General features: G+C 75.5%; 49 protein-coding genes and 1 rRNA gene. 33 read left to right on the top strand and 17 right to left on the bottom strand.

All coding sequences use genetic code 11. From position 1 onward, the window contains the following. Positions 1–2 precede the first annotated feature (2 nt). From rrf to KJP73_RS09905, 16 genes are all read left to right on the top strand, one after another. Positions 3–119 (top strand): 5S ribosomal RNA (gene rrf / locus KJP73_RS09980). An 825-nt stretch (positions 120–944) separates the two neighbouring features. Continuing rightward, positions 945–2,216 (top strand): hypothetical protein, encoded by a 1,272-nt coding sequence (locus KJP73_RS09975; protein WP_213282704.1) that lies wholly within the window; start codon positions 945–947, stop codon positions 2,214–2,216. Further along, positions 2,177–3,010, top strand: a complete 834-nt coding sequence (locus KJP73_RS09970; RefSeq protein WP_213282703.1) for a hypothetical protein — start codon at positions 2,177–2,179, stop codon at positions 3,008–3,010. The genes KJP73_RS09975 and KJP73_RS09970 overlap by 40 nt, the downstream gene beginning before the upstream one ends. Then, positions 3,007–4,056: an HAD-IIA family hydrolase gene (locus KJP73_RS09965; protein ID WP_213282702.1), complete on the top strand. Its 1,050-nt coding sequence runs from the start codon at positions 3,007–3,009 to the stop codon at positions 4,054–4,056. Before KJP73_RS09970 ends, KJP73_RS09965 begins: the two co-directional genes overlap by 4 nt. A gap of 73 nt (positions 4,057–4,129) precedes the next feature. Further along, positions 4,130–4,297, top strand: coding sequence for a hypothetical protein (locus KJP73_RS09960; RefSeq protein ID WP_213282701.1), 168 nt, complete (start codon positions 4,130–4,132; stop codon positions 4,295–4,297). Between the two features lie 5 nt (positions 4,298–4,302). Further along, a complete protein-coding gene (locus KJP73_RS09955) occupies positions 4,303–5,139 on the top strand; it encodes a TlyA family RNA methyltransferase (protein ID WP_213282700.1) in 837 nt (278 codons plus the stop codon). After that, complete coding sequence (locus KJP73_RS09950) at positions 5,136–6,050, top strand: NAD kinase (RefSeq protein ID WP_213282699.1); 915 nt, start codon at positions 5,136–5,138, stop codon at positions 6,048–6,050. Before KJP73_RS09955 ends, KJP73_RS09950 begins: the two co-directional genes overlap by 4 nt. Before the next feature lie 4 nt (positions 6,051–6,054). Next, positions 6,055–7,785, top strand: coding sequence for a DNA repair protein RecN (gene recN, locus KJP73_RS09945; protein ID WP_213282698.1), 1,731 nt, complete (start codon positions 6,055–6,057; stop codon positions 7,783–7,785). Positions 7,786–7,791: 6 nt separating this feature from the next. After that, positions 7,792–8,982 carry a putative cytokinetic ring protein SteA gene (steA, locus tag KJP73_RS09940; RefSeq protein ID WP_213282697.1) on the top strand — a complete coding sequence of 397 codons (1,191 nt, stop codon included), beginning with the start codon at positions 7,792–7,794 and terminating at the stop codon, positions 8,980–8,982. A 79-nt stretch (positions 8,983–9,061) separates the two neighbouring features. Continuing rightward, positions 9,062–10,105: a copper transporter gene (locus KJP73_RS09935; RefSeq protein WP_213282696.1), complete on the top strand. Its 1,044-nt coding sequence runs from the start codon at positions 9,062–9,064 to the stop codon at positions 10,103–10,105. Beyond that, the gene (locus KJP73_RS09930) at positions 10,102–11,061 is read left to right on the top strand and encodes a hypothetical protein (protein ID WP_249669277.1); all 960 of its coding nucleotides are present in this window, start codon (positions 10,102–10,104) and stop codon (positions 11,059–11,061) included. The genes KJP73_RS09935 and KJP73_RS09930 overlap by 4 nt, the downstream gene beginning before the upstream one ends. Next, the gene (murJ, locus tag KJP73_RS09925; RefSeq protein ID WP_213282695.1) at positions 11,058–12,758 is read left to right on the top strand and encodes a murein biosynthesis integral membrane protein MurJ; all 1,701 of its coding nucleotides are present in this window, start codon (positions 11,058–11,060) and stop codon (positions 12,756–12,758) included. Before KJP73_RS09930 ends, murJ begins: the two co-directional genes overlap by 4 nt. Next, a complete protein-coding gene (locus KJP73_RS09920; protein WP_213282694.1) occupies positions 12,755–13,834 on the top strand; it encodes a glycosyltransferase family 4 protein in 1,080 nt (359 codons plus the stop codon). Before murJ ends, KJP73_RS09920 begins: the two co-directional genes overlap by 4 nt. Positions 13,835–14,011: 177 nt before the next feature. Then, the gene (locus KJP73_RS09915) at positions 14,012–15,706 is read left to right on the top strand and encodes a CTP synthase (RefSeq protein ID WP_213282693.1); all 1,695 of its coding nucleotides are present in this window, start codon (positions 14,012–14,014) and stop codon (positions 15,704–15,706) included. A gap of 2 nt (positions 15,707–15,708) precedes the next feature. After that, entirely contained in the window at positions 15,709–16,311 is a 603-nt protein-coding gene (locus KJP73_RS09910) for an NUDIX hydrolase (RefSeq protein WP_213282709.1), read from the top strand. A gap of 97 nt (positions 16,312–16,408) precedes the next feature. Further along, positions 16,409–17,374 (top strand): GGDEF domain-containing protein, encoded by a 966-nt coding sequence (locus tag KJP73_RS09905; RefSeq protein ID WP_213282692.1) that lies wholly within the window; start codon positions 16,409–16,411, stop codon positions 17,372–17,374. A 30-nt stretch (positions 17,375–17,404) separates the two neighbouring features. Here KJP73_RS09905 and KJP73_RS09900 read toward each other — a convergent pair whose 3' ends face one another. The 6 genes from KJP73_RS09900 to KJP73_RS09875 form a co-directional block, all read right to left on the bottom strand. After that, entirely contained in the window at positions 17,405–18,211 is an 807-nt protein-coding gene (locus KJP73_RS09900; protein ID WP_213282691.1) for an ABC transporter permease, read from the bottom strand. Continuing rightward, the gene (locus KJP73_RS09895; protein WP_213282690.1) at positions 18,211–19,185 is read right to left on the bottom strand and encodes an ATP-binding cassette domain-containing protein; all 975 of its coding nucleotides are present in this window, start codon (positions 19,183–19,185) and stop codon (positions 18,211–18,213) included. The genes KJP73_RS09900 and KJP73_RS09895 overlap by 1 nt, the downstream gene beginning before the upstream one ends. A gap of 46 nt (positions 19,186–19,231) precedes the next feature. Then, the gene (locus KJP73_RS09890) at positions 19,232–20,077 is read right to left on the bottom strand and encodes an alpha/beta fold hydrolase (protein WP_213282689.1); all 846 of its coding nucleotides are present in this window, start codon (positions 20,075–20,077) and stop codon (positions 19,232–19,234) included. 69 nt (positions 20,078–20,146) lie between these two features. Next, positions 20,147–21,076 carry a COX15/CtaA family protein gene (locus KJP73_RS09885; protein ID WP_213282688.1) on the bottom strand — a complete coding sequence of 310 codons (930 nt, stop codon included), beginning with the start codon at positions 21,074–21,076 and terminating at the stop codon, positions 20,147–20,149. A 66-nt stretch (positions 21,077–21,142) separates the two neighbouring features. After that, positions 21,143–21,940: an ABC transporter permease gene (locus KJP73_RS09880; protein ID WP_213282687.1), complete on the bottom strand. Its 798-nt coding sequence runs from the start codon at positions 21,938–21,940 to the stop codon at positions 21,143–21,145. Next, the gene (locus tag KJP73_RS09875) at positions 21,937–22,887 is read right to left on the bottom strand and encodes an ABC transporter ATP-binding protein (RefSeq protein WP_213282686.1); all 951 of its coding nucleotides are present in this window, start codon (positions 22,885–22,887) and stop codon (positions 21,937–21,939) included. Before KJP73_RS09875 ends, KJP73_RS09880 begins: the two co-directional genes overlap by 4 nt. Before the next feature lie 177 nt (positions 22,888–23,064). Between KJP73_RS09875 and KJP73_RS09870 the strand changes: the two genes are divergently transcribed. The 8 genes from KJP73_RS09870 to KJP73_RS09835 all read left to right on the top strand — a co-directional run bounded on the left by KJP73_RS09870 (position 23,065) and on the right by KJP73_RS09835 (position 30,217). After that, positions 23,065–23,958 carry a helix-turn-helix transcriptional regulator gene (locus KJP73_RS09870; protein ID WP_213282685.1) on the top strand — a complete coding sequence of 298 codons (894 nt, stop codon included), beginning with the start codon at positions 23,065–23,067 and terminating at the stop codon, positions 23,956–23,958. Between the two features lies 1 nt (position 23,959). Further along, a complete protein-coding gene (gene sufB / locus KJP73_RS09865; protein ID WP_213282684.1) occupies positions 23,960–25,402 on the top strand; it encodes a Fe-S cluster assembly protein SufB in 1,443 nt (480 codons plus the stop codon). Beyond that, the gene (gene sufD / locus KJP73_RS09860) at positions 25,402–26,757 is read left to right on the top strand and encodes a Fe-S cluster assembly protein SufD (protein WP_213282683.1); all 1,356 of its coding nucleotides are present in this window, start codon (positions 25,402–25,404) and stop codon (positions 26,755–26,757) included. Before sufB ends, sufD begins: the two co-directional genes overlap by 1 nt. Beyond that, positions 26,754–27,083 (top strand): non-heme iron oxygenase ferredoxin subunit, encoded by a 330-nt coding sequence (locus KJP73_RS09855; protein ID WP_213282682.1) that lies wholly within the window; start codon positions 26,754–26,756, stop codon positions 27,081–27,083. The genes sufD and KJP73_RS09855 overlap by 4 nt, the downstream gene beginning before the upstream one ends. 22 nt (positions 27,084–27,105) lie before the next feature. Continuing rightward, positions 27,106–27,870 (top strand): Fe-S cluster assembly ATPase SufC, encoded by a 765-nt coding sequence (gene sufC, locus KJP73_RS09850; protein WP_213282681.1) that lies wholly within the window; start codon positions 27,106–27,108, stop codon positions 27,868–27,870. Between the two features lie 118 nt (positions 27,871–27,988). After that, on the top strand, positions 27,989–29,320 hold the full coding sequence (locus tag KJP73_RS09845) for a SufS family cysteine desulfurase (RefSeq protein WP_213282680.1): 1,332 nt from the start codon (positions 27,989–27,991) through the stop codon (positions 29,318–29,320). 25 nt (positions 29,321–29,345) lie between these two features. Beyond that, positions 29,346–29,855, top strand: coding sequence for a Fe-S cluster assembly sulfur transfer protein SufU (gene sufU / locus KJP73_RS09840; RefSeq protein WP_213282679.1), 510 nt, complete (start codon positions 29,346–29,348; stop codon positions 29,853–29,855). Next, positions 29,852–30,217, top strand: a complete 366-nt coding sequence (locus tag KJP73_RS09835; protein ID WP_213282678.1) for a metal-sulfur cluster assembly factor — start codon at positions 29,852–29,854, stop codon at positions 30,215–30,217. The genes sufU and KJP73_RS09835 overlap by 4 nt, the downstream gene beginning before the upstream one ends. Before the next feature lie 70 nt (positions 30,218–30,287). Here the strand turns inward: KJP73_RS09835 and ypfJ are convergent, their stop codons facing one another. The 4 genes from ypfJ to KJP73_RS09815 are packed head-to-tail and all read right to left on the bottom strand — an operon-like array spanning position 30,288 to position 33,133. After that, entirely contained in the window at positions 30,288–31,193 is a 906-nt protein-coding gene (gene ypfJ / locus KJP73_RS09830; RefSeq protein WP_213282677.1) for a KPN_02809 family neutral zinc metallopeptidase, read from the bottom strand. A 52-nt stretch (positions 31,194–31,245) separates the two neighbouring features. Further along, complete coding sequence (locus tag KJP73_RS09825) at positions 31,246–31,848, bottom strand: energy-coupling factor transporter transmembrane component T (protein WP_249669275.1); 603 nt, start codon at positions 31,846–31,848, stop codon at positions 31,246–31,248. Beyond that, on the bottom strand, positions 31,845–32,642 hold the full coding sequence (locus KJP73_RS09820; RefSeq protein WP_213282676.1) for an energy-coupling factor ABC transporter ATP-binding protein: 798 nt from the start codon (positions 32,640–32,642) through the stop codon (positions 31,845–31,847). Before KJP73_RS09820 ends, KJP73_RS09825 begins: the two co-directional genes overlap by 4 nt. Further along, positions 32,639–33,133 (bottom strand): biotin transporter BioY, encoded by a 495-nt coding sequence (locus tag KJP73_RS09815; protein ID WP_349628302.1) that lies wholly within the window; start codon positions 33,131–33,133, stop codon positions 32,639–32,641. The genes KJP73_RS09820 and KJP73_RS09815 overlap by 4 nt, the downstream gene beginning before the upstream one ends. A gap of 310 nt (positions 33,134–33,443) precedes the next feature. On the opposite strand from KJP73_RS09815, the gene KJP73_RS09810 reads away from it, so the two are divergent. Further along, positions 33,444–35,042, top strand: a complete 1,599-nt coding sequence (locus KJP73_RS09810) for an ABC-F family ATP-binding cassette domain-containing protein (RefSeq protein WP_213282675.1) — start codon at positions 33,444–33,446, stop codon at positions 35,040–35,042. 18 nt (positions 35,043–35,060) lie between these two features. Here the strand turns inward: KJP73_RS09810 and KJP73_RS09805 are convergent, their stop codons facing one another. From KJP73_RS09805 to KJP73_RS09795, 3 genes are read right to left on the bottom strand one after another with little or no spacing between them, the layout of a single operon-like run. Continuing rightward, positions 35,061–35,909, bottom strand: a complete 849-nt coding sequence (locus KJP73_RS09805) for an SURF1 family cytochrome oxidase biogenesis protein (RefSeq protein WP_213282674.1) — start codon at positions 35,907–35,909, stop codon at positions 35,061–35,063. Next, positions 35,906–36,193 carry a hypothetical protein gene (locus tag KJP73_RS09800; RefSeq protein ID WP_213282673.1) on the bottom strand — a complete coding sequence of 96 codons (288 nt, stop codon included), beginning with the start codon at positions 36,191–36,193 and terminating at the stop codon, positions 35,906–35,908. The genes KJP73_RS09805 and KJP73_RS09800 overlap by 4 nt, the downstream gene beginning before the upstream one ends. Further along, complete coding sequence (locus tag KJP73_RS09795; RefSeq protein ID WP_213282672.1) at positions 36,190–36,639, bottom strand: DUF3099 domain-containing protein; 450 nt, start codon at positions 36,637–36,639, stop codon at positions 36,190–36,192. Before KJP73_RS09795 ends, KJP73_RS09800 begins: the two co-directional genes overlap by 4 nt. A gap of 86 nt (positions 36,640–36,725) precedes the next feature. Here KJP73_RS09795 and KJP73_RS09790 point away from each other — a divergent pair, with 86 nt between their 5' ends. After that, on the top strand, positions 36,726–37,421 hold the full coding sequence (locus tag KJP73_RS09790) for a helix-turn-helix transcriptional regulator (RefSeq protein ID WP_213282671.1): 696 nt from the start codon (positions 36,726–36,728) through the stop codon (positions 37,419–37,421). 86 nt (positions 37,422–37,507) lie between these two features. On the opposite strand, the gene KJP73_RS09785 is transcribed toward KJP73_RS09790, so the two are convergent. After that, complete coding sequence (locus tag KJP73_RS09785; RefSeq protein ID WP_213282670.1) at positions 37,508–37,900, bottom strand: VOC family protein; 393 nt, start codon at positions 37,898–37,900, stop codon at positions 37,508–37,510. 177 nt (positions 37,901–38,077) lie between these two features. Here KJP73_RS09785 and fabG point away from each other — a divergent pair, with 177 nt between their 5' ends. From fabG to KJP73_RS09770, 3 genes are read left to right on the top strand one after another with little or no spacing between them, the layout of a single operon-like run. Further along, positions 38,078–38,818 (top strand): 3-oxoacyl-ACP reductase FabG, encoded by a 741-nt coding sequence (gene fabG, locus KJP73_RS09780; RefSeq protein WP_213282669.1) that lies wholly within the window; start codon positions 38,078–38,080, stop codon positions 38,816–38,818. Positions 38,819–38,853: 35 nt separating this feature from the next. Then, positions 38,854–39,621 carry an enoyl-ACP reductase FabI gene (gene fabI / locus KJP73_RS09775; protein ID WP_213282668.1) on the top strand — a complete coding sequence of 256 codons (768 nt, stop codon included), beginning with the start codon at positions 38,854–38,856 and terminating at the stop codon, positions 39,619–39,621. A gap of 19 nt (positions 39,622–39,640) precedes the next feature. Continuing rightward, a complete protein-coding gene (locus tag KJP73_RS09770) occupies positions 39,641–40,156 on the top strand; it encodes a SixA phosphatase family protein (protein WP_249669273.1) in 516 nt (171 codons plus the stop codon). 49 nt (positions 40,157–40,205) lie between these two features. Here KJP73_RS09770 and serB read toward each other — a convergent pair whose 3' ends face one another. Together serB and glgC are read right to left on the bottom strand one after the other, a co-directional pair. Next, positions 40,206–40,850: a phosphoserine phosphatase SerB gene (gene serB / locus KJP73_RS09765; protein WP_433995166.1), complete on the bottom strand. Its 645-nt coding sequence runs from the start codon at positions 40,848–40,850 to the stop codon at positions 40,206–40,208. A gap of 75 nt (positions 40,851–40,925) precedes the next feature. Beyond that, positions 40,926–42,167 carry a glucose-1-phosphate adenylyltransferase gene (glgC, locus tag KJP73_RS09760; protein ID WP_213282667.1) on the bottom strand — a complete coding sequence of 414 codons (1,242 nt, stop codon included), beginning with the start codon at positions 42,165–42,167 and terminating at the stop codon, positions 40,926–40,928. Between the two features lie 70 nt (positions 42,168–42,237). On the opposite strand from glgC, the gene glgA reads away from it, so the two are divergent. Further along, a complete protein-coding gene (gene glgA, locus KJP73_RS09755) occupies positions 42,238–43,458 on the top strand; it encodes a glycogen synthase (protein ID WP_213282666.1) in 1,221 nt (406 codons plus the stop codon). 32 nt (positions 43,459–43,490) lie between these two features. On the opposite strand, the gene KJP73_RS09750 is transcribed toward glgA, so the two are convergent. Continuing rightward, on the bottom strand, positions 43,491–44,318 hold the full coding sequence (locus KJP73_RS09750) for a hypothetical protein (protein WP_213282665.1): 828 nt from the start codon (positions 44,316–44,318) through the stop codon (positions 43,491–43,493). 55 nt (positions 44,319–44,373) lie between these two features. Here KJP73_RS09750 and KJP73_RS09745 point away from each other — a divergent pair, with 55 nt between their 5' ends. From KJP73_RS09745 to KJP73_RS09735, 3 genes are all read left to right on the top strand, one after another. Next, positions 44,374–45,159: an ABC transporter ATP-binding protein gene (locus KJP73_RS09745; protein WP_213282664.1), complete on the top strand. Its 786-nt coding sequence runs from the start codon at positions 44,374–44,376 to the stop codon at positions 45,157–45,159. A 133-nt stretch (positions 45,160–45,292) separates the two neighbouring features. Beyond that, complete coding sequence (locus KJP73_RS09740; RefSeq protein ID WP_213282663.1) at positions 45,293–45,775, top strand: NfeD family protein; 483 nt, start codon at positions 45,293–45,295, stop codon at positions 45,773–45,775. Positions 45,776–45,851: 76 nt separating this feature from the next. Beyond that, complete coding sequence (locus KJP73_RS09735; protein ID WP_213282662.1) at positions 45,852–47,081, top strand: SPFH domain-containing protein; 1,230 nt, start codon at positions 45,852–45,854, stop codon at positions 47,079–47,081. The last annotated feature ends 914 nt before the right edge of the window (positions 47,082–47,995 follow it).

Below are 47,995 nucleotides of genomic sequence, written 5' to 3'. Positions count from 1 at the left end.
GTTACGGCGGTCATAGCGAAGGGGAAACGCCCGGTCCCATTCCGAACCCGGAAGCTAAGCCCTTCAGCGCCGATGGTACTGCACTCGCCAGGGTGTGGGAGAGTAGGACGCCGCCGGACACCATTCATGAAGAGCCACCCCATTCGGGGTGGCTCTTCGTGTTTCCCGGACCATTCCACTCGCGCCGACACGCGCACGGGACGACGCGCGCCCCCGCCCCCCTCCGGGCGTTGATCCCCGGTGCGCCGAGATGACATCGCCCGCCTGCGCCCGACGCCACACGCACAGGCCACCGCTGCCATCTCGGCGCAGCGTGTTCGGCTCGAGGTCTGGCGCTGCCACGGGGCGGCACGTGGCCTCGGCTTCGTGGTGTCGTTGGTCACCCCGGTGCGTTCTACCCGGCTCGCGTTCACCGGAGCCCCGGGGTGGAGTGCGGCTCTGACGTGTGGTTCGACGGGCCCGGAGCTCGACGGAGAGCGAGAGCGGCCGGCCTGGAGCATGGGCGAGACGGCGTTCTGTGGACGTGGCGGTGCCGCAGGCCCGCACCGATGTGGGGCGCGGGCGGTGCGGATGAGACGATGGTCAGCGGTCGAATGACGAGGAGAAGCTGGATATGAGCAGCGACGAGCGCGGGACGCGTTCGGCGGACGAGGGCGATCGCCGAGACGGCGGTGGCGTCGGGCGCTACGGCAACCGGAACGGGGCGCGCCCCACGGGTGATGCCCGCCCGGCACGAGCCCCTCGGGTGGCGGGTCAGCGCGGTCGTGCCGGCGCCGGTGAGCGAGACTCCCGGCGCACCACCGATGATCGGAGCGGTGGCTTCTCCGGATCCCGACCGCAGAACGGCGGTCGTCCGGCGTTCCGCGACGATCGCGGCTCCGGCGGTGCCTCCCGCGGTGAGCGTGGCGGTCGTCCCGGGGCTGAGCGCTCCGGTGGGTACCCGCGTGACGACCGTGGTGGTCGTGCTGCCGGTGGTGGGTACCAGGGTGACCGCGCGAGCCGTCCTGCTGGTGGCGGGTTCCAGCGTGACGACCGTGGAGGCCGTCCCACTGGTGGCGGGTACCAGGGCGATCGGTCGAGCGCCGGGTACGACCGAAACCGTGGTGAGCGCAGCGGTGGCGGGTTCCCGCGTGACGACCGTGGTGGTCGTGCTGGTGGTGAGCGCACCGGTGGTCACCAGGGTGACCGTGGTGGTCGTCCGGCCGGTGGGGGGTACCAGGGTGGCCGGCCCGGGCGTCCTGCCGGTGGCGGGTTCCAGCGTGACGACCGTGGTGGCCGTCCTGCTGGTGGCGGCTTCCAGCGTGATGACCGTGGTGGCCGTCCTGCTGGTGGCGGGTTCCAGCGTGACGACCGTGGTGGCCGCCCTGCTGGTGGCGGGTCCCAGGGCGATCGGCCGAGCCGCGGGTACGACCGCGATCGCGGTGAGCGCACCGGTGGTTACCAGGGTGACCGTGGTGGTCGGCCTGCTGGTGGTGGGTACCAGGGTGACCGCCCGGGCCGTCCCGCTGGCAGCGGCTACCAGCGCGACGAGCGTGGGGGTCGTGAGCGGACCGGCGGGTACCAGGGTGATCGCTCCGGCGGCGGGTACAACCGTGACCGCGGGGAGCGCACCGGTGGCTACCAGCGGGACGACCGTGGTGGTCGTCCGGCTGGTGGCGGGTACCAGGGTGACCGCCCGCGTGCGGCCGGGGCTCGTGACGACCGCGGCGGGTTCCGCCGCGACGACGACCGGCGTGCCGGGGCGCCGCGGGACGACCGTGGCGGGTTCCGCAGCGAGCGGCGCGACGGCGGTGACAGCGGCTCGTTCCGTCGACCCGCCGACGCCGGGTCCGAGCGTCCCCGCGGCGCCTACCAGGACCGTCCGCGTCGGGACTCGGGCGAGCGGGCCGGTGGCTTTCAGGACCGTCCGCGTCGGGACTCCGGTGACCGTCCGGGGTTCCGCCGTGACGGCGACTCGCGCGGTGAGCGACCGGGTGGCTTCCGCAGGGAGGGCGACTCCCGCGGGGACCGCCCTGGCACGCGTCGCACCGACGACCGCGGAGCGCGGACCGGTGCGCCGGACCGCACCTCCGGGCCGCGCGGCCCCCGCCGGGACGACGCCGAGCGCCGGCCGAGCCGCCCGCCGCAGCCCGTGCGGGTCTACGGGCCGGACATCCCGGACGACGTCGAGTTCGGGATGCTGGACCGTGACGTCCGGGCGCGTCTGCGCACCCTGAGCAAGGACAACGCCGGCATCGTCGGCCGGCACCTGGTGATGACCGGGCGCCTGCTGGACGAGGACCCCGAGCTCGCGTACGAGCACGCGCAGGCCGCTGTGCGGCACGGTGGGCGCGTCGACGTGGTGCGGGAGGCGGCGGGTCTCGCGGCCTACCGGACGGGACGGTTCGCCGAGGCGCTGCGCGAGCTGCGCACGGTGCGGCGCCTGAACGGGTCGTCCGAGCACCTCGCCGTGATGGCGGACTGCGAGCGCGGCCTGGGGCGCCCCGAGCGGGCCCTGACGCTCGCCGCGTCGCCCGAGGCGGAGACGCTCGACACGGAGGCCCGGGTGGAGCTCGCGATGGTCGTGAGCGGCGCTCGGCTCGACATGGGCGACCCGGACGCGGCGATCGCCGCCCTGGCCGGGATCGCGACCGGTCCGGTGCGCACGCTGCTCGCGGCCCGGGTTGCTCAGGCGCGCGCCGACGCGCTGCGGGCCGCGGGGCGGGTCGACGAGGCCGACGCGACCGAGGCCGCCGTGCCGCCGTCGCTGCTGGCGCAGGTGACGGACGGGGACGAGGTGGAGGAGGACGTCGTCGTCTTCGACCTCGCCGACGACGAGGTCGATGCTGAGGACGCGGCCGACGACGACGACGCCGACGCAGACGCAGCCGACACCGTCGCGGCCGACGACGCAGACGCAGCCGACGCCGACGCGGACGAGTCCGAGGACGCGGACGGCCCCGACGCCGGCCCCGACGACGCCCGCACCGACGACGCCCCCGAGGGCGTGAAGGACACGGAGGACGAGTGACCGACGCACGTCTGATCGGCAGCGACATCCCGCTCGCCGAGCGCTACGACCTGGCCCTGGTCGACCTGGACGGGGTCGCGTACCGCGGGCACGAGCCGATCGAGGGGGCGTCCGCCGGGCTGGCGGGCGCCCGGTCGGCGGGGATGCGCCTGGTGTTCGTCACCAACAACGCGTCCCGTGAGCCGGAGTCCGTGGCGGAGCAGCTCACGTCGCTGGACATCCCGACGGAGCCGGGTGACGTGCTGACGGCCGCCCAGGCGGCTGCGGCGCTGCTGGCGACCCGGCTGCAGCCGGGCGCGAAGGTGCTGGTGGTCGGCGGTGCCGGCCTGGTGACGGCGGTGACGGCGGCGGGGTTCACCGTCGTCTCGTCCGCGGACGAGCACCCGGACGCGGTGGCCCAGGGCTTCGCGCCGGAGGTCGGCTGGCAGCAGCTGGCCGAGGCGGCCTACGCGGTGTCGGGCGGCGCGTGGTTCGTGGCGAGCAACCTCGACCTGAGCCTGCCGACCGCGCGCGGGTTCGCGCCGGGGAACGGCGCGCTCGTCGGGGCGGTGCAGGCCGCGACCGGTGTCGTGCCGGACAGCGCCGGCAAGCCGGCGTCGACGATGTACGAGATCGCCGTCGAGCGGGCCGGCGCGCGGGAGGCGCTGGTCGTGGGCGACCGCCTGGACACCGACCTCGCGGGTGCCCGCACGGGCGGCTTCGCGGGGTTGCACGTCCTCACGGGCGTCAGCACCGCGCGCGACGACGTCCTGGCGCCGCCGGCGCTGCGGCCGCACTACATCGCGGCGGACCTCGGCGGCCTGCTCGTCCCGCACCCGGAGCCGGTGCGCGCGGCCGAGGGCTGGTGGACGTCCGGCGAGGCCGCGGCCCGCGTCGTCGACGGCCGCCTGGAGCTCGCCGAGCGCGCCGCGGGGGTCGATCTGGTCCGGGCTGCGTGCGCCGCGGCGTGGGCGGCGGTGGACGCGGGGGAGACCCTGGACCCGCAGTCGGTCCCGGAGCTGGGTGTCGCGCCGGAGGACGCCGCGGGCGTGGGCGCAGGCCGGTAGCCTGGCCGGCAGTGCGGGGGGCGGCGTGGCCGGGTCACGGCCACGCCTGGCGAGCACGGTCGAGCAGCCGCCTGTGGCGGAGTGGGGAGTGGGTGTCGTGGAGCCGACGGGCGACCAGACGGTGGACCAGGCGCTGATGCGCCTCACGGAGGTCACCGAGCTGGGGCTGCGCGAGCAGCTGGCCGTGTTCGACGCCGTGCACACGGCCCTGCAGGACCGCCTCGCCGACGCGGAGGGCTGACGCGGGTGGCGACGCGCGTCGACGCCGCCCTCGTCCGCGACGGGCTGGCCCGCTCCCGCCGGCACGCGGCCGAGCTGATCGCCGCCGGCCGCGTCACCGTCGACGGCCGCCCCGTGCGGCGCCCGGCGGTGCCGCTCGCCGACGACCAGCACGCGCAGGTCGCCCCCGCGCCGGACGGTCCCGACGACGACTGGGCGTCCCGCGGCGCGCACAAGCTGCTGGGCGCGCTCGACGCGTTCCCCGACGTGGTCGTGGCGGACAGGGTGTGCCTGGACGCGGGCGCCAGCACCGGGGGGTTCACGGACGTCCTGCTGCGCCGCGGCGCGCGCCGGGTGGTGGCGATGGACGTCGGGCACGGGCAGCTCGTCGACCGGCTGCGCGCCGACCCCCGGGTGGACGTCCGCGAGGGGGTGAACGTCCGGTACCTCGCGGCGGGGGACCTCGACCCCGCGCCTGCGCTCGTCGTCGCCGACCTGTCGTTCATCTCGCTGACCCTGGTGGTCCCCGCGCTGGCGGCGGTCGCGGCGCCCGAGGCGGACCTCGTGCTCATGGTGAAGCCGCAGTTCGAGGTCGGGCGCGATCGGCTCGGGTCCAGCGGCGTCGTGCGCAGCACGGAGCAGCGGGTCGAGGCGGTGCTCGGCGTGGCGTCGGCCGCCGGGGCGCACGGGCTGGTGGTCGCCGGGGTGGCGCGCAGCCCGCTGCCGGGCCCCAGCGGCAACGTGGAGCTGTTCCTGTGGCTGCGTCGCCGCGGGACGGCCCCGGAGGCCGGCGGGGAGGACGAAGGAGCACTCGCGGAGCGGGTGCGGCAGGTCGTGCTGGACGAGAGAGGTGCAGGCGCATGAGCAGCAGGCGGGTCCTGGTCGTCACGCACAGCGGGCGGCCCGAGGCGGTGACCGCGACCGAGGAGGCCGTGACCGCCCTGACCGCGGCCGGGTTCACGCCCGTGCTGTCGGGGGAGGACATCCCCGGCATGGCGTTCCACGACATCGAGCTGGCGATGGTCCTCGGGGGCGACGGCACGATCCTGCGCGCCGCCGAGCTCGCGCGCGGTGCGGGGGTGCCGCTGCTGGGGATCAACCTCGGGCACGTCGGGTTCCTCGCGGAGAGCGAGCGCGACGACATCAAGGAGGCGGTCCGGCGGATCGCCTCGGGCGACTACACCGTCGAGGAGCGCACGACGCTCCAGGTGCAGGTCCAGGTGCCGGGGATGCGGGACCCGCTCACCGGCTGGGCGCTGAACGAGGCCGCGCTGGAGAAGGCGGAGCCGGCGCGCATGGTCGAGGTGGTCATCGAGGTCGACGACCGCCCGCTGTCGAGCTTCGGCTGCGACGGCGTGGTCCTGGCGACGTCCACCGGGTCGACGGCGCACGCGTTCTCCGCGGGCGGGCCGGTCGTCTGGCCGGAGGTCGACAGCCTGATCGTGGTGCCGCTGTCGGCGCACGCGCTGTTCGCCCGCCCGCTGGTGGTGGGCCCCCGGTCGGTGGTCGCGGTCGAGGTGCTGACCCGCTCGCCCTCCCCGGCGGTGCTGGTGTGCGACGGGCGGCGCCGCATCGAGGTGCCGGCGGGGTCGCGCGTCGAGGTCCGGCGCTCCCCGGTGCCGGTGCGGCTGGCGCGGCTCACCCCGGCGCCGTTCACGGACCGGCTGGTGAACAAGTTCGACCTGCCCGTGGTGGGCTGGCGGGGACGGCCGCACGACGGGCCCCCGCGGGACCGCGGGAACGGCCGCGGCGACGGATCGACGGACGGGGACTGAGCGCGTGTTCGAGGAGATCACGATCAGCGACCTCGGTGTCATCACCGGCGCCCAGATCCGGCTGCACCCGGGGCTGACGGTGCTGACCGGGGAGACCGGCGCCGGCAAGACGATGGTGCTGACCGGCCTGAACCTGCTGCTCGGCGGCAAGGCCGACCCGGCCACGGTGCGCACCGGTGCGGCGTCCGCGGTCGTCGAGGGCCGCGTGGTCGTCCCCGCGGGGTCGCCGGTGCTGGCCCGGGCCGAGGACGCGGGCGCGGCGGTCGACGACGACGGCGGGCTCGTGCTCGTCCGGACGGTCGGGGCGGCCACCGACGGGGCGCCCGGGCGGTCGCGCGCGCACCTCGGCGGGCGCTCGGTGCCGCAGGCGGTGCTCGGCGAGCTGGCCGAGTCCCTCATCACGGTGCACGGGCAGCAGGACCAGGCCCGGCTCCGCTCGCCCGCCCACCAGCGGGAGGCGCTCGACGCGTTCGCCGGCGCGGCGCACGGTGCGCTGCTCGCCGAGTACCGGCAGGCGTGGTCCGAGCGCGCGCAGCTGCAGGCCACCATCGACGACCTGACGTCCCGGCGGCAGGACCTCGCGCGGGAGGCGGAGCTGCTGCGCCTGGGGCTCGCGGAGGTCGAGCGGATCGACCCGCAGCCGGGGGAGGACGCCGCGCTCGCGCAGGAGATCGAGCGGCTCGAGCACGCCGAGGACCTGCGGACGGCGGCGTCGGGCGCGCACGCGGCGCTCGTCGGCGACGACGACTCGGCGGACGACACGGCCAGCGCCGCGGGTGCCGTCGAGCACGCGCGGCGGCTGCTCGACCAGGCGGGGAGCCACGACTCCCGGCTCGCGGAGCTCCGGGACCGGGTCGCCGAGGCGGGCTACCTGCTCGCGGACGCCGCCACCGAGCTGTCGTCGTACCTCCAGGACCTCCAGGCCGACCCGCTGCGGCTCGACACCGCCCAGAACCGCCGGGCGGAGCTCGCCACGCTGACGCGCTCCTACGGCGAGGACGTCGAGGCGGTGCTCCGCTGGGCGGACGAGAGCAGCCGGCGGCTGCTGGACATCGGCGACGGCGACGAGAAGGTGGTCGAGCTCACGGCGGAGCGGGACGCCCTCGACGCGCGGCTCGCGGACCTCGCGCGGCGGATCGGCGCGGCGCGGCGGGAGGCCGGCGCGCGGCTCGCGGACACCGTGTCGGCGGAGCTCGCCGGGCTCGCGATGGCCGGCGCGCAGCTCGAGGTGCGGGTCGAGCCCGCGACCGAGCTGGGGCCGCACGGTGGAGATGTGGTGGAGATGCTCCTGGCCGCGCACGCCGGCGGACCGGCCCGCCCGCTGGGCAAGGGCGCGTCCGGCGGCGAGCTGTCGCGGGTCATGCTGGCCCTCGAGGTGGCGCTCGCGACGTCGCCGGACCAGGGCGAGCACCGGCCCGGCACGTTCGTCTTCGACGAGGTCGACGCCGGCGTCGGCGGGCGCGCGGCGACCGAGGTGGGGCGCCGTCTCGCGGCTCTGGCGCGGGGTTCGCAGGTGCTGGTGGTCACGCACCTCGCGCAGGTCGCGGCGTTCGCCGACCGGCACCTGGTCGTCACGAAGTCGCGGGACGGGGCGGTCACCGCGTCCGACGTCCGGGAGGTCGCCGGGGAGGACCGCGTGCGCGAGCTGGCCCGCATGCTGTCCGGCCAGGAGGAATCCGGTACGGCGCGTGCGCACGCAGCGGAGCTTCTGGAGCTGGCGGACGTGGCACGATGAACCGCGATGAAACTCCTGCCCTCGCGTAGACGCCACGCCGCGCCCCAGGGGGGCGAGCTCACCGGCCCGGCCCGGGTCGACCCTCGGACCAAGACGCTGACCAAGCGGCTGCGACCCGGGGACATCGCGGTGATCGACCACGTCGACATCGACCGGGTCTCGGCCGAGGCGCTCGTCGCCTGCCGGCCCGCCGCGGTGCTGAACGCCGCCCGCTCGACGTCGGGCCGCTACCCGAACCTCGGCCCGGACATCCTCGTGTCGGCGGGCATCCCGCTGATCGACGACCTCGGCCCCGACGTCATGACGATCCGCGAGGGGCGCACGCTGCGCCTCGAGGGCGGCGCCGTGCACGACGGCGACCGGCTCGTCGCCGAGGGCGTGGTGCAGACCGAGCAGACCGTCGCCGTCGACCAGGCCGCGGCGCGCGAGGGCCTGTCCGTCCAGCTCGAGTCGTTCGCGGCCAACACGATGGACTACCTGCGCCGCGAGCGGGACCTCCTGCTCGACGGCGTCGGCGTGCCGGACATCACGACGCAGATCGACGGCCGGCAGGTCCTCATCGTGGTGCGCGGGTACCACTACAAGGAGGACCTGGTCACGCTGCGCCCGTACATCCGCGAGTACCGCCCGGTGCTCGTCGGGGTGGACGGCGGCGCGGACGCGATCCTCGACGCCGGCTGGACGCCCGACATGATCGTCGGCGACATGGACTCGGTGTCCGACCGCGCCCTGCGGTGCGGCGCGGAGATCGTGGTGCACGCGTACCGCGACGGCCGCGCGCCGGGCCTGGCACGCGTGGACCAGCTCGGGGTGCCGCACATCGTGTTCCCGGCGACCGGCACCAGCGAGGACGTCGCGATGCTGCTGGCCGACGACAAGGGCGCCGAGCTCATCGTCGCCGTCGGGACGCACGCCACCCTCGTCGAGTTCCTGGACAAGGGCCGCTCCGGCATGGCCAGCACGTTCCTCACCCGGCTGCGGGTGGGCAGCAAGCTCGTGGACGCCAAGGGCGTGTCCCGGCTGTACCGGAACCGGATCTCGAACCTCCAGCTGACGCTGCTGGTCCTGGCGGGCCTGCTCGCCCTGGGCGTCGCCCTGGCGTCGACCACGGCGGGTCAGACGCTGATCGGCCTCACGGGCGCGCGCTGGGACGACTTCGCGTCCTGGCTCGGGTCGCTGTTCAGCGGGACCCCATGACGCCTGCCGGCCCCGCGCCGACCCGACCCGACACCTCCCGTGCCGCCCTCGTGCCGGCACCCGACCGAGAGCTCGCACAGTGATCGACTTCCGCTACCACCTCGTCTCCCTGATCTCGGTGTTCCTGGCGCTCGCCGTGGGCATCGTGCTCGGCGCCGGCCCGCTCCGCGAGAGCATCGGCGACACGCTGACGGGTCAGGTGGACCAGCTGCGTGCGGACCGCGACGACCTGCGCACCGAGCTCGAGGCCTCCGCCGCCGACCTGGCCGCGAGCAACGCCTACATCACGGCCGCGGGGGCGGAGCTCGTCGAGGGCACGCTCACGGACCGGCGCGTCGCGGTCGTGTCGCTCGGGACCGTCGACGGCGACGCGCTCGCCGCGATCGAGAGCCAGCTCACCGACGCCGGCGCGACCGTCAGCGCGCACGCCACGCTGACCGAGGCCTGGTCGTCGAGCGACCTGCGCTCCTTCCGGCAGGCGCTGGTCAGCAGCATCTCGACGTACCTGGACCCGCAGCCCGCCGACGACGCCTCGGTGGACACGACCCTCTCCGAGGCGCTCGTGCAGGGCCTGACCGGCGGCGAGGCGGCGGACCCCGACCGGCTGAGCTCCGCGTCCGGCACGCTGCTCGAGTTCCTCACGACCGGCGACGACCCGCTGGTCACCGTCGACGAGGAGGTGACGGCGCCCGCGGACGCGATCGTGCTCGTCTCCCCGGCCGTCGCCCCCGAGGCCGTGCCCGCCGACGAGACCCCCGACGCGGAGGAGGCGCAGGCCGCCACCGACGCGCAGATCGCCCTGGCGCGGGTCGCGCAGGCGCGCTCGGAGGGCGCGGTCGTCGTCGACGGCCCGCTCGTGGAGGGCTCGCTGGTCGCCGCGATCGTCGGCGACGAGGGCGCCGCGGGCGACCTCACGACCGTCAGCGACGCGGACACCGTGGCCGGCCAGGTCTCCGTCCCGCTCGCGCTGAACGCCCGGATCGGCGGCACCAACGGCCACTACGGGCACGGCGACGACCTGACCACGGTCCCGTCCGCGGGCATCCTGCCGCCGCCGGACCGCACGCCCACCTCCACCGGTGACGCCGGCACGTCCGGGGACGCGGCGGGGGCCGAGGGGTGAGCGTCGCCCGCCGGATCGCCGGCGCCGTCACGGCACGGCTGACCACGACCGTCGTCCGCGGTCTCCTCGACGACGACCCGCCCGGCGGCGCGCGCCTGTGGGAGCGCACCAACCACCGCGGCGAGCCCGTGAGCCTGCTCGGCGGCCCGGCCGTCGCGGCCGGTGTGCTCGCCGGCGGGCTGGTCGGGGCGTCCGGCGCCCGCGACGGCGCCGCGCTGGCCGTGGCCACCACCACGGCGACCGCCTTCGGCCTGGTGGACGACCTCACGGAGGACCGCGAGGGCACCGTCCGCAAGGGCCTGCGCGGGCACCTCGGCGCGCTGGCCCGCGGCGAGGTCACGACCGGCGGCCTCAAGGTGCTCGGCATCGGGGCCGGTGCGCTCGTCGCCGCCGCGCTGAGCCGCCCGCACGACCCCCGGCCGTCCGGACGGGCCGGCGCCGCGCTGACCCGGCTGGCGGACGTCGCGGTGGACGGTGCGCTGATCGCCGCCAGCGCCAACCTCGTCAACCTGCTCGACCTGCGGCCCGGGCGCGCGCTGAAGGCCGCGGGCATCGCCGCCGCGCCCGCCACTCTGCTCGGCGGTCCCGCGGGCGGCCCTGCCGCCGCCGTGCTCGGCGCGGTCGTGGCCGAGCTCCCCGACGACCTCGCGGAGCGCGACATGCTCGGCGACTCCGGGGCGAACGCCGTCGGCGCGGTGCTCGGCACGGTGGCCGTGCAGCAGCTCCCGCGGGCCCTGCGCGTCGCGCTCCTCGCGGGGGTCGTGGGGCTGACGGTCGCCTCCGAGAAGGTCAGCTTCACCGCGGTGATCGCGCGCACGCCGGTGCTCCGGGAGATCGACGCGTGGGGTCGCCGGCCCGCGCACGTGCCGCACCCGGTGCCGCCGCGCGCGCCCGACGCGCCCGAGGCCTCCGACGCACCGGACGCGCCCGACGCGGACGGGGTGCCCGGGCGGTGAGCCGCCGCCGGGCCGTCCTGTCCGGCCTGGCGGGCGCCGCGGCCCTCATCTCGGTCGTGACGATCGTCAGCCGGCTGCTGGGTTTCGCCCGCAACCTGGTGTTCGCCAGCTCGGTGGGCGTCGGCGAGGTCGGTGACCTCTACAACTGGGCCAACGTCCTGCCGAACGTCCTGTTCGAGGTCGCCGCCGGCGGGGCGCTCGCCGGGGCGCTGATCCCGGTGATCGCCGGGCCGCTCGCCCGCGGCATGCGCGACGACGTGTCACGGATCGCGTCGGCGATGCTGGGCTGGACGCTCGGTGGCCTGGCGGTCCTGGGCGCGCTGCTCGCGCTGGCCGCGGAGCCCATCGCCGCGCTCGCGCAGACGTCGACCGGCGCGGAGCGGGAGCTCGTGACGTTCTTCGTCCGGGTGTTCGCCGTCCAGCTGCCGCTGTACGGCCTGGCGGTCGTGCTGTCCGGCGTCCTGCAGGCGCAGCGCCGGTTCTTCTGGCCGGCGTTCGTGCCCGTGCTCTCGAGCCTCGTCGTGATCGCCACCTACACCGCCTACGGCCGGGTCCTCGCGGGCGCCGACGTCGACGCTGCCACGGGCGACGTGACGCTGCTGCCCGACGGGGCGGCGGCGCTGCTGGCGTGGGGCACCACCGCCGGCGTGCTGGCCATGGGCCTGCCGCTGCTCGTGCCCGTGTGGCGCTCCGGGGTCCGGCTGCGCCCGGCGCTGCGGTTCCCCGAGGGGGTCGCGGCCCGGGCGCGGGCGCTCGCGCTGGCGGGCATCGGGGGCCTGGTCGCGCAGCAGGCGGCGGTGCTCGCGACGCTGCAGCTGTCCCGGTCCTACGGCGGCCCCGGCGCGCTGAGCGTCTACCAGACGATGGTCCAGCCGACGTACCTGCTGCCGTACGCGGTGCTGGCGGTGCCGCTCGCCACGAGCACGTTCCCGCGGCTGGCCGCAGCGGCGTCCCGGGACGACCGCGCCGGGTACGCCCCGCTCGCGTCCGTGACGACCCGCGCGGTCCTGGTCGCGGGCGCCGTGGGCGCGGCGCTCCTCGTCGCGGTCGCACCGGCAGCGGCGACGGTGTTCTCGGCGATCGGCAACGGCGACCCCGAGCTGATCGCCGCGGTCGCCCCGGCGCTCACGCTGATCGCCCCCGGCCTGCTCGGCATGGGGCTGATCTTCCACGTCTCCCGCGCGCTCTACGCCCTCGAGCGCGGGCGCCTGGCCGTCCTCGCGGTGAGCGTCGGCTGGGTGACCGTGGTCGTGGCGTCCTGGGTGGCGTGCGTCGTGCTGGTCCCGGGGGAGCGGGACGCGCCGGCGACGCTGCGCGCCCTGGCGACCGGCAGCTCCGTCGGCATGCTCGTGGCCGGGGCCGCGCTCGTCCTCGTGCTGCGGCACGCGGCCGGTCGCGCCGCGGTCGCGGGGGTGCTGCGGACGGTCGCGGTGCTCGTCCTGGGCGGCACGGTCGCCGCGCTCGCCGGCCGCTGGACGGTCGACGCGGTGCAGCGGTTCACCGACGGGGTGCCCGGCGCGCTCGCCGCGGCCGCGGGCGGAGGGGCGCTCGCCGCGGCGGTCGTCGTCGCGCTGGTCTGGGCCGCCGACCGCTCCACCATCACGGGCCTGCTGCGGCGCGGCGGCCCGGCCGGCGACCACCCGGTCCACCCGGTGCCCGGCCGCGGGCCCGACGAGCAGCAGGAGGCGGGACGATGAGGGTGCTCCAGGTGCTGGGGTCGAGCGCGGGCGGCGTCGCCCGGCACGTGGCCCAGGTCGCGGCGGGGCTCGCGGCCCAGGGCGACCACGTCGTCGTCGCCGGGCCGTCGTCGCTCGCCGCGGTCGTCGCCCCGGGCGGGTCGGGCGTCCGGTTCGAGCCCGTCGAGGTCGCGGACCGGCCGCACGCGTCGGACGCCCGCGCCGTCGCCCGGATCGCCGCGCTCGCCCGGGACGCCGACGCCGTGCACGCGCACGGGCTCCGCGCCGGGGCGCTCACCGTGCTGGCGGTCCGGTCGCGGCCGGGGCGCCGGGCGCGCGTCGTGGTGACGCTGCACAACCTGCCGGTCGGCGGGCGCGCGATCCGGGCGGTGTCCACGGTGCTCGGCCAGGTCGTCGCGCGCGGGTCGGACGTGGTGCTCGGGGTGTCGGGCGACCTGGTCACGCTCGCGCGGTCCCAGGGGGCGCGCGCGGCGCACCGGGCGCTCGTGCCCGCCCCGGGGCGTCCGGCGCCGGCGGGGGACCGCGACGCCACCCGGGCGGCGCTCGGGCTGCAGCCGCACGACGACCTCGTCGTCACCGTGGCGCGCCTGGCGCCGCAGAAGGGCCTCGACACGCTCGTCTCCGCCGCGGCGGAGGCGGTGCGGGTGCGGCCGCGGCTGCACTGGGTCGTCGCGGGGGACGGGCCGCTGCTCGACGAGGTCACCGACCAGGCGGCGCGGGCGGGCGCGCCGGTGCGGCTGCTCGGCCGGCGCGAGGACGTCACCGACCTCATGGCCGCCGCCGACGTCGTCGCCTCCGCGGCGGTGTGGGAGGGGCAGCCGCTGGCGCTGCAGGAGGCGCTCGCGCTGGGCGCCGCGGTCGTGGCCACGGACGCGGGCGGCACCCGCGAGGTCACCGGCGACGCGGCGGTGCTCGTGCCCGTCGGCGACGCGGCGGCACTGGGGACGGCCGTGGCGGAGGTCCTCGCGGACGAGCCGCGGCGCACGTCCCTGCGCGCCGCGGCGACGGCGCGCGCGGCGACGCTCCCGACCGTGCCGGACGTCCTGGCGCAGCTCCGCGAGGCGTACACGCGCTGAGCCGCACCCGAGCGGCCCCGACCCCGACCCCGGCCGCGCCGGCCGCCTCCAGTGGAGCGTTCCGCCGGACACGCCGGTGCGTGTCGGGCCGGACGCTCCACTCGGTGGGATGGGTCGGTGCGCGTGTCGCGCGGGTCACGCCCCGCGCGGGCCCGGACTCGGGTAGAGTGGAAGCCCGTGGCAGAGCGCGCAAATCGACTCTCCGGGCGGTCGGACTCCACGACCCGGCACATCTTCGTCACGGGAGGCGTCGCCTCCTCACTGGGCAAGGGCCTGACCGCCTCCAGCCTGGGACGACTCCTGCGGTCCCGCGGTCTGCGGGTGACCATGCAGAAGCTCGACCCCTACCTCAACGTCGACCCCGGGACGATGAACCCGTTCCAGCACGGCGAGGTCTTCGTCACCGAGGACGGGGCCGAGACGGACCTCGACGTCGGTCACTACGAGCGGTTCCTGGACGTCGACCTGGTCGGCTCCGCGAACGTCACGACCGGCCAGGTCTACTCGCACGTCATCGCCAAGGAGCGGCGCGGCGAGTACCTCGGCGACACGGTCCAGGTCATCCCGCACATCACCGACGAGATCAAGAACCGGATGCGGTCGCAGGCCGCGGACGACGTCGACATCATCATCACCGAGATCGGCGGCACCGTCGGCGACATCGAGTCGCAGCCGTTCCTCGAGGCGGCCCGCCAGGTCCGGCACGAGCTCGGCCGGGACAACGTCTTCTTCCTGCACGTCTCCCTGGTGCCGTACATCGGCCCGTCGGGCGAGCTGAAGACCAAGCCGACCCAGCACTCCGTGGCGCAGCTGCGCAGCATCGGCATCCAGCCCGACGCGATCGTGCTGCGGTCCGACCGCGAGGTCCCGCAGTCCATCAAGGCGAAGATCGCCCTGATGTGCGACGTCGACACCCAGGGCGTCATCTCCTGCGTCGACGCGCCGAGCATCTACGACATCCCGCGGGTCATCCACTCCGAGGGCCTGGACGCCTACGTCGTGCAGCGCCTCGGCCTGCAGTTCCGGGACGTCGACTGGAGCGGCTGGGACGACCTGCTCGAGCGGGTGCACCAGCCCGCGCACCACGTCGAGATCGCGCTGGTCGGCAAGTACATCGACCTGCCGGACGCGTACCTGTCGGTGACCGAGGCGCTGCGCGCCGGCGGCTTCCACCACAACGCCAAGGTGAAGATCCGCTGGGTCCCGTCCGACGACTGCCAGACGCCCGACGGTGCGCAGCGCGCGCTCGGTGGTGTGGACGCCGTCCTGGTGCCCGGCGGCTTCGGCGTGCGGGGCATCGAGGGCAAGCTCGGCGCGCTGCGCTGGTCCCGCGAGAACAAGGTGCCCACGCTCGGCATCTGCCTGGGTCTGCAGACGATGGTCATCGAGTACGCCCGCAACGTGCTCGGGCTCCCCGGCGCGTCCTCCTCGGAGTTCGACGCCGACCCGGCCGACCCGGTCGTCGCGACGATGGCGGAGCAGCTGGCGATCGTCGGCGGTGAGGGCGACCTCGGCGGCACCATGCGCCTGGGTTCGTACGAGGCGGTGCTGACCGAGGGCTCGGTCGCCGCCGAGGCCTACGGGTCGACGCGCGTCACGGAGCGGCACCGGCACCGGTACGAGGTCAACAACGCGTACCGCGACCGCCTGGAGGAGGCCGGCCTGGTCATCTCGGGCGTCTCGCCGGACTCGTCGCTGGTGGAGTTCGTGGAGCTGCCCCGCGACGTGCACCCGTACTACGTGTCGACGCAGGCGCACCCTGAGTTCAAGTCGCGGCCCACGCGGTCGCACCCGCTGTTCGCCGGCCTGGTCGCGGCGGCCCTCGCCGCCAAGGCGGAGCCCGTCGGCGCGGGCAAGGCGAAGTCGCGGTGACGGTGGAGCAGGGCGGGCCGGTCGACCGGCCCGCCCCGCGGCCCGTCCTGGAGCACACGGACGTCTACCACGGCAAGATCTGGGACCTCGTGTCCGAGACCGTGGACCTCGGCGAGTCGCAGGTCGTGCGCGAGTTCGTCGACCACCGGGGCGCGGTCGCGGTGATCGCGCTCGACGAGGACGACCGCGTGCTGCTGCTGCAGCAGTACCGGCACCCGGTGCGCTCCGAGCTCTGGGAGCCGCCGGCGGGGCTGCGGGACGTCGAGGGCGAGCCCCCGCACGTCACCGCCGCGCGCGAGCTGGAGGAGGAGGCCGACCTGCGGGCCGGCACGTGGCACCTGCTCGCCGAGTTCATGTCGTCCCCGGGCGCGACGAACGAGGAGATCCTGGTCTACCTCGCGCGGGACGTCTCCGAGGTGCCCGAGTCCGAGCGGTTCACCCGCGAGGACGAGGAGGCCGGGATCGTCCTGCACTGGCTGCCGCTCGACGAGGCGGTCGAGGCGGTGCTCGCCGGTCGGATCCACAGCCCGAGCGCCGTCGTCGGCGTGCTCGCCGCGGCCGCCGCCCGGGACCGCGGCTGGCGCACGCTGCGTCCGGTCGGCTGACGGCTCCCGTCGCAGGCGCAGCGGCGCGCGTAGCCCGAACGGCTGACGCGCGCCGCTGACCCGTCAGGGGGACGCCGCACGCGCCGATGGGAGACGTGTGCGAGCGTCCCCGGGGTCCCACGGGGCCGGCGCGCGCCTGTTCCTGGCCGCGACCCACACCGCGGGGGCGCTGGGCGTGTGCGCCGTGCTGTGCCTGGTCAGCGCGGTGTGGCCGCCGTCGCGGGTGACGCCGGTCGGGGTCTGGTACGGCGCGGCCGCGTCGCTGGCGGCGGTGGCGGCCGGGGTGCTCGTGCTCCGGCGGCACCCGCGCGCCCCGCTGGTGGCCCTCGTGGTCGCCGTCGTCATCGGCGGCGTGCTGGTGTGGAGCTGCCGGACGCTCGCCGGGGTCGTGACCACCAGCCTGGGCCTGGTCGCCGCCGGTCAGGCCGCCGCGCTGCTCGGCGGGAGGCGGACGGTCCGCGCGCTGCTCGGGCTCGTGGTCGTCGCGCTCGCCGCGGGCATGGCGGCGTCCCCGGTGCCGTTCCGGCCGGTCACGTGGCTGGTGCTGGCGTCCACGACGGTCGCCATGAGCGCGCTCGTGTCGTTCTTGGTGACCCGGCTGCGGGTGATCGCCACCACGGACGACCTGACGGGTGCCCTGACCCGTGCCGCGTTCGACGAGCGGGCGGGTGCGGTGCTGCACGGCGCCGCCCGGCGGGGCGTCCCCTCGAGCGTCGTGTGCCTGGACGTCGACGACTTCAAGGAGGTCAACGACACCCGGGGCCACCAGGCGGGCGACGAGGTGCTCGTGCGGCTGGTGGCGACGTGGCGCGGGGCGCTCGGCCGGGACGACGTGCTCGGGCGGATCGGCGGGGACGAGTTCGCCGTCGTGCTCACCGGCCGGACCGCCGACGGCGCGCAGGCGTGGGCGCACGCCACCGGTGCCCTGCGGACCGCCGAGGACCCGACGTGGAGCCACGGGGTCGCGCAGGTGGGCGCCGGCGAGCCGGTGCAGGACGCGCTCGCCCGTGCCGACGCCGCGATGTACGCGAGCAAGGGCCGGCGCGCCGACGCGGTGCGCTGACCCGGTCCACCGACCGGGTCGGCGCCGCCCTCACCGGCTGGTCGCCACCCGGTACTGCCCGTTCGCCAGCGGCACGAACACCAGGAGGAACACCGCCGACCAGATCAGCGTGTACACCTCGGGGTTCTGCAGGGGCCACGCGGTCGGCTCCGGCGTGCCGGGCGGGATGTTGCCGAACAGCTCCCGCGCGGCCTGGGTCACCGCGGAGACGGGATTCCACTCCGCGAACGTCTGCAGGGGCGCCGGCAGCGTCTCGAGCGGGACGAAGGTGTTCGCGACGAAGGTCAGCGGGAAGATCACGATGAACGAGGCGTTGTTGACGACCTCGGGGCTCGGCACCAGCATGCCGATCCACGCCATGATCCAGGAGATCGCGTAGGCGAACACGAGCAGCAGGGCGAACCCGGCCAGTGCGTCGAGCACGGACGACCGGATCCGCCAGCCCACGACCAGCCCGGTCAGCCCCATGACGATCAGCACGATGACGTTGTTCACCACGTCGGAGAACGTGCGGCCCGTGAGCACCGCGGACGGCGCCATCGGCAGCGACCGGAACCGGTCGAGGATGCCCTTCTTGAGGTCCTCCGCCAGCGCCGCCCCGGTGACTGTGGCCCCGAAGATCACCGTCTGCGCGAAGATCCCCGCGATGAGGAACTCGCGGTACGCCTGCCCGCCGCCCTCCTGGTCGATCGCGCCGCCGAAGACGTAGGAGAACAGCAGCACGAACATGATGGGCGAGAGCGTGGTGAAGACCAGGAGGTCGGGCACGCGCTTGATCTTGATGATGTTGCGCTTGGCGACGACGGCCGCGTCGCCGATCACGTGGGGGACGGCCATCACGCACCTCCGTTCTGCTCGGGGTTGCCGTCGGAGCCGGCGGCCTTGCCGGTCAGCGCGAGGAACACGTCGTCGAGCGTCGGGCGGCGCAGGCCGACGTCCTCCAGCCGGACCTGCCGCTCGTCCAGGCGGCGCAGCGCCTCGCTCAGCACCTCGGGGCCGCCGGAGACCGGCATGACGAACGACCGCCGGCCGTTGTCGACCGCGGGCGCGCCGACGCCGAGCGGGGTGAGCACCTCCGAGACGTGCCCGAGGAACGCGCCGTCGGCGACGGTGAGCTCGAGGCGCTCGCCGCCCACCTGCCGCTTGAGCTGGTCGGCGGTGCCCTGCGCGATGATCAGCCCGTGGTCGATGACCACGATCTCGTCCGCGAGGACGTCCGCCTCCTCCAGGTACTGCGTGGTCAGCAGCACGGTCGTGCCGCCGGCGACCAGGGTCTGGATGACGTCCCACATCTCGGTGCGACCCCGCGGGTCGAGGCCGGTGGTCGGCTCGTCGAGGAAGATCACGGGTGGGTCGGCCACCAGGGCGCCGGCGAGGTCGAGCCGGCGCCGCATGCCGCCGGAGTAGGTGCGCGTCGGCCGGTCCGCGGCGTCCTCGAGCCGGAACGACGCGAGCAGCTCGCGCGCCCGCTCGCGGGAGCGGCGCTTCCCGAGGTGGTAGAGCCGCCCGATCATGTCGAGGTTCTCGAAGCCCGACAGGTACTCGTCGACCGCGGCGTACTGCCCCGACAGCCCGATGCGACGCCGCACGGCCGCGGGGCGGCGCAGGACGTCCACGCCCATGACCTGCGCCTCGCCGGCGTCGGGACGGAGCAGCGTGGACAGGACCCGGACGATGGTGGTCTTGCCGGCGCCGTTGGGGCCGAGCAAGCCGAGCACGGTGCCGGTGGGCACCGTGAGGTCGACGCCGTCGAGGGCGGTGACGCCCTTGTAGCGCTTGACGAGCCCGCGGGCTTCGATGGCCTGTTCCATGCGCCCGAGCCTAGATGTGACCTACGACACACCAGAAGATGCAGCGTCACACGCGCAGATGGCCCAGCACCGCCGCGGCGACGTCCCGGGGGCGGCGCTCCGGGAGCCAGTGGCCCTCGTCGAGCACGACCTGCGTGAAGGACCCGTCGACGTGCGCGGGCGTCCCGGCGACGGAGCGGGGCGAGAAGAACGGGTCGTGCCGGCCCACGACGTGGGTGGTCGGGACCCGGACCCGTCCGGTCGTGCCGCCGCCCGGGACCGGCAGCGCCCGGTACCAGGCGAGCGCCGCGCGCAGCGCGCCGGGCTCCGACATCCGGGCGACGTAGCGGTCCGCGGCGGCGTCGCCGAGGCCGGAGCGGGTCAGCGCCCGCCGCAGCCGCCGTCCGCCGTGCGCCAGCAGCACCCGCTCCGGCACGCCCGGCACCTGGAACGCCGCCACGTAGGCGGACCGGAGCAGCTGGTGCCCGCGGCGGGCGGCCGCCGCCATCGCGGCCGGGTGCGGGGTCGACAGCGCCGTGAGGGACGCGACCCGGTCCGGCTGCCGGGCGGCCAGCGCCCACGCGACGACCCCGCCCCAGTCGTGGCCCGCGACGTGGGCGCGGGAGGTGCCCGCGGCGTCCAGGAGGGCGACGACGTCCGCCACGAGCTCGGGGACCGCGTACGGCCGGCGCCCCGGCGGCCGCGCGCCGGGGGAGTAGCCCCGCTGGTCCGGGACGATCACCCGGACCCCGGCGGCCGTCAGCAGCGGGACGACGGCGTCGAAGGCCGAGGCGTCCTGCGGGAAGCCGTGCAGCAGCACCGCGACCGGCGCGCCGGGGTCCGCCCCGTCCGGCGCCGCCGGGCGGTGGTCACGGACGTCGAACCGCAGGCCGTCCCGGGTGAAGGAGTCCACGCCGCGAGCAGAGCACGACGGCCCGGGGAGCGCGAGCCGGACGGCGCGGCCCGGGCGTCGGCGGCGGGGTCAGGCGCGGGTGCGGAACGTCAGCAGGTACCGGGCGGTCCCGCCGGCGAGCAGCGCTGCGCCGAGCATGTGCAGCAGCACGAGCAGGACCGGCAGGTCGGTGGCGACCTGCACGTAGCCGATGAGGCCCTGCAGCGCGACGAGCGCGACCATGACCCACCCGCGCCGCCGGAGCACCGCCGGCCCGCGACGGTTCAGCACCAGCAGCGCGACGAGCACGGCGACGAACAGCCACACCGACGCGGCGTGCACCCGCGCCATCAGGTACGGGTCGACGGCGATGCGGTAGCCGATCTCCTCGTCGCCGGAGTGCGGTCCCGCGCCGGTGGTGATCGCACCCAGCACGAGCACGACCGTCAGCAGGGCGCCGAGCACGGGTGCGAGCCGGCGCGCGAGGGGCCCGACGACGGGCGTGGCGGGGCCGTCGCCCTCGCGGCTGCGGTGCACCAGCAGCGTCGAGGTCACCACGAGCAGCATCGAGACGAGGAAGTGCAGGCTGACCCAGGCCGGGTGCAGGTGCAGCAGCACGATGATCCCGCCGATGACCGCCTGCGCCGCGACGCCCACCAGGGGCGCGAACCCGAGCCACCGGTAGGACCGGACGCGGTCGCGGTCGCTCCACACCAGGACGGCGACGGCGATCGCGATCACGCCCAGCACGCCGGTGAGGGTCCGGTTCCCGAACTCGACGAACGGGTGGTACGTCGCGGCCTCGTGGAACCGCGGCGTGAACTGCCCCGGCTCGCACTGCGGCCAGGTCGAGCAGCCCAGCCCGGAGCCGGTGAGGCGCACCGCGCCGCCGGTCACGACGATGCCGATCTGCCCCACCAGGTTCGCCACCAGGACGGGGTGGGTGAGGCGCCCGCGCCACGCCGCGAACCGGGAGGGCACGGGGCGGGAGGCGGGTGCTGCGGCGACGTCGGAGCTCACGCGGACCAGCCTACGGGCCGCGCCGGGGCCCTCGTGCGCCCGCGCACGAGGCGTCCGTCACCCGGGTCAGTCCCAGCGGAACCAGCGGCGGACGCACCACGCCAGGGCGAGCGTCCACGCGGCGAGGGCCGTCAGGTGCGCCGCCGGGAACGCCCCGTCCACGAGGGCGGAGCGCAGCGCCTCGCCGAGCGCGCCGGGCGGCAGCCACTGGGCCACCGCGGCCCACCCGGACGGCAGGTCGGCGACCGGCAGCACGACCCCGCCGACGACGGCCAGCACGACGAGCAGCAGGTTCGCGACGGCGAGCACCGCCTCGGCGCGCAGGGTCCCGGCCAGCAGGAGCGCCAGCGCCGTGAACGCCGCGACGCCGAGCAGCAGCGCCAGCACCGCCGGGGCGATCCCCGCGGGCGCCGGGTGCCAGCCGAGCGCGAGCCCCGTGCCGCCGACGACGACGACCTGGAGGGCGGCGACGGCGAGCACCGCGAGGACCTTGCCCGCGAGCAGGCCGCCCCGGCCCAGCGGCGTCGTGGCGAGCAGCCGCAGCACGCCGTTGCGCCGGTCGAACGCCGTCGCGATCGCCTGCGACGTGAGCGACCCCGCCATGACGGCGAGACCGAGGACGCCGGGCGTCACGACGTCGATGCGCGGGGCGCCGCCGGTGCCGATGTCGATGAACGAGGCCCGGCCGAGGGCGATCAGCGCGACCACCGGGATGATGAGCGTGACGAGCAGCTGCTCGCCGTTGCGGAGCACCGCCAGGGTCTCGAAGCGGGCCTGGGCGAGCACCCGGCGGGCGGGGGGTGCGGCTCGGTCGGCGGGAGTCGCGGCGTCGACGGGCGCGGCGCGGTCGAGGGGCACGGTCATCGCAGGTTCCGTCCGGTCAGGTCGAGGAACACGTCCTCGAGCGTGCGGACGCCCGCGTCGACGCGGGCGAGCAGCACGTCCTGCGCGGCGCACCAGCCGGCGAGCGCCGCCACGAGGGCGGGTGACGCGGGGGCGTCCACGGCGTACGACCCGGGCGCCGTCTCGCGGACCGCCGTGGACGCGCCGGCCCCCGCGGGCGTCAGAGCGCGTCCGATGTCCGCGACGGGCAGCCCGGCGGGCGCGCGGAACGTCAGCGTCGCGCCGTCGGGTCCCGCGAGCAGCTCCGGCACGGTGCCGTGCGCGATCACCCGGCCGTGGTCCACGACGGCGATCTCGTCGGCCAGCGCCTCGGCCTCGTCCATCAGGTGCGTGGTGAGCAGCACGGCGACCCCGTCGGCCCGGAGCTCCTCGACCAGCGACCAGACGGCGCGCCGGGCCTGGGGGTCCATGCCGGCGGACGGCTCGTCGAGGAACACGACGTCGGGCCGGCCGACGACGGCGGTGGCCAGCGCCAGCCGCTGCCGCTGCCCGCCGGACAGCCGTCGCACGGTGGTGCGGGCGAACGTCGTGAGCCCGAGGCGCTCGGCGAGCTCGCCGACGTCGCGGGGCTCGGCGTACATGGCGGCGACGTGGCGCAGCACGCCCAGCGCGGGGACGCCCGTCGGCAGCCCCGCGTCCTGCAGCATCACGCCGACGCGGGGTCGCAGGGCGCGCGCGTCGGCGACGGGGTCGAGCCCGAGGACGCGGACCGAGCCGGCGTCGGGGGTGCGCAGGCCCTCGCAGCACTCCACGGTGGTGGTCTTGCCGGCGCCGTTCGGGCCGAGCACCGCCGTCACCCGTCCGGGCGACGCGTGCAGGTCGAGCCCGTCGACGACGGCCCGGCCGTCGTACCGCTTGACGAGCCCGCGGACCTCGACGGCCGGCGGGGTGGAGGACTGGCCGAGCACCCCGCGAGTGTAGGGGGCGCGGACTGTGGTGAGGCGAACCTTGCTTGCCAGGACTTATTTCGGCAACAAGGATGTTGCCGATATCGGGAGCCTGCACCAGGGCCCCCGGGGGAGCGCGTGCCGGCAGGTGCGCGAGGATTCCCGACAGCCGCGCAGCAGCGATCCGGAGGTGTGTGCATGAGCCCGATCACGCCGGCACCCGAGCACGCCGCCCCGTCGCTCGACGCCGACTGTCCCACCGAGGCCCTGAGCACGGCCGCGGGCACCACCGTGATCGCCGCGGCGCCCTCCGCCGGACGGCACGCGGACGCCGACTCCGAGGCCGGGACCCGCCGCCGCGTGCTCGACCTGATCGTCGCCGACGGCCCCGTGTCAGCCGTCGAGCTCGCCGCCGCGCTCGACCTGACCGCCGCCGCCGTCCGCCGGCACCTGGCGGTGCTCGAGGGCGACCGGCAGATCGCCGTGCACGACGGCAGCGCCCACCCCGGACCCGCGCGCCGCGGCCGCCCGGCCAAGCGCTACGTCATCACCGCCGCCGGGCAGGCCGCGCTGAGCCAGCAGTACTCCGAGCTCGCGTCGCAGGCGCTGCGGTTCGTGGCCGAGATCGGCGGCGCCGACGCGGTGCGCAGCTTCGCCGAGAAGCGGGTCCACGACCTCGAGGTCCGGCACGCCGACGCGCTCGCCGAGGCCGGCGACGACCCCGTGCTCCGGGCGCGGGTGCTGGCCGAGGGCCTGGCCCTCGACGGGTTCGCCGCGACCGCGCGCCCGGTCCCCGGCGGCCACGCGATCCAGCTGTGCCAGGGCCACTGCCCGGTGCAGGACGTCGCGACCGAGTTCCCCGAGCTGTGCGAGGCCGAGGCGCACGCCTTCTCGCGGATGCTCGGCGTGCACGTGCAGCGCCTCGCGACCCTCGCCCGCGGCGGTCACGTGTGCACCACGAACATCCCCATCATCCCGGTCCGGCGCGCCGCGCCGGGCACCGCCGCGGCCGCACCGCCGGCCGGCGACACCCACGACACCCCCGCCCCCGACCCGAGCCCCCGCCCCGTGCCTCTCACGGAAGGACGATGAGATGACGACGACCGACACCGGCCGCCCCGCCGAGCCGATGACCCAGGACGAGGCGATCGCCTCGATCGGGAACTACGGCTACGGCTGGCACGACGCGGACACCGCCGGCGCGACCGCGCAGCGCGGCCTCTCCGAGGACGTCGTGCGCAACATCTCGGCGCTCAAGAACGAGCCCGAGTGGATGCTGAAGACGCGCCTGAAGGCGCTGCGGCTGTTCGACAAGAAGCCGATGCCCTGGTGGGGCGCGGACCTGTCGGGCATCGACTTCGACAACATCAAGTACTTCGTGCGGTCGACCGAGAAGCAGGCGACCTCGTGGGAGGAGCTCCCCGAGGACATCCGCAACACCTACGACCGCCTGGGCATCCCGGAGGCCGAGAAGCAGCGCCTCGTCGCCGGCGTGGCCGCGCAGTACGAGTCCGAGGTCGTCTACCACCAGATCCGCGAGGACCTGGAGGCGCAGGGCGTCATCTTCGTCGACACCGACACGGGCCTGCGCGAGTACCCCGAGCTGTTCGAGCAGTACTTCGGCTCGGTGATCCCCCCGGGCGACAACAAGTTCGCGTCCCTGAACACCGCGGTGTGGTCGGGCGGCTCGTTCGTCTACGTGCCGCCGGGCGTGCACGTCGAGATCCCGCTGCAGGCCTACTTCCGGATCAACACCGAGAACATGGGCCAGTTCGAGCGGACGCTGATCATCGCGGACGAGGGCTCGTACGTGCACTACGTCGAGGGCTGCACCGCGCCGATCTACCAGTCGGACTCGCTGCACTCCGCGGTCGTCGAGATCATCGTGAAGAAGAACGCCCGCGTGCGGTACACGACGATCCAGAACTGGTCGAACAACGTCTACAACCTCGTGACCAAGCGGGCGACCGCGGCCGAGGGCGCGACGATGGAGTGGGTCGACGGCAACATCGGCTCCAAGGTCACCATGAAGTACCCGGCGATCTACCTGCTGGGCGAGCACGCCCGCGGCGAGACGCTGTCCATCGCCTTCGCGGGCGAGGGCCAGCACCAGGACGCCGGCTGCAAGATGGTGCACGCCGCGCCGCACACGTCGTCCTCGATCGTGTCGAAGTCGGTGGCCCGCGGCGGCGGCCGCACGTCGTACCGCGGCCTGGTGCAGGTGCTGGAGGGCGCGAGCCACTCCGCGAGCAACGTGCTCTGCGACGCGCTGCTGGTCGACCAGATCTCGCGCTCGGACACCTACCCGTACGTCGACGTCCGCGAGGACGACGTGTCGATGGGTCACGAGGCGACGGTCTCCCGCGTGAGCGAGGACCAGCTGTTCTACCTGATGTCCCGCGGCATGACCGAGACGGAGGCCATGGCGATGATCGTGCGCGGGTTCGTGGAGCCCATCGCACGCGAGCTGCCCATGGAGTACGCCCTCGAGCTGAACCGCCTGATCGAGCTGCAGATGGAAGGGGCCGTCGGCTGATGTCGACCACCACACCGACCGAGTCCGGCGCGCCCGCCGGCCTGTCCACCGACCACTCCCGCGCGACCGCCGACGGGGCGCACAGCCACGGCGTCGGCGGCGTCCCGCAGTCGTCCCGCGCGGCCCGCGCCACCTCGTTCGAGGTCGCGGACTTCCCGGTGCCGTCCGGGCGCGAGGAGGAGTGGCGGTTCTCGCCCGTCGACCGCCTGGCCCCGCTGTTCGCCCCCGAGTCCGGCCGGCTGACCGGCCACGGCGTCCTCACCACGGTCGTGAACGCGCCCGAGGTCGAGGTCGAGATCGTGGACCGCGACGACGCGCGGCTGGGCCGGGCCGGCGAGCCCGGCGACCGGGCCGCGGCCGTGGCCTGGGCGTCGTTCCCGCGCGCCACCGTCGTGACCGTCCCGACCGAGGCGGTCGCGTCGACCGTCACCTCGGTGCGCGTCGAGGGCGTCGAGGGCCAGCTCGAGCCCACCGGCAGCCACCTGCTGGTGCACGCCCAGCCGATGTCCGAGGCGACGGTCGTCATCGACCACGTCGGGTCGGCGCTGCTCACCGAGACGGTCGAGGTCGTGGCCGAGGACGGCGCGCACCTCACGGTCGTCTCCGTGCACGACTGGGACGCGGGCACGGTGCACGCCGCCGCGCACCGCGTGAAGCTCGGCCGCAACGCCACGGTGAAGCACATCGTCGTGACGCTCGGCGGCGACGTCGTGCGGATCACGCCGGACGCCGAGTTCGCCGGTGAGGGCGGCTCGGTCGAGATGCTCGGCGTGTACTACGCCGACGCGGGCCAGCACCAGGAGCAGCGGCTGTTCGTGGACCACGCGGTGCCGAACTGCAAGTCCCGGGTGGCCTACAAGGGCGCGCTGCAGGGCGAGGGCGCGCACACCGTGTGGGTCGGCGACGTGCTGATCCGCGCGGCGGCCGAGGGCACCGACACCTACGAGCTCAACCGCAACCTGGTCCTCACGGACGGCGCGCGCGCGGACTCCGTGCCGAACCTGGAGATCGAGACGGGCCTCATCGAGGGCGCGGGCCACGCCAGCGCCACCGGCCGGTTCGACGACGAGCAGCTGTTCTACCTGCGCGCCCGCGGCATCCCGGAGACGGACGCCCGCCGCCTGGTCGTGCGCGGCTTCTTCGCCGAGCTGATCAACCAGATCGGGGTCCCGGAGATCGAGGAGCGCCTGATCGACGCCATCGAGCGCGAGCTGGCGCAGTCGATGTCGGAGTTCGCCGGGGCGGCCGCGGTCACCGGTGGCGACCTCGCGAGCGACATCACGCCCGAGACGGACGGCGAGCGCGCCATCCTGAACGAGCCGGCCTCCGTCACCTCGCAGGACGAGCGCGCATGAGCGCCCAGCTCGCCTGCATGACCTCCGACGTCCCCGAGGCCGGCACGTTCCGTGTCGAGCTCGAGGGGCCGTCCGGCGTCGTCGAGGTCGCGGTCGTCCGCGACGAGGACGGCGCGCTGCACGCCATCAGCGACATCTGCTCGCACGGCGCGGTCTCGCTGTCCGACGGCGAGGTCGAGGGCTGCACGGTGGAGTGCTGGCTGCACGGGTCGCGGTTCGACCTGCGCACCGGCGAGCCGCTGGGCCCCCCGGCCGTCCGCCCCGTCCCCGTCTACCCCCTGACCGTCGACGGCGAGCGCGTGCTCGTCGACGTCGACGGCGCCTGAGCTTCCCGAGGAGAACCTGAGCATGTCCACCCTGGAGATCCGCGACCTGCACGTCAGCGTCGAGACGAAGGAGGGCCCCAAGCCCATCCTCCGTGGCGTCGACCTCACCATCGGCAGCGGCGAGACGCACGCCATCATGGGCCCGAACGGCTCCGGCAAGTCGACCCTGGCGTACTCGCTGGCCGGCCACCCGAAGTACGAGGTGACCTCCGGCACCGTGACGCTCGACGGCGAGGACGTCCTCGCGATGTCCGTCGACGAGCGCGCCCGCGCCGGCCTGTTCCTCGCCATGCAGTACCCGGTCGAGGTGCCGGGCGTGTCGGTCTCGAACTTCCTGCGCACGGCCAAGACCGCGATCGACGGCGAGGCGCCGCCGCTGCGCAGCTGGATCAAGGACGTCACCGTCGCGATGGACAAGCTGCGCATGGACGCGACCTTCGCCGAGCGCTCCGTCAACGAGGGCTTCTCCGGCGGTGAGAAGAAGCGCCACGAGATCCTGCAGATGGAGCTCCTGAAGCCGCGGTTCGCCATCCTCGACGAGACCGACTCCGGCCTGGACGTCGACGCGCTGCGCATCGTGTCCGAGGGCGTGAACCGCGTGAAGGAGAACTCCGAGATCGGCGTCCTGCTGATCACGCACTACACGCGCATCCTGCGCTACATCAAGCCGGACTTCGTCCACGTGTTCGTCGACGGGCGCGTGGCCGAGGAGGGCGGCCCGGAGCTGGCCGAGCGGCTGGAGAACGAGGGCTACGACCGGTTCCTGACGTCGGGCGCCTCCGCCTGACGACCGGGCCGGACCCGGGCCGGGGCGGCGGCGCGACCGCCGTCCCGGCCCCACCCCCGGGGGCGACGGGGCACGACGCGACCGCACGGGACCGACGAGCAGGGACGAGGACGACGAGATGACCGAGACGCTGGACCGGACCTCGGGCGCCGACGGCGCCACCGGCGCGCCCACGCTGGGGGCTGCCGAGCTGGCCGCCGTGCGGGCGGACTTCCCCCTGCTGCAGCGCACGGTCCGCGACGGCCGGCCGCTGGTGTACCTCGACTCCGGGGCCACGTCCCAGAAGCCCGACGTGGTCCTCGACGCCGAGCAGGACTTCTACACGCAGCGCAACGCCGCGGTGCACCGCGGGGCGCACCAGCTCGCCGAGGAGGCCACCGAGGCCTTCGAGACGGCGCGCCACCAGGTCGCCTCGTTCGTGGGCGTCGCGGACGACGAGCTCGTCTGGACGTCGAACGCGACGGCCGGCCTGAACCTCGTGGCCTACGCGATGTCGAACGCGACGCTCGGCCGGGGCGGCGAGGCGTCGCGGCGGTTCGCGCTCGCGCCGGGCGACGAGATCGTCGTCACCGAGGCCGAGCACCACGCGAACCTGGTGCCGTGGCAGGAGCTCGCCGCGCGCACCGGCGCGACGCTCCGCTGGCTCGGCGTCGACGACGACGGGCGCATCCGGGCCGACGACCTCGACACCGTCGTCACCGACCGCACCCGCGTGCTCGCGTTCTCGCACGCGTCGAACGTCACCGGCGCGATCACGCCCGTCGAGCGGTTCGTCGCCCGGGCCCGCGAGGTCGGTGCGCTGACGGTGCTGGACGCGTGCCAGAGCGTCCCGCACCTGCCGGTCGACCTCGCCGCCATGGGCGTCGACTTCGCCGCGTTCTCCGGGCACAAGATGCTCGGCCCCACCGGCGTGGGCGCGCTGTACGGCCGCCGCGAGCTGCTGGAGGCCATGCCGCCCGTGACCACCGGCGGCTCGATGGTGGAGGTCGTCACCATGGAGGCCACGACGTACGCCCCGCCGCCGCGCCGGTTCGAGGCCGGCACCCAGATGGTCTCGCAGGCCGTCGGCATGGGCGCCGCCGCGACGTACCTGGCCGAGCTCGGCATGGACGCGGTCGCCGCGCACGAGCGGCACCTCGCCGGGCTGCTGCTCGACGCCGTGGCGTCCGTGCCGGGCGTGCGGGTGATCGGCCCCACCGAGAACCGCGACCGGCTCGCGACCGTGTCGTTCGTCGTCGACGGCGTGCACGCGCACGACGTCGGCCAGGTCCTGGACGACGCGGGCGTGGCCGTGCGGGTCGGTCACCACTGCGCGCAGCCGCTGCACCGCCGGTTCGGGGTGGCCGCCACGGCCCGTGCCTCGGCGGCCGTCTACACGACGGACGAGGAGATCACGGTGTTCCGGGAAGCACTGGCGGGGGTTCGGACGTTCTTCGGACTGCAAGACTGAGCGCCATGCACGAGGACGGACACCGATGAGCACCGGCTCCATGGAGCAGCTGTACCAGCAGCTGATCCTCGACCACGCCAAGCACCCCGCCCACCGCGGCGCCCAGGAGGCGTTCGACGTCGAGGTGCACCACGTCAACCCCACCTGCGGCGACGAGGTGACCCTGCGGGTGCGCCTCGACGCGGGGGAGTCCGGCTCCCCGGTGATCGGCGAGCTGACCTGGACCGGTCAGGGCTGCTCGATCTCGCAGGCGTCCGCCTCGGTGATGTCCCAGGCGGTGTCGGGCGCGTCCGTCGAGGCGGCGATGGCGATGTCCGCCGACTTCCGCGAGCTGATGGACTCCCGCGGCGTGCTGCCCGAGAAGTTCGAGGACGACCGGCTCGACGAGGCGCTGGAGGACGCGGTCGCGTTCGTCGGCGTCGCCCGCTACCCGGCCCGCATCAAGTGCGCCCTGCTCGGCTGGGCCGCCATGAAGGACGCCGTGGCCCAGGCCGCGGCGCAGACCACCCAGACCACTCAGGAGGAGGGGCGATGAGCGACACGACCGCAGCCCAGGCGACCGGCGAGGCCGACGCCACCGGTGCAGCGCCCGCGAACGTCGCGGACATCGAGGAGGCGCTCCGGGACGTCATCGACCCCGAGCTCGGCATCAACGTCGTCGACCTCGGGCTCGTCTACGGCATCGCCGTGGAGCCGAACCGGCACGTCACGATCGACATGACGCTCACCTCGGCGGCCTGCCCGCTGACCGACGTCATCGAGGACCAGGCCGGCTCGTCCCTCGAGGGGCTCGTCGACTCGTTCCGGATCAACTGGGTCTGGATGCCGCCGTGGGGCCCGGAGAAGATCACCGATGACGGCCGCGCGATGATGCGGGCCCTCGGGTTCAACATCTGACGCACGTCACCGACGGCCGGTCGCCCCGCGGGGTGGCCGGCCGTCGTCGTGCCCGGGGGGTCGGAGGGTGTCAGGGGTTCTCGACCGCGAACGTGTCGCACGCCGCGAGACTGCCCTGCTCGTAGCCGGTCGTGAACCACTGCTGGCGCTGCTCGCTCGACCCGTGCGTCCAGGTGTCCGGGTCCACGCCCCCGCCGGACTGCTGCTGGATGTGGTCGTCGCCGACGGCGGCGGCCGCGGACAGCGCGTCGGCGAGCTGCTGCCGGCTGATCGGCTCCAGGAACGTCACGCCGGTGTCGGGGTCGACCGTCGTGGCCGCGTGCCCCGCCCACAGGCCGGCGTAGCAGTCCGCCTGCAGCTCGACGCGCACGGAGTCGGAGTCGTCGCCCGTCCCGGAGCGGTCCGCCCGGTCGAAGACGCCGGTGAGCTGCTGGACGTGGTGCCCGTACTCGTGCGCGACCACGTACATCTCCGCCAGCGAGCCTCCGGACGCCCCGAACTGCGAGGACAGCAGGTCGTAGAACGACAGGTCCAGGTAGATGGTGCGGTCCGGCGGGCAGTAGAACGGCCCGGTGCTCGCGGACGCCGCCCCGCAGCCGGTGTCGGTGGCCGCGGTGAACGAGACCACGCCCGGCTGCACGTCGGCCTCCGCCACCTGGAGGCCCGCCGCGGGCAGGGCCTCCGTCCAGTACGCGTCGAGGGACTGCACCGTGGCCGAGAGCCGGCACTCCCGCTCGGCGTTCGCCTGCTCGGCGGTGCAGGCGCCGATCTCGCTCACCTGCTCGCCCGCGGAGCCACCCCCGCCACCCGTGGCGCCGGAGAAGAGCTGGCCCGGGTCGCCGCCGAGCAGCACCACCAGCGCCACGAGCACGAGGCTGCCGATCCCACCGCCCACGGCGACGCCCCGGCCGCGGCCACCGCCGCGGCGGGAGGTCACGCGTCCGCCCTCGAACCGGCCACCGTCCTGGAACGTCATGCCGGGAACGTAACCGCGCCCGCGGCGGTCCGCGCGTCGAGGGTCGGGCCGCTCAGTCGACGATGCCGCGCGCCGCCAGCGCCTCGCCGAGGTCCCGCGCGCGCCCGACGACCCGCAGGACCGCCGGCGTCAGCCACACGCGCGGGTCGCGCTCCAGGCCGCGGGCGCGCGCGGCGTCGCGGACCTCGTGCACGGTGCGGGCGATCTCCGGGACCGTCCGCAGGACCAGCGCGACCGCGACGGCGACCACGTCCGGCGGCAGACCGACGCGGCGCAGGGGCCGGGCCGCGCGGGTGAGCGCGTCCAGCAGCCGGTCGGCGGGCGTCGTGGCCGTCACGACCGCGGCGGCCAGCACCAGCGTGAGCAGGTCGGCCACCACCTCGACCGCCGGCGCCCACCCGCGCGCCCACGCCTGGTACGCGCCGGCGAGGACGGCGGTGACGAGCACGGGCAGCAGACCGCGGAGCGTCGCCCGCGGCGGCAGGGCCGCGACGACGGCGGCGAGCACCACCACGACCAGGAGGGCGAGCGCCGCCGGGACGCCGTGCGTGAGCACCACGGCGCCGCCGAGCAGGGCGAGCGCACCGAGCTTCGCACCGACGGGCGCCCCGTCCAGCGGCGTGCGCGCGGTGCGGTGCGCGCCGAGGAGCGTCACGCGAGGTCGTCGCTTCCGGCGGAGGTCGTCCCGTGGGACGGACGACCTCGTGCAGGACTGACGACCTCGCCGCCGGAGGCGCCGGGGACGGGCGCGGACATGAGGGCACGGTAGGCGGGCAGCGTCGTGGCGGGTGCGCCGTCGTGGACGACGCGGCCCGCGTCGACCACCAGCACGCGGTCCGCGCGGGCAGCGGCGTCGAGGTCGTGCGTGACCTGGACGACCTGCTGCGGCAGCCCCGCCAGCAGCTCGTGGACCACCTGGCGCCAGCGCAGGTCCAGCAGGGTGGTGGGCTCGTCGCAGACCAGCACCGCCGGCTCGGTGGCGAGCACCGCGGCGAGCGCGAGCAGCTGCCGCTGGCCGCCCGACAGCGCCCGGACCGGGACGTCCGCCCGCTCGGCCAGGCCGACGCGGGCGAGCGCCTCACGCGCGCGGGCGTCGCGCTCCCGGGCGGGCACGCCGAGCCGGCGCAGGGACAGCGCGACGTCCTCGACGGGGGTGGGCATGACCACCTGCGCGTCGGGGTCGGTGAACAGGAAGCCCACCCGGCGCCGCACGGCCGCGCCGTCCCGGGCGGTGTCCAGCCCGTCGACCCGCACGGCGCCCGCCGACGGCAGCGTCAGCCCGTTCAGCAGCCGGGCGAACGTCGACTTGCCCGAGCCGTTCGCGCCGACGACCGCGACCCGGTGCTCCGTGAGCGTGCACGTGACCGGGCCGAGCAGCGTCACGACGCTCTCGCGGCCGCGCGGCCCGGGGGCGTACGCGGTGACGACGGCGCCGTCGAGCTCGATCACCGGCCGCGCAGCAGGTCCGGGAACGCGCGCAGCGCGGCGGCGGCCACGACGGCGGCCAGCGCGTTCTTCACCAGGTCCCCGGGCAGGAACACCGCGCCCGCGGCCAGCGCCTCGGACGGGGACAGGCCCAGCCGCCAGCCCATGACCGCGATCCCGAGCGGGTGCACGGTCAGCAGCGTCGCCGCGGCGGCCGCCCCGAACAGGGCGGGGACCCGCCACCGGGGACGCGCGCGGCGGGCCAGCAGCCCGAGGGCGCCCGCCACCGCGGCGGCGAGCGGGAACGCGAGCAGGTAGCCCGCGGACGGGCCGGCGAGCACGCCCAGCCCGCCGACGGCACCGGAGAACACCGGCAGCCCGGCGAGGCCGACCGCGACGTAGAGCAGCAGCGCCAGCGCGCCGCGCCGCGGGCCGAGCACGAGGCCCGTCAGCACGACGCCGAACGTCTGGAGCGTGATCGGCACCGCGCCCCCGGTCGGGATCGCGGGCAGCACCGCGCACACCGCGACGAAGGCGGCGAACGTGGCGACCAGCGCGACGTCGGTCGCGCGGGAGCTGCGGGTGACCGGGACGGTACGCGGTCACGCTAGCCGCCCCCCGGGGCCGCGTCGTTCGTCGCCGGGGCCAACGCGCGGACGCCGCCGCTGTGGGTTCCGGCGAACGCCCGCAGGGGGCCGCGGGAATTCTCGTCGTCGGTGCCGCGCTGGCCCTCGTAGAATGGCGGGCGTTTGTGCCGACTCTGCGACGACGCGCGCGGCGAATCAGCGGTCCGCGCGGTGCACGGCGGAGGGACGAGGGAACCAAGTGATCACAGCCCAGGGCGTCGAGCTGCGCGTGGGAGCACGCGTGCTGCTGTCATCGGCGACCTTCCGGGTCGCCCCGGGCGACCGGATCGGTCTGGTCGGTCGCAACGGCGCCGGCAAGACCACGCTCACCAAGACGCTCGCGGGGGAGGGTCAGCCCAGCGGCGGCACGATCTCCCGGAGCGACGACGTCGGCTACCTGCCCCAGGACCCGCGGTCCGGTGACCTGTCCACCCTCGCGATGCACCGGGTGCTGTCGGCCCGCGGGCTGGACGAGGTCGTCGCGGCGATGCGGGAGACCGAGCTCGCGATGGCGTCGGCCGACGACGAGACCCGCGAGGCCGCCATGGAGCGCTACTCGCGGCTCGAGGCCCGGTTCACCGCCGGCGGCGGGTACGCCGCCGAGAGCGAGGCGCACCGCATCACGTCGAACCTCGGCCTGGACGACCGGGTGCTGGGCCAGCCGCTCGGCACGCTGTCGGGCGGTCAGCGCCGCCGCGTCGAGCTCGCGCGGATCCTGTTCTCCGGCTCGGGCACGCTGCTGCTCGACGAGCCGACCAACCACCTCGACGCCGACTCGATCGCGTGGCTGCGGGACTACCTCAAGGTGTACCCGGGCGGCTTCATCGTGATCAGCCACGACGTCGAGCTGCTGCGCGCGACCGTGAACAAGGTGTTCCACCTGGACGCCAACCGCGGCGAGCTCGACCAGTACAACCTGGGCTGGGACGCGTACGTCCAGCAGCGCGAGACGGACGAGAAGAGCCGGCGCCGCGAGCGGGCCAACGCCGAGAAGAAGGCGTCGGTGCTGCTCGCACAGGCCGACAAGATGCGCGCGAAGGCCACCAAGGCCGTCGCCGCGCAGAACATGGCGCGCCGGGCCGAGCGGATGCTCGCCGGCCTGGATGAGGTCCGGGTGTCCGACAAGGTCGCCAAGCTGCGGTTCCCCGAGCCCGCGCCCTGCGGCAAGACCCCGCTCACCGCGGCGGACCTGTCGAAGTCGTACGGCTCGCAGGAGGTGTTCGCGGGGGTCGACCTGGCCATCGACCGCGGCTCCCGCGTCGTCGTGCTCGGGCTGAACGGGGCCGGGAAGACCACGCTGCTGCGGATGCTCGCGGGCCTGCAGGAGTCCGACACCGGCGAGGTGAGGGCCGGGCACGGGCTCAAGCTCGGGTACTACGCCCAGGAGCACGAGACCCTCGACATGGACCGCACCGTCGTCGAGAACCTCCGGTCGTCCGCGCCCGACCTCACGGACACCCAGGTGCGCTCGGTGCTCGGGTCGTTCCTGTTCTCGGGCGACGACGCGGACAAGCCGGCGGGCGTGCTGTCCGGCGGCGAGAAGACCCGCCTGGCGCTCGCGGCCCTGGTCGTGTCGTCGGCGAACGTGCTGCTGCTCGACGAGCCCACCAACAACCTCGACCCGGCCAGCCGCGAGGAGATCCTCGCCGCGCTGCGCGGGTACACCGGCGCCGTGGTGCTGGTCAGCCACGACGAGGGCGCGGTCGAGGCGCTCCAGCCGGAGCGCGTGGTGCTGCTCCCCGACGGCGACGAGGACCTCTGGAACCCGTCCTACCTGGACCTCGTCACGCTCGCCTGACGTCCCGCCCGCGGCGGCTCAGCGGGACTGGGAGTCGATGAGGGCGTCCTCGGTCTCCTCGTCCGACGGGCGGCGGCGGCGCGGTGCCACCGGGGGCACCGGGGCGCGCGGCGTGCTGCCGTCACCGGCGGCCGCGCCCTCGAGCAGCTCCCGGCGGGCCAGCCAGCCGAACGCGACGAGCGACCCGACCGAGAACGTCCACCACTGGAACGCGTACGACAGGTGCGAGCCGGGGTCGACGCTCGGCTCGGGGAGCGCGCCCAGGCGCTCGGCGGCCGCCGGGTCCTCCTCGACGACCGCGCCGTAGCCGCCGAACGACTCCGCGTCCGACCCGCCCGCCGCCAGCACCTGCGCGACGTCGATCGCCTGGACCTGCCCCGCGGGCGCCGACCGGTCGCTGGCGGGCTCGTCCGCCCGCAGGTGCACGGTGACCGTGACCTCGCCCGGCGGCGGCGCGGGGACCGAGACCTCGCCGCTCGCGTCGTCGTCCCAGGCGACCCAGCCGCGGTCGACGACCAGCACCGAGCCGTCCGCGAGCTCCAGCGGCACGAGCACGTGGAACCCGGGCTGGCCGTCGACGGGCCGGTTGCGCAGCAGCACCGCGGCGTCGGCGTCGTAGGTGCCGGTGACCGTCGCCTGCCGCCAGACGTCGCGCGGGTCCAGGACGGCGCCCGGCTCGGGCAGCAGGTCGGCGAGCGGCACGGCGTCGGCGGCGAAGTTCTGCTTCACCAGCTGGATCGCGGCGTCCCGGGCGACGTGCCGGTGCCACTGCCACCGGCCCAGGAACACGCACGCGACGGACACGGCGACCGCCACCAGCACCAGGCCGACCGCGCGACGGGCGGCGGGGTTGCCCCGGAGGGTCATCGCAGCCCCGGTGCGCCGGGGAGGCCCGGGAGCCCCAGCCCCGGACGCTGCCCCTGCTCCACGCGCGGCAGGTCCGCGACGGGCACGGTGTCCTGCCAGAACGCGCGCACGCGGAGGTACTCCTCGAGGTGCTCGCGGTGCTCGTCGCACGCCAGCCACACCTTCCGGCGGTCCGGGGTGTGCAGCTTCGGGTTGTTCCACAGCACGCCCCAGGTCGCCTCGGCGCGGCAGCCGCGGGCGCTGCAGATCAGGTCGTCGACGGCGTCGGGTGCCGCGGCGGTCATCGGGGTCCTCCGGCGGGGTGGTCGCGGGTCTCGTCGTCGGGGTCGGCGGGGTCGTCCGGGCGGATCGGCTGCTCGGGGCGGACGGGCTCGTCGGGCGGCACGGGCGCCTCGGCACGGGGCCCGGCCGGGGGAGCGGCGGGCCACGGCGTCGCCGCGGGTCCCGCGTCGAGCACCGGCGGCAGCACCGGGACGGGTCCGGCGTCGCGGCGCTCACGACCCGCGTTGGCGAACAGCACGGCGGTGTACGGCAGCACCACGGCGCCGACGATCAGGACGAGGCTGACCCACATCGGCACGTACTGCCAGAGCAGCACGGCCAGCAGGAAGCAGACGATCCGGATGCCCATCTGGATCAGGTACCGCCGCTCGCGCCGCGCCTGGTCGGCGGCGAGGGGTTCGGGCGCGCTCGTGATGCTCTGCGCCGCGTCGGGGGTCCGCCTGCTCACACCTGATCGTAGGCGCCGCCGGCGGGTCCGGCGCGCTCCCGGCGGCACCTGGCGGCCGTGTCGGGGGCGCCCGCGATACTGCGGGCATGTACGTCGAGAGGCCGTCGCGCGGGGTGCCCGGCGCGGTGGCGTGGTCGGTGTCCGCGGCCCGAGCCGGCGGTTCCGTGCTGCCCGACGGCTGCATGGACCTCGTGTGGTCGGGCGGGCGGCTCCTGGTCGCCGGGCCGGACACCCGCGCGCACTCCGCGGCCCCGGTCGCGCCCGGCAGCCCCGTGCTGGGCGTGCGGCTCCCGCCCGGCGCCGCGCCCGTGCTGCTCGGCGTGCCCGCGCGGGTGCTGCGCGACCAGCGGCCGGACCTCGCGGACGTGTGGGGCGTCCGGGCCGCCCGCCCGTGGCTCGACGCGGTGGCCGAGGGCGGGGTCGCGGCGCTCGAGGGACGCATCGCGGCGCGGCTCGCGGAGCGCGGCGGGCGGCGCGCGGACGTCGCGGCGGTCGCCCGGCTCGTCGGTGCCGGCATCGGGGCGGCCGAGGTCGCGGACCGGGCCGGCGTGACCCCCCGGACCCTCCACCGCCGGTGCCAGGACGCGTTCGGGTACGGACCGCGCACGCTCGCGCGCGTGCTGCGGCTGCAGCGGGTGCTGCCCCTGCTCGACGCCGGGACCGCGTTGGCCGACGTCGCGCAGCGCGCGGGGTACGCGGACCAGCCGCACCTGTCCCGCGAGGTCCGGGCGCTCACCGGCCGGTCGCCCGCGGCCCTCGCGTCCGACCGCGCGGCGGGCTAGCAGCCGCCGGGCAGGCAGTCGCCCGGCCTGACCCGGCCTGACCCCGCCTCACCCGCCCGGGCGCCTTCCGAGGTCAGGCGGTGCGCTCAGGTGGTCGCGGCGAACAGGTCCACCGCGGTGCCGTCCGGGTCGTGCAGCACGGCGTAGCGCTGGCCCCAGACGGCGTCCCACGGCGGCAGGTGCCCGGTGAAGCCCGCGTCGACCATCCGCTCGTACGTGGCGTCCACCTCCGCGGGGTCGGCGCACGCGAAGGCCAGCGCGACGCGGTGCCCGCCGGCCGGCGGCTGCCAGCCCGGGTCGAAGGAGCGCACGACGTCGACGGTGTCCCACGCGAGGCGCAGACCGCCCGGCAGGGAGACCTCCACGTGCGGCGCGGTGTCCGCGTCGGCCGGCACGTCGAGGCCGAGGGCCCGGTAGAACGCGAGGGTGCGGGGCAGGTCCGTGGCGACGAGCCCGATGAGGTCCAGGTGCGGTGTCATGCCCCGACGGTAGGGCCGGCGCCCGCGCCGGGTCGTGAACGTTTCGGACACGCCCGCCGGTCCTGCTGCCCGGCGGCGCGTGGACCGACCCTTGTGCGAACCGGACAACACCGGCGCGCCAACCTGTGCCGCGCCGGTGCACCGCCGTCGCGGGGGCGTCGGCTAGCGTCGACTTCCGTGTCCGAGACCTCGCAGACCACCAGCCCCCGCCCGGAGCCGCGCAGCGTGCTCGTGACCGGCGCCAACCGCGGGATCGGCCGCGCGATCGCCGAGCGGTTCCTGGCGAACGGCGACAAGGTCGCCACCCTGGCCCGCAGCGGCGGCGCCCCGGACGGCGTCCTCACCGTGACCGGTGACGTCACCGACACGGCGTCCGTGGACGCGGCGTTCGCGGAGGCCGAGGCGCAGCACGGCCCGGTCGAGGTGCTCGTCGCGAACGCCGGCGTGACCCGCGACGGCCTGCTCATGCGGATGAGCGACGAGGACTTCGAGCAGGTGCTCGACGTGAACCTCACGGGGGTGTTCCGCTGCGTGCGCCGGGCCTCCAAGGGCATGATCCGCCTGCGTCGCGGCCGCATCGTGATGATCGGCTCGGCGGTCGGCCTGTACGGCAACGCCGGCCAGGTCAACTACGCGGCGACGAAGGCCGGCCTGGTCGGCATGGCCCGGTCCGTCACGCGCGAGCTCGGCGCCCGCGGCATCACGGCGAACGTCGTCGCGCCGGGCTTCATCGAGACCGCCATGACCGCCGAGCTCCCGCAGGACCGCCAGGACGCGTACCTGTCCTCCATCCCGGCGGCGCGGTTCGGCGCGGTCGACGAGATCGCCGCGGCCGTGGAGTTCCTCGCGTCGCCCGCCGCCGGCTACATCTCCGGCGCGGTGCTGCCCGTCGACGGCGGCCTCGGCATGGGCCACTGACCTCCCTCACCCCGAACGAACGGAACGGAACCACCATGGGTCTCCTCGACGGCAAGAAGCTCCTCGTCACCGGTGTCCTCACCGACGGCTCCATCGCCTTCCACGTCGCGCGCCTCGCGCAGGAGGAGGGCGCCGAGGTCGTGCTCAGCTCGTTCGGCCGTCAGTTCCGCCTGACGCAGGCGATCGCGCGCCGGCTGCCGAAGGAGGCGCCGGTCGTGCAGCTCGACGTCACCGACGCCGACGACCTGGCCGCGCTGGGCGACCGCGTCCGCGAGCACGTCGACCACCTGGACGGCGTCGTGCACTCGATCGGCTTCGCGCCGCAGTCCGTCATGGGCGGCAACTTCCTCGCCGCGCAGTGGGCCGACGTGGCGACCGCGCTCGAGGTCTCCGCGTTCTCCCTGAAGTCGCTCGCCACCGCCACGCAGCCGCTGCTCACGAACGGCGGCTCGATCGTCGGCCTCACGTTCGACGCCCGGTTCGCCTGGCCGGTCTACGACTGGATGGGCGTCGCCAAGGCCGCCTTCGAGTCGACCTCCCGCTACCTGGCGCGCGACCTCGGCCCGTCCGGCATCCGGGTGAACGTCGTGTCCGCCGGCCCGATCCGCACCACGGCCGCGAAGTCCATCCCGGGCTTCGAGTCGATGGAGGGCGGCTGGGACGGCCGCGCGCCCCTGGGCTGGGACGTCCACGACCCGGAGCCGACCGCCCGCGCGGTGGCCGCGCTGCTGTCCGACTGGTTCCCGAAGACCACCGGGGAGATGGTGCACGTCGACGGCGGCGTGCACGCCATGGGTCAGTAGTCGTGCGACGCTGGTGCGCGTGAACCCCGCGCACCAGCTCGTCCTGCTCCGCCACGCCAAGGCGGAGCACCCGGCCTCCCTCGACGACCAGCTCCGCCCGCTCGCGCTCGCGGGGCGCAAGCAGGCGTCCGAGGTCGGCGTCGCGCTCGCGGCGGCCGGCGTCGTGCCGGACGTGGTGCTGGTGTCCTCGGCCGTGCGGACCCGTCAGACGTGGGACCTGGTGCGCGCGGGTCTGGGCCTGCCGGCCGAGGCCGCGCGGCTGAGCGACGAGCTCTACACCGCCGGCGTGCGCGCCCTGATCGGCCTGCTGCGCGAGGTCGAGGAGTCCGCGGGCACCGTCCTGGTCGTCGGGCACGAGCCGACCGTCTCGCAGACCGCCGCCGCGCTGGCCGGGCCGGGGTCGGACGACGCCGCGGTCGCGCAGGTGCGGGTCGGTGTCTCCACGGCGGCGTACAGCCTGCTCGAGGTGCCCGGTCCGTGGGCGGAGCTCGTGCCCGACGCCGCGCGGCTGCTGCGCGTGGTCGCCCCGGCCTGACCCCGCCGCTCGGGCCGCTCGGGCCGCCCGGGCGCGCCGGCCGGCGAGGTCAGCGGAACGGCGGCAGGTCCAGGACCGCGTCGAGGCGGTCGCGGACGACGGCGTCGGCCTGCTCGCACACCACCGGCTTGGCGTTGAACGCGATGCCGAACGCCGCCGCGGCGAGCATGTCCAGGTCGTTGGCGCCGTCGCCGATCGCGATGGTCCGGTCCAGGGGGATCCCGGCGGCCGCCGCGTACTCGCGCAGGGTGCGGGCCTTCACCGCGCGGTCCACGACCTCGCCGGCGACGCGGCCGGTGAGGGCGCCGTGCTCGACCTCGAGGGCGTTCGCGTGGAACCGGGTGATGCCGAGCCGCTCCGCCAGGGGCGCGACGACCTCCACGAAGCCGCCGGACACCAGCCCGACGGGCCACCCGCGGCGGTCGAGCTCGGCGAGCAGCTCCACTGCGCCGGGCGTCACGACGACCTCGTCCAGCACCTCGGCGAACACCGACACGGGGAGCCCGGCCAGCGTGGCGACCCGCGCCCGCAGCGACTCGGTGAAGTCCAGCTCGCCGCGCATGGCCCGCTCGGTGATCTCGCGGACCTCGTCCTGCGACCCGGCGTGCGCCGCCAGGAGCTCGACGACCTCCTGGGTGATCAGCGTCGAGTCGACGTCCATGACGACGAGGCGGGGCGGTCGCGGCTGGCTCACCCGGGCAGGCTACCGAGGCCGGTCGGGTCGTCGCGCGGGCGTCCACGGACGGCGGACGCCCGCGCGGCCGGTGCGTCAGAGCTCGACGACCGCGCCCTTCGGGACGACGGTGATGCCCGACTCGGTGACGGTGAAGCCGCGGGCCTCGTCGTGCTCGCGGTCGATGCCGACGCGGGCGCGCTCCTGGACCACGACGTTCTTGTCGAGGATCGCCCGGTGCACCTGCGCGTACCGGTTCACCTGCACGCCGTCCATCAGCACCGAGTCCGTCACCTGCGCCCACGAGTGCAGGTACGTGCCGGGCGACAGCACCGAGCCGGAGACCGTGGCCCCGGAGACGATGACGCCGGGGGAGACGATCGAGTCGGCGGCGTGGCCGAGGCGACCGGCGCCGGCGTGCACGAACTTGGCCGGCGGCAGCCCGGTGTAGCCGGTGTAGACCGGCCACTCGTCGTTGTACAGGTTGAACACCGGCTCGATGGAGATGAGGTCCTGGTTCGCGTCGTAGTACGAGTCCAGGGTCCCGACGTCGCGCCAGTACTGCCGGTCCCGGTCGGTGGAGCCGGGCACGTCGTTGTGGATGAAGTCGTAGACCGCGGCGGTCCCGCGCTCCACGAACGCCGGCACGAGGTCGCCGCCCATGTCGTGCCGGGACGTCGGGTTCTCGGCGTCCTCGGTGACGGCGCGGATCAGGGCGTCGGTGTTGACGACGTAGTTGCCCATCGACGCGAGGATCTCCTGCGGGGAGTCCGGCAGGGCCACCGGGTCGGACGGCTTCTCGCGGAACGCGGCGATCTTCGTCGGGTCCGACGGGTCGGTCTCGATGACGCCGAACTGGTCGGCCATCCCGATGGGCTGCCGGATGCCCGCGACGGTCATCTCGGCGCCGGTGGCGATGTGCTGGTCCACCATCTGCGAGAAGTCCATGCGGTACACGTGGTCGGCGCCGACGACGACCACGATGTCGGGCCGCTCGTCGTCCAGGATGTTGAGGCACTGGTAGATCGCGTCGGCGCTGCCGAGGTACCAGTGCTTGCCGACCCGCTGCTGCGCGGGCACGGGGGAGACGTAGTTGCCCAGCAGGGTGGACATGCGCCAGGTCTTCGAGACGTGCCGGTCGAGGCTGTGCGACTTGTACTGGGTCAGCACGACGATGTGCAGGTACCGCGAGTTGACGAGGTTCGACAGTGCGAAGTCGACGAGGCGGTAGATGCCCCCGAACGGCACGGCCGGCTTGGCGCGGGCGGCGGTCAGCGGCATGAGCCGCTTGCCCTCTCCACCTGCGAGGACGATTGCCAGGATGCGCGGCGCTGCCATGCCCTGACCCTAGAGCCACGACCGGGTGCTCGGCGAGGCGAACGGGAGGTTCCGCGCTAGCGTGTCGCAGGTGAGAGTCGACCTGCTGACCCGCGAGTACCCCCCGCACGTCTACGGCGGCGCCGGTGTGCACGTCGCGGAGCTCGCCGCGGTGCTGCGGCGCAGCGTCGACGTGCGGGTGCACTGCTTCGACGGGCCGCGCGACGAGCCGGGCGTCACGGGCTACGACGTGCCGTCGGCGCTCGCGGACGCGAACCCCGCGCTGGCGACCCTCGGCGTGGACCTGTCGATCGTCGACGGCGTCGGCCGCGGCGACGGCCCGGCGACCGACCTCGTGCACTCCCACACCTGGTACGCGAACCTCGCCGGCCACTTGGCGTCGCTGCTGCACGGCGTCCCGCACGTGGTCTCGGCGCACAGCCTGGAGCCGCTGCGCCCCTGGAAGGCCGAGCAGCTCGGCGGCGGGTACGCGCTGTCGTCGTGGGCGGAGCGGACGGCGTTCGAGTCCGCGGCCGCGGTCATCGCGGTCAGCGCGGGCATGCGCGAGGACATCCTGCGCTGCTACCCGGCGATCGACCCCGAGCGGGTCAAGGTCGTGCACAACGGCATCGACCTGACCGGCTGGCGGCGCCCGGAGACGGACGACGAGTGGGCCGCGGCCCGCGCGGTCGCCGTGGAGAACGGCATCGACCCCGACCGGCCCGCGGTGGTGTTCGTCGGGCGGATCACCCGGCAGAAGGGCCTGCCCTACCTGCTGCGCGCCGCCGAGCAGCTGCCGCCCGAGGTGCAGCTCGTGCTGTGCGCCGGGGCGCCGGACACGCCGCAGATCATGGCCGAGGTCACGGGGCTCGTCGAGCAGCTGCGGGCGCGGCGCGAGGGTGTGGTGTGGATCGAGCGGATGCTGCCCCGGCAGGAGCTGGTGTCGGTGCTCGCGACCGGGACGGTGTTCGCGTGCCCGTCGGTCTACGAGCCGCTCGGCATCGTAAACCTGGAGGCGATGGCCGTCGGGCTGCCCGTGGTCGGCACGGCGACGGGCGGCATCCCCGAGGTCGTCGACGAGGGCACCACCGGCTGGCTCGTGCCGATCGAGCAGGTGCAGGACGGCACCGGCACGCCCGTCGACCCCGACCGGTACGTCGCCGACCTGGGCGCCGCGCTCGCGGAGGCCGTGTCCGACGCCGGGCGCGCGCGGGCGTGGGGCGTCGCGTCGCGGCAGCGGGTGGAGGACCACTTCTCGTGGGACGCCATCGCCGAGCGCACGGTGGACGTGTACCGCTCGGTCCTGCGCTGACGCCCGCGCGGGGCTGACGGGCTGCGGGGCGCTCAGGCCCGCCGCGGGTCCGGCGCGTCCGCCGCCGGGTGCGTCGCGACGGCCAGGGCCCGCCGCGCGGCCCGGTCGACGTCCCGCAGGGCGGTGTGCCGCTGGTCCGCCTGCCAGAGGTTCACCGCCGCGCCGTCGTCGGACGTGGCGATGTCGACGATGGCGCGCAGGCGCAGGGCCGACCCGATCACGCGCACCCGGCGGGGCTCCAGCCCGGGCGGGAGCACGCCGCGCGCGTCGGGGGTCGACCGCAGCGCGGCGATCTGCTCCGCGGCGTCGGGCCGCCACCGGGCCACGTCCAGGGAGACGAGCGCCTCGGTCGCCCGGGTGAGCGCCGTCGTGAGCGCCCGCTCCGCCTCCGCGAGCGTGCCGACCTGCCCGACCAGGGCCTGGCGCCACGGCGGCACCGCGTGCACCTGCCACGTCACCAGGTGGCCCACCTCGAACGGGCTGCCGAACTGCTCCACGCCGGGGACCGCCGCGAAGTCGCCGTCGGGCGTGCTGACCAGGACGGCCTCGCCGGCCTCCTGCGCCGGGCCCGCCACCGCCGCGGGCGCACCGGCGGGGTCGCCGGGGGCCGGCAGCACGGCCGCGACCGTGCGCGGGCCGCTCGCCCACGCGGCGACGAGGTCGGCGAGGGTCGCGCCGCCGCGGGCGTCACCGGTGCCCATCCCCGGGACGCCCGCCTCCGGCACGGTCACCCGGTGCGGCTCGTCGTCGCCCTGCACCGCGTCGAGCGTGCGCTGCACCGGCCCGGACCCGGCGCCCGGCTCGGCGAGCCAGAGCGCGAGCAGCACGGAGCGGGGCAGGGCGAGGGAGGTGCGGTCCACGCCACCAACGTACGACCACGTCCCGGCGCTCCCGGGCAGCTAGGGTCTGGTGTCCATGACCGACGTGCTCCACCTGCAGGACGTGACCATCCGGCGCGGCACCACGACGATCCTGGACGCGCTGTCCTGGACGGTCCGCGAGGGCGAGCGCTGGGTGGTGCTGGGGCGCAACGGCGCGGGCAAGACGACCGTGCTCCAGGTGGCCTCCGGCCGGATGCACCCGACGTCCGGGACGGCGGACCTGCTGGGCTCCCGGCTCGGCCGGGTCGACGTGTTCGAGCTCCGGCCGCGGATCGGCCTGGCCAGCGCGGCGCTCGCGGAGCGGATCCCGGGCGGGGAGATCGTGCGCGACGTCGTCCTCACCGCGGCCTACGGCGTCACGGGCCGCTGGCGCGAGGCGTACGAGGACGTCGACGAGTCCCGCGCGACCGACCTCATGGCGGCGTTCGGCGTCGAGCGGTTCGCCGACCGGCGCTACGGCACGCTGAGCGAGGGCGAGCGCAAGCGGGTGCAGATCGCGCGGGCCCTCATGAGCGACCCGGAGCTGCTGCTGCTCGACGAGCCCGCCGCGGGCCTGGACCTCGGGGGGCGCGAGGAGCTGGTGAGCGCCCTGGCGGAGCTGGCCGCCGACCGCCGCTCGCCCGTGCTGGTGCTGGTCACGCACCACGTCGAGGAGATCCCGCCGGGCTTCACGCACCTGCTGCTGCTCGCGGACGGCCGGGTGCACGCCGCCGGGCCGGTCGACGAGGTGCTGACGAGCGAGAACCTGTCCGGCGCGTTCGGCACCCCGCTGCGCGTCGAGAAGACCGACGACCGCTGGACGGCGCGCGGCTCCCGCTGACGCCGGCACCCTCCCGCGGACGGTTTCCCCTCGTCGAGGTCAAGAAATCGTCTAGGATCGGTGGTGAGCGGCGTGGCGTCGCCGCCGACGACGACGGTGCCGGACGGGCACACCCCACGGAAGGGGGCCGACGATGGGCTGGTTGTGGTGGCTCGGTGGCGCGCTGCTGCTGGGCGTCGCGGAGATGTTCTCGCTCGACCTGATCTTCCTCATGCTCGCGTTCGGCGCGCTCGGCGGTGCCGCCGCGAACGCGCTCGGTGCGCCGCTCGCGGTGCAGATCGTGGTCGCCGCGGTGACGTCGCTGCTCATGCTGTTCGCGCTGCGGCCGTTCCTGCTGCGGCGCCTGCGGGAGCGGACCCCGCTCGTGGAGACGAACTCCGCCGCCCTGGTCGGGCGCTCGGCCGTGGTGGTCGCGCCGACCGACGTCGCCGGCGGCCGCGTGAAGCTGGCGGGCGAGGTGTGGTCGGCGCGCGCGCTGGCCGACGGGGAGTCCTTCCCGGCCGGCACGGAGGTCCGCGTGGCGCGCATCGACGGCGCCACCGCGGTGGTCGCGGCGGCCGACCGGCCCGCGACGGCCGACGGGTCGGGTCCGCCCGGCGCGCCCGCCGGCATCTGAGACGACGGCGGCGACCGACCGGTCGCGGCCGGAGGACGACGGCCCGGGTGACGGGCCGGTGCAGGGAGGAGACGCAGTGGACGACCCGAACGTCGGCGCGATCGTGGGATGGGTGTTCCTGGGCATCCTGGCGGTCTTCGTCGTGGTGACCCTGGCGCGTGCCGTGCGCATCGTGCCGCAGACCGTCGCGCTCCTGGTGGAGCGGCTCGGCCGGTACAACCGGACGCTGGACGCCGGGCTGCACCTGATCATCCCGTTCGTCGACCGGGTCCGTGCGGGCGTCGACCTGCGCGAGCAGGTGGTGTCGTTCCCGCCGCAGCCCGTGATCACCTCCGACAACCTGGTGGTCAGCATCGACACCGTCATCTACTTCCAGGTGACGGAGCCCAAGTCGGCGGTCTACGAGATCGCGAACTACATCACCGGCATCGAGCAGCTGACGGTCACCACGCTCCGCAACGTGATCGGCTCGATGGACCTCGAGCAGACCCTGACCAGCCGTGACCAGATCAACGGCCAGCTCCGCGGCGTCCTGGACGAGGCGACCGGCAAGTGGGGCATCCGCGTGAACCGCGTCGAGCTGAAGAGCATCGACCCGCCGGTCTCGGTGCAGGGCGCGATGGAGCAGCAGATGCGCGCCGAGCGCGACCGCCGCGCCGCGATCCTCACCGCCGAGGGGTTCAAGCAGTCCCAGATCCTCACCGCCGAGGGCGAGAAGCAGGCCGCGATCCTGCGGGCCGAGGGGTCCGCTCAGGCGGCGATCCTCACCGCCGAGGGCGAGTCGCGGGCGATCCTCCAGGTGTTCGACGCCGTGCACCGCGGCGACGCCGACCCGAAGCTGCTCGCGTACCAGTACCTGCAGGCGCTGCCGAAGCTGGCGGCCACCCCGGCGAACAAGGTGTGGATCGTGCCGTCCGAGCTGACCGGCGCGCTCGGGCAGTTCACGAAGGGCTTCGCCGGCGCGTTCGGCGGCTCGGGGGACGGCGAGGGCGCGGCCACGGAGGCGCGGCCCGCCGGCTCGTCCCCGCTGGGCCCGCAGGACCTCCCGCCGATCGCGCTGACCGACCCGAAGGAGGCGCTGGCCGAGGCCCGGCGCGAGTCCGAGGCCGCGACCGCCGACGCGACGAGCGCCGGCACGTTCAGCGGCCGGCCGTTCGACCCGGTCGCGGAGGCGGGCCAGCGCCCGCGCCCCGGCACCTCGGCCCCCGCGCAGCCCGCGGTGCCGCCGGTGCCGCCGGTGCCGCCGGTGCCTCCCGTGCCGCCGGCCGAGCCCGACGCGGGGCAGGCCACGCCGCCCGCACCGTGACGGAGCGGGTGCCCGGCCGCTGAGCGCGGTGCCCGAACGACGACGCCCGCCGTGCACCCGCGCGGCGGGCGTCGTCGTGCCCGGGGACGGGACCGCGACTGGACGAGTGAGTGCTCACTCACTTAGGGTGGCGGCGTGGAGGAGCCCCGGACCGGTCGCGCGCGGCCGATGAGCCGCGACGAGCGTCGCGACGCCATCGCCGTCGCGACGATCCCGCTGCTCGAGCGGCACGGCTCGCAGGTGTCGACCCGGCAGATCGCCCTGGCCGCCGGCGTCGCCGAGGGCACGCTGTTCCGGGCGTTCGACGACAAGGTCGAGCTGCTGACGGCCGCGGCCTCGCGCGCCCTGGACCCGGCGGCCGGCGTCGCGGAGATCGACGCCCTGCCCGACGCCGGCGGCCTCGCCGCGGAGCTCACGCAGGTCGCGGAGGTCGTCGCCGCGCGCGGGCGCCGGGTGCGGCGCGTCATGTTCGCCGTGCACGGGGTGCTCGCCTCGGAGGAGGGCCGCCGGGCCGCAGCCGTCCGGGGCGCGCGCGGGGCGGACGTCCTCGGCCGCACCCCGCCGGCGCAGGGCGGCCCCGGCTCGCCACCGGCCCTCCCGCACGGGCCCGGCCGCGACGTGCGGGCCCGCGCCCTGACGGAGTCGCGCGCCGCGATCGCCCGGCGGCTCGAGCCGTACCGGGACGACCTCCGCGTGGAGCCCGAGCGGCTCGCGCAGCTCCTGCTCGCGACGATCATGGGCCAGGGGCCGCCGGTCGTGCCGGAGGAGGCCGAGCTCGCCGTCGGCGACCTGGTGGACGTCCTGCTGCACGGCGCCGCCCCCGGCTCTTATACACATCTCCGAGCCCACGAGACGCTACGCTATCTCGTATGCCGGCTTCTGCTTGAAAAAAAAAAATCGTATGCCGTCGTCTG

This window comes from Cellulomonas hominis, from assembly GCF_901521055.1.
Classification (GTDB): domain Bacteria; phylum Actinomycetota; class Actinomycetes; order Actinomycetales; family Cellulomonadaceae; genus Cellulomonas; species Cellulomonas endometrii.
The sequence above is the reverse complement of the archived record's forward strand: the minus strand, read 5'-3'. Positions and strand labels throughout refer to the sequence as shown.

What these genes read in the sequence shown, in the direction of transcription:
- ypfJ (WP_213282677.1), bottom strand. Translation starts at nt 31,193, where the DNA reads ATGACGTTCCAGGACGGTGGCCGGTTCGAGGGCGGACGCGTGACCTCC.
- KJP73_RS09950 (WP_213282699.1), top strand. Translation starts at nt 5,136, where the DNA reads ATGAGCAGCAGGCGGGTCCTGGTCGTCACGCACAGCGGGCGGCCCGAG.
- KJP73_RS09870 (WP_213282685.1), top strand. Translation starts at nt 23,065, where the DNA reads ATGAGCCCGATCACGCCGGCACCCGAGCACGCCGCCCCGTCGCTCGAC.
- sufB (WP_213282684.1), top strand. Translation starts at nt 23,960, where the DNA reads ATGACGACGACCGACACCGGCCGCCCCGCCGAGCCGATGACCCAGGAC.
- KJP73_RS09970 (WP_213282703.1), top strand. Translation starts at nt 2,177, where the DNA reads ATGCTGGACCGTGACGTCCGGGCGCGTCTGCGCACCCTGAGCAAGGAC.
- KJP73_RS09800 (WP_213282673.1), bottom strand. Translation starts at nt 36,193, where the DNA reads ATGACCGCCGCGGCACCCGACGCCGTCGACGACCTGATCTGCAGCGCC.
- fabI (WP_213282668.1), top strand. Translation starts at nt 38,854, where the DNA reads ATGGGTCTCCTCGACGGCAAGAAGCTCCTCGTCACCGGTGTCCTCACC.
- sufU (WP_213282679.1), top strand. Translation starts at nt 29,346, where the DNA reads ATGAGCACCGGCTCCATGGAGCAGCTGTACCAGCAGCTGATCCTCGAC.
- glgC (WP_213282667.1), bottom strand. Translation starts at nt 42,167, where the DNA reads ATGGCAGCGCCGCGCATCCTGGCAATCGTCCTCGCAGGTGGAGAGGGC.
- KJP73_RS09880 (WP_213282687.1), bottom strand. Translation starts at nt 21,940, where the DNA reads ATGACCGTGCCCCTCGACCGCGCCGCGCCCGTCGACGCCGCGACTCCC.
- KJP73_RS09845 (WP_213282680.1), top strand. Translation starts at nt 27,989, where the DNA reads ATGACCGAGACGCTGGACCGGACCTCGGGCGCCGACGGCGCCACCGGC.
- KJP73_RS09835 (WP_213282678.1), top strand. Translation starts at nt 29,852, where the DNA reads ATGAGCGACACGACCGCAGCCCAGGCGACCGGCGAGGCCGACGCCACC.
- KJP73_RS09740 (WP_213282663.1), top strand. Translation starts at nt 45,293, where the DNA reads ATGGGCTGGTTGTGGTGGCTCGGTGGCGCGCTGCTGCTGGGCGTCGCG.
- KJP73_RS09900 (WP_213282691.1), bottom strand. Translation starts at nt 18,211, where the DNA reads ATGGCCGTCCCCCACGTGATCGGCGACGCGGCCGTCGTCGCCAAGCGC.
- KJP73_RS09785 (WP_213282670.1), bottom strand. Translation starts at nt 37,900, where the DNA reads ATGACACCGCACCTGGACCTCATCGGGCTCGTCGCCACGGACCTGCCC.
- KJP73_RS09920 (WP_213282694.1), top strand. Translation starts at nt 12,755, where the DNA reads ATGAGGGTGCTCCAGGTGCTGGGGTCGAGCGCGGGCGGCGTCGCCCGG.
- KJP73_RS09805 (WP_213282674.1), bottom strand. Translation starts at nt 35,909, where the DNA reads ATGACCCTCCGGGGCAACCCCGCCGCCCGTCGCGCGGTCGGCCTGGTG.
- steA (WP_213282697.1), top strand. Translation starts at nt 7,792, where the DNA reads ATGAAACTCCTGCCCTCGCGTAGACGCCACGCCGCGCCCCAGGGGGGC.
- KJP73_RS09790 (WP_213282671.1), top strand. Translation starts at nt 36,726, where the DNA reads ATGTACGTCGAGAGGCCGTCGCGCGGGGTGCCCGGCGCGGTGGCGTGG.
- sufD (WP_213282683.1), top strand. Translation starts at nt 25,402, where the DNA reads ATGTCGACCACCACACCGACCGAGTCCGGCGCGCCCGCCGGCCTGTCC.
- KJP73_RS09895 (WP_213282690.1), bottom strand. Translation starts at nt 19,185, where the DNA reads ATGGAACAGGCCATCGAAGCCCGCGGGCTCGTCAAGCGCTACAAGGGC.
- KJP73_RS09855 (WP_213282682.1), top strand. Translation starts at nt 26,754, where the DNA reads ATGAGCGCCCAGCTCGCCTGCATGACCTCCGACGTCCCCGAGGCCGGC.
- KJP73_RS09745 (WP_213282664.1), top strand. Translation starts at nt 44,374, where the DNA reads ATGACCGACGTGCTCCACCTGCAGGACGTGACCATCCGGCGCGGCACC.
- sufC (WP_213282681.1), top strand. Translation starts at nt 27,106, where the DNA reads ATGTCCACCCTGGAGATCCGCGACCTGCACGTCAGCGTCGAGACGAAG.